A 57330-nucleotide genomic window follows, 5' to 3' on the forward strand; every position below is an offset into this window, starting at 1 on the left:
CGTCGCCGCTGGCCTGGCGGATGTTCTCTTCCCACCACTTTGCCAGTTGCGCGTCAGCCTGCAGCAGGGCTTCCCCACTCGCCTGGACATCGGCGAAATCATGCAGGTGCTCGCGGTCGTAGTCGCGCAGGCCGCGCGGCTCGTCGTAGATCACCACCTTCAGCGCGGGGATTTTCTCGGCGAAGGACTGGATCTTGTCGACCTGTTCCTGATCCTGGACGATCGCAAAACCGACTTCGGCGTGGTCGAGCACATAGGCCATTTCCTCCGCCACCGCGTCGGCATAGACCGGCACCGGAATCGCCCCCAGCGACTGGGCGGCGGCAAATCCCCAATAGAGACGCGGACGGTTGGTGCCGACGATGGCGATCTTGTCGCCGTGCCGAACCCCAAGCGCCTGCAGTCCCAGCGCAAGGGACCGCACCTGCGCCTTCTGCTCCGACCACGTCCAGCTCTGCCAGATGCCGAAATCCTTGTGCCGCATCGCCGGCCGGTCGCCGAAGCGCTCCGCGTTCAGCAGCAGATATTTCGGGAATGTATCAAGCACCATGCCGGCGGTTGAGGCCGTAGCAACCATGGTCATGCTCCTCCCGGTTCCGCATCGTCTGCGGTTGGTCCAAGCATATTGACCCCGTTGCACCACGGCGCAAGCCTGTTAGACGAAAGACTGATCGTCGTCGCGGAGCGGAAAATCGCCGCGTGGCCACCGCGCCCGACTTTGGAACTGATCGCCCGCCCTGCGTCAAGCAGAGCAAAAAGCTGCGCCAAATCAAATGCCTCCCACATTTGCAGCGGAATGTTTCTCCGCCTCGGGAGCTTGCCCGAAACAACGGGCTGCTCCTTGTCGTTGTGCAAAGCTATCCGCTAATCCGGCTTCCGATCAACACCGGCATTGACAGACAGAGGGGCCGATTGTCTTATGTGATAGCGGTTCTGTGCTTCACGGCCGCGGAAGACACAAAAGCCGGGCTAACCCTCGTAATCGCTCAACGCCTTGAGATTGACGACCGTGATGCGGCCATGTTCGGCGCGCAGCACGCCTTCTTCCTCGAGTTCCTGCAGGCTGCGATTGGCGACCTGCCGCGACACACCGGCAAGCAGTCCGAGTTCCTCCTGCGTGATCTCGATCTCCGATCCGGTATCCGGGTAAAGCACCGGATTGAAGAACCAGGAAAGGTTGCGCGCAACACGGGCCTTCGGCTCGAGGATGCGGTCGTACTCGATCGTAGCCAGAAACTGCCCCATGCGTTCATTGAACTGACGCACCAGAAACCGGTTGAAGCCGGTGCTGTTCTCGTAGAGCCAGAAAAACGTCGAGCGGTTGAGCATTGCAAGGCGCGTGTCGCGCAGAGCCACCACGTCGTATTTCCGCTCCTCGTCCTTGAGCACCGAGCCCTCGCCGAACCATGCGCCGCTGCGCACGCCGGCAAAGGTCATCGCCTTGCCGCTGCGCGAGATCGCGCTGATCTTGACCAGCCCGTCCGTCACGCCTGTCCAGTAGTCCAGCCGGTCGCCGCGATGGCAGAGATAGGCGCCTTTCGAGACAAGCCGCTCGCTCACGCCGCGACCGGCGCGTTCGACTTCATCGGCGGTCAGTTCGCGTGCCCAGATGGCCGCCCGCACAAGATCGTTCCTTGCGTTCATGCTCCCTCGAGAAAATCACGGCCGAAACGGTCATGCTCCAAGGGTTATGAACGCCCCGTTCCGGTGTGACAAGGCAACAGATTCCCGGCAAATCCTAATGTATGTCGCCCGAAAGTGCCCTTGGTTTCGGGATAACGACATGCATCAAATCAAGGAATCTAAAGCGCGGCCGCCGAATCCTATTCGGCGCGACGTGCTTTAGGCCGCGTCGCGAATGTACTTTGCTGTCGGCAGGATGGTCAGCGGCGCCAACTCGCCCCGTTTCGGCCGCTGGAACAGCAGGCGCTGCTCGAACACTGTCGATCCAAAAAACGGGAAACGCTCGATCGTGCTGCTCATATTCTCCGAGCATCTCGACTGGTAGAGGAAAACCGGCATCGTCAGGCCAGGATAGACCCGTGGTTCCGCTGCTTGTTCGGAACGAAATATCCGATGGTAGAAGGCGGCATGTTCTTCCTTGATCGCCGTGAGGCAATAAGTGGGCTTGAAATAATCGCAGGCCACCACCGCCAGCCGCAATGTCAGGTATGGCAGCACCCGCAAAGTGCCCGACCATTCGCTATCGGCCGCAAAACGGCTCGGGTCGACGAAACTTTCGCCAGATGCGATCCGGTCCATCAGAACGTCACTGAAAACCTCGGTACTTGGTGACAGTGGGTGATTGGCGCTCACATGATGCAGCCGCAAGGTGCTGATGAGATTTCCCTCGAAGAATACCCCGAAGCGAAACGAGTTGGGCAGATCATCGAAGCTGTCCGCGACCATCCGGGATGCGTCTGGCCGCACCATCCCCGCCTGCAGGTAAGCGTTGTATCGGAGACGATAGATGGCTTCGAGATCCTCGCCGGAATCGCAGAACCGATATTCGATCCGGTCCAATAGCGAGAGAATGGTTTTGGTGAAGGCGCTGCTTGCCTGACCACTCACACTCTCACCCGCTGCCTGACGTGGCGTCACAAGCGCAACCATCGATTTTCCCCGTATTCCCCCGCAAAATCAGGGTATCGCATGCAGGAAGTATGTAAAGGTGAGAATCCTAGGACCTTCGTTTACAGGTTGTTAAGGTTAATATCCCAAGGCGGGCGACATCGGGCTGATTGGCTGCATCCTCAGCGGCGGGCGGCGCGTTTTGCGGTCTTTATGTCCTGGGCGAACGGCCAGACGGTGCTCGACATCGTCTCGATGCCGGAGGCGCTGAGCGCCGAGCCGAAAAGGAACCCCTGCACCAGGTCCGGCTTGACATCCAGCGCCAGGATCTTGAGCTGTTCGAAGGTTTCCACGCCCTCCACGGTAATGGTCAGTCCCAACGGCCGCGACAGGTTCACGATACCCTTCAGCAATTCGAGCGAACGCGGATTCTGGGTGACGTCGTTGAGGAAGCTGCGGTCGATCTTGACTTTGTCGAGGGGCAATTTGTGCAGGTAGCTCAAGCTCGAGTAACCTGTGCCGAAATCGTCGAGTGCGATCCGCACACCCATTGCCTTGAGTTCCTCGATCGACTGGCGCGTCAGCGACTTGTCGTCGAGCAATGCGGTCTCGGTCACCTCGATCTCCAGCCGGTTGGCCGCCAGGCCGGACGCGGCAAGTGCGCCGCTCACCTTGCCGATGATTTCGCGATTGCGGAAATCCTTGGCCGAGAGATTGATCGAAACGCCGGTCTGTTCCGGCCATTTCGCGCATTCGAAGCAGGCGGCCTGCAGCATGAAGCTGCTGATCTCGGAGATGATACCCATTTCCTCTGCGAGTGGAATGAAGATCGCCGGCGAGATCGGTCCGAGATCGGGATGATCCCAGCGGCACAACGCCTCGCAACTGGCGATCCGCATGGTGCTCATCGCAACGATCGGCTGGTAGACGACGCGCAGGCTCTTGGCTTCGACAGCGTTGCGCAGATCGGCCTTCATCACCTGCCGGTTCCGGAACGCCGCATCCATGGCCGCCTCGAACAGCCGCCAGCCGTTCTTGCCGAGCTCTTTCGCCTTGTAGAGAGCCAAATCCGCCTTGACGATCATCGCATCAACGTCGGTGTCGCCGACGCGTGAAAGCACCGCACCGGCGCTCATCTGGATACGCAGCGCATGCCCGGCGACATCCACCTCGCCCTGCAAATTGGCGAAGATGTCGTCGAGCATTCTGGACAGATTGCCTTCGTCCTCGATGCGGTCGAAGAAGATCATGAATTCGTCGCCACCGAAGCGGCTGACCCTGGCATGGTCGTCGGCAAATTCGGAAAGCCGTTCGGCCACGGCGTAAATCAACCCGTCGCCGACGGGATGTCCGAGCGTATCGTTGACGCTCTTGAAATCGTCGAGATCGAAGACGGCCAGTCCGCACAAACGGTTGCGGTCGCCGCTTTCCATGGATTCGGCGACCACCTCATGGAAATAGGCACGATTGGCAAGTCCGGTAAGGCTGTCGTAGCGCGCCATGTTGCGGATCTTTTCCTCCGCCTGAACGCGTTGCGACACGTCTTCGAAGGTTATGACCCCCAGTTCCTGATTGCCTTCCCGGGCCGAGAATTCATAGTGCTGGCCATTGGAAAAGCTGACCAAGACCTTCCTGTCGCGTCCCTCGCGCAAGGCGCGCGTCAGTTGCGCTTCCACGTAGCGGCAATCCTTCAGCGCCAACATGCCACCCGCGACGCCGCGCATCAGCATGCCGTGGATGGAGCGGCCGAGCAGCGCGTCGGGCGAGGCCAGCGACAACAGATGCGCAGCCTCGGCATTTGCCACCACGACACGGCCGTCCGGACCCAGCATGACCAGACCATGGGACATGGTGTTCAGCGCCCGATCGAAACGCTGGGCGATTTGGCGCGCCTGCTTGTGACCGACCACAGCCGAAAAAAGCACCTGGCGGACGTTGTCCGCACTGGCCTTGATGATGAACATGAACGGGAAAATCAACAGGCCGAGAACGACATACGGAATGTCCCCGTGCAGGATCAGCGCCACCGCGATTGGCGCGACAAAAGTGACGGCGAAAACCATCACCATCCGTGGTGATCCGTAGTTTCGACCGACCACAGTGACGATGGAGCCGAGCGTGACCGCGACCGCGCCGATTTCCGCGTAGCCATCGGAATAAATGTAGATCGCTACGAAGCAGAAGAACCCGAGCGCCAGGCCTTGAACGCTCCCCTTGATGATGTATTCGCGTTCCCATCGTCTGGCCGATTCGGCATCGTCTATGACGCCGCTCCGGCGAAACTTGAGCATTCCGGCATAGCGCCAGATTCCGACGCCAAGCAGAATAGCCGCCAGCCACCCGAATACGGGCTCGCCGTTCCTCCAGAATACCATCAACGCGATGACAGCGTGGCACATGGCGCCAATGAGCACCATGTGGACGTTGTCGAACAACGACCGGACAAACTGAATATAGACGTCGACGGGAATGCTGTCGGTTCTTGATTTGCCCATTACCAGGCCCAAAAATGAGCCTAAGCTTTGCCACATTCCAATTAATAAAGGTTTTAGCCGGGGAGTTCGGAGCGGCGACGCGCTACTCCGCTGCCTGCAGCGTCGGCAGGGCCGCGGCAGCCTTGAACCGTTCGAGCAGCCGTTCGCGCTCTCCGGCGGCCTTCTCAGCATTTGCCTGCTTTACGTGACCGTAGCCGCGGATCAGCGCGGGAACGGAAGCCAGCGCCGCGGCGGATTCTGTCTTCCCGGGGGCGAGCGCACCAGCGATCAGGTCGAGGTCGCCTTCGTAATCGGCAAGCAGTTGGCGTTCCAGGCGGCGCTCGGCGGAATAGCCGAATACGTCGAGCGGCGAACCGCGCAGACCTTTCAACCCCGCCAGCACCCGGAAACCCGTCATCATCCATGGTCCGAAACTGGATTTGCGCGGTTTTCCGTCCGAGCCCCGACGGCCGAGTACCGGCGGTGCCAGATGGAATTCGAGCCTGTCGTAATCCTGGAATTGCGCTGCCAACTGCTTCTGGAAGGACCCGTCGGTGTAGAGCCGCGCCACCTCGTACTCGTCCTTGATCGCCATCAGCTTGAACAGGTTGCGGGCGGCCGCCTCGGTCACCACGGTCGATCCCGGCACGGCCTTGTCCTCAGCCGCCCTTATCGCCGCGATCCGGTCGCGATAACGCCCAGCGTACGTTGCGTTCTGGTAGGCTGTGAGAAACTCGACGCGGCGCGCAATCATTTCATCCAGCGTCTGCGCAAGTCCAGCCTCAGTTGGCTCGCTCGACCGGTTCACAAGCCCGCGCACGAATTCCGGTTCGTAAGCAGCCCGCCGGCCCCAGCGGAAGGCTGAGATGTTCATCGCCACGGCCTGCCCATTTAGCTCGATCGCCTTTTCGATCGCTTCGCTGGAAAGCGGCAGGCCGCCGTGCTGGAAACCGAAGCCCAGCATGAACATGTTGGCGCCGAGCGAATTGCCGAACAGCGCGGTCGCGGTGCGGGTGGCATCGAAGAAATGCGCGTTCTGTTCACCTGCAGCCGCCCGGATCGCCTTCTTCAAGCGCTCGGTCGGCAGCGAGAAATCGGTCGAACGAGCAAAATCGCCGGGCATGATCTCGGCGGTATTGGTGACGAAGATCGTCTGGCCCTCGCGCACCGCCGCCAGCACCTTCTTGGCGCCGGATACAACGAGATCGCAGCCCAGGATCAGGTCCGCCTTGCCGGCCGACACGCGGATCGCGTGGATCTCCTCGGGCGTTCTGGCGATGCGCACATGGCTGAACACCGCGCCGCCCTTCTGCGCGAGACCGGCCATGTCTATCATCCCGCAGCCCTTGCCCTCGAGATGCGCCGCCATGCCGAGGATGGCGCCGATGGTGACCACGCCGGTGCCGCCCACGCCGTCGATGATTGAAGCCCAGCCACGATCCAGCGGAAACAGCTTCGGCTCCGGCACGCCGTCGAGCGGATCGGTCTTGCCGGCAATGCCTTCAGCCTTGCGGATCTTGGCGCCGTGCACCGTCACGAAAGACGGACAGAACCCGTTGACGCAGGAAAAATCCTTGTTGCAGCTCGACTGGTCGATCTTGCGCTTGCGGCCGAACTCGGTTTCCACCGGCTGGATCGAAACGCAGTTCGACTGCACGCCGCAATCCCCGCAACCTTCGCAGACCAGTTCGTTGATGATCACCCGCTTGTCCGGGTCGGGGAAGGTGCCGCGCTTGCGGCGGCGGCGCTTTTCCGCCGCGCAGGTCTGGTCGTAGAGCAGCACCGAAACGCCCTTCACCTCGCGCAGTTGCCGCTGCACCAGATCGAGATCGTCGCGGTGATGAAAGCTGGTGCGCGGCGGAAACTCGAATTTTCCGTCATATTTGCCTGGCTCGTCGGTGACCACGGCGATCCTCTCGACGCCTTCCGCGCGCACCTGCCGGGCGATCATGTCGACGGTGAGGTTGCCTTCATGCGGCTGGCCGCCGGTCATCGCCACCGCATCGTTGTAGAGGATCTTGTAGGTCATGTTGGCGTTGGCGGCGAGTGCCGCCCTTAGCGCCAGCGCACCTGAATGATTGTAAGTGCCGTCGCCGAGGTTCTGGAAGAAATGTTCACGCTTCGAGAACGGCGCCTGGCCGAGCCACTGCGCACCCTCACCACCCATGGCGGTGAAGCCGACGGTCGACCGGTCCATCCACAACGCCATGAAATGGCAGCCGATACCGGCCCCCGCGATCGAACCTTCCGGCACCTTGGTCGACGAATTGTGCGGGCAGCCAGAACAGAAATAGGGTGTGCGGTTCGCCACGTCCTTGGTGTCGGCCAGCATCGCCTGATACTGCCGCAATTGCCGGACCCGCGCCCCAATCTCTTCCGAAGGCCCGATGACCTTGAGAATGCGTTCGCCGATCGCTATCGCGATGTCGTTGGGATCGAGAGCACCCTTTGCAGGGAACAGCCAGTCGCCGCGCTCGTCGCGCTTGCCGAGCACCAGCGGTTGCGCCGCCGTGCCGTACAGGTTCTCGCGAACCTGCACTTCGAGCAGCGAACGCTTTTCCTCGACGACCAGGATCATTTCGAGCCCTTGCGCGAACTCGGCGATGTGCTCGAAATCGAGCGGCCATGGACAGGCGACCTTGAAAAGGCGCAGGCCAATTCGATTGGCCTGCGCCTCGTCGATGCCGATATCGTCAAGCGCCTGCCGCACATCGAGGTAGCTCTTGCCGACCGTCATAATGCCGATTTTCGGCTTGCGGCCGCCGGAATAGACGATCTTGTTCAGCCGGTTGGCGCGGATGAATGCGGAGGCAGCCGTGCGCTTGTATTCATGCAGGCGCGCCTCCTGACCGAGCTGGTCGATCTCGTGGCGGATGTTGAGGCCGCCCGGCGGCATGTCGAATTCGGGAAGAACGATGCCCAGCCGCTCAAGCGACACGTCGACCGAAGCGGTCGATTCGATATTGTCCTTGACGCATTTGATCGCCGCCCAGGTGCCTGCGAAGCGCGACAGCGCATAGCCGTAAAGGCCGTAATCGATCAGTTCCTGTACGCCCGCCGGGTTGAGGATGGGGATCATCGTATCGACGAACAGAAATTCGGTCGCGTGCGCAACGGTCGAGGATTCCGCGATGTGGTCGTCGCCCATGAGTGCAAGCGCGCCACCATGTTTGGACGAGCCGGCAAGGTTGGCGTGGCGGAAAACATCGCCCGAGCGGTCGACGCCGGGACCCTTGCCATACCAGAGTGTGAAGACGCCGTCGTACTTGCTTTCGCCCAGAAGCTCGGTCTGCTGAGAGCCCCAGCAGGCGGTCAACGCCAGCTCTTCGTTCAACCCGGGCTGGAAAACGATGTCTGACTGAGCGAGCTTGTCCTTTGCCTTCCATAGCTGAAGATCGAGGCCGCCGAGCGGCGAGCCGCGATATCCTGAAACGAAGCCGGCAGTGTTCAGGCCCATGCGCCGGTCGCGTTCGCGTTGCATCAGCAGCATGCGGATGATGGCCTGCGAACCGGAAAGGAAGATGCGTTCCTTCGCCAGGTCGAACTTGTCGTCAAGCGCAACCTCGTGCAGCGTCATTAGGCACTTCCTCCTGCGAAAGCCGCGCCGATTCGGATACGGCCAACGTGGGTAAATCGGGCGTCAGTCTTTCCGTCCCGGCGCATCCCGTCAAACAAAATCGGCAAGCCAGATCAAAGAGCAACGGCAGGCCGACGAACGAGGAGTGTCGCGAACGATTGTGGCGTCAGACGCGCTGATCGTGAAAAATAATTACGCTGGGTGAACCAGAGGCTTTTCGCCGCTCTTGCGAAGCGAGCCCGCCTATACGCCACCCGGGCAATCGGCCTCGTTGGTGACGTCGAGCTTGCCGTCCGGCCTGCCGGCCAGTTCAGGGTTTGGCGTATAGAGCGGGCCGACGACGAGTGGCCTGTCCGGTAGTAATGACTGGTCCTCCGACGACATCATCGTCGTCTTGATGGTTTGCATCACCGAACCGTCCGGGCCTTCGATGGCGATCGACACGGCATAGGGCCTGTCCTTGACGACGCAACGCAATGGCGGACTTTCGATCGTCGTCTTGTCGGTCTTCGGCCAGATCTTCCTGCGCACCACGATCGGATCGCCCCCGGACGGATCCTCGAAGGTGGCAACCGCGGTCTCGCCCTCACCGACCGGTTTCAGCGGCTTCAGATTGACCAGATAAGTGGCGGTCGCCACCCGGTAGTTGAAAACAAAGAGTTTTCCGGAAATCTCGAAATATTCTCCCTCGCCGCCGCTGTCGCGGCAGCCGCCGGCTGCTAGCAGCCAGGCGACGAAAACTGCGGCGGCTAGACGCGACATTCGCGGCTCAGACATGGGGTTGATCCTCTTCCGCCTTGCGGCGTCTATAGTGACGTTTCGCCTTCTGCCTGTTCCCGCATACCGCCATGTCGCACCAGAGGCGGCTCCCGTTGCGGCTCTTGTCCAGAAACAGCCAGTTGCAATTGGGACAGTTCCTGATCCGCCGGTAACTGTGCTCCGCGAGCAGCGACAGCGCCGATTTGGCAAGCGCGGCTTCGAAACGGATAGCCGGATCGCCACCGGCTTCGCTATTGCCTTCGAGCCCGTCGGCACAGGCGCGCAGGAACCGCGGCAGCAAGGCCTGATGCAGTTCACCGTTTCTCACAGTGGCGCGAAACAGCGCATCCGTCGCCTCGCGAATGGCCAGCACCGTGCCGTGAATGGCGACGGGATCGCACACGGAGAGTTCCCGATGGGCCAGTTCGGCCGCACGAAAACCCCGTGCTGCCGCGGCAAAGCGTGGAATTTCCGCCGGATCGTCGAAACGGTCGAACGAGCGCGATGCATCGCCGCGATGCACGACGGTGTTCGTCGCATCGAGCGCCAACGTGCCACCGGAAAAGCGGTGGCGTGTCCAGGAAACAGCCATTCGGTAAATCTAACTGGTGAATTGCATTTGACAAGTTAGATTCACAGCGGCACGGTCGTTGCCACACCGCGATTTTGCGCATGCGGAGGCTCATGCTCTATTTCTTCCAGCAGGTTCTGAATGGCGTCCATTCGAGCGCGATCTACGCGCTGCTGGCCTTCGGCTATGCCCTGAGCAACAGCGTCATCCGCCGCACCAACCTTGCTTATGGCGCTGTTTTCGCCTTCTCCGGCCAGGTGATGATCCTGGTCGCGGTGTTCGGCTGGTACGTTTTGTGGCTGACGTTGCCCGCGACCGTCGCCCTCGGCATTGCCGCGGGTTTCGCCTACGCGGCCCTTGTCAGCAACATCCTGTCGCGCTCGGTCTTTGCACCGCTTGCCGAGAGTTCGCCCAACACCATCGTGGCCGCGACTTTGGGCGTTTCGCTGGTATTGATGGAACTGGCACGCATCGCCGCCGAAACCCGCGATTTCTGGCTACCACCGATGCTTGCCACGCCGGTGGTTTTCGCTTCCGCCGACGGTTTCCGCGTTACCTTGACGGTTATCCAGCTTCTCAACTGCCTGGTCGCCGTGCTGGCGATTCTCGGCCTCACAAGGCTTCTTTCGCGATCCAGTTTCGGCCGCAACCTGCGCGCGGTTTCCGACGATCCGGCGGCAGCGCGCATGTGCGGCGTCGATGTGCAGCGCGTTTTCCACCTGTCAGTAATTTTCGGCGGACTGGTCGCCGCGCTGGCCGGAATCCTGGCCGGGCTCTATTACGGCAATATCAGCTTCGGCACCGGGCTGATCTTCGGGCTGAAGATCCTCTTTGTGACCGCCGTCGGCGGCTACAACTCGCCGCCGCGTGCCGCGCTTGGAGCGGCGGCGTTTGGCATGACGGAAGCCGTCTGGTCGGGATACTTCCCGTTCGAGTGGCGCGACGCGGCTGTCTTCCTCGCTCTGGTCACCCTGCTCGTCATACAGCCACCCGACAGGGAAGAACGTCCGGTTCCCTGACTTCACCGCAACGCGACACGGGGGGCGCGTCGAAACCGATTGATCCACCGTCGGCAACCGGTATAAGCCACAGCCCTCTGCGCGTGCGCTGTTGACGATCGTTCGCCGTGTCGACATATGGTTGGCGACACCGCATGCGGAACGGGAACGCCGCGCGCATAAAAAGAAAACATCGGGAGGACCGGATGGCAGAGCTGCTCGCTCTATCCAGGGCTATTGATCGCTTCAACGAATTTGTCGGCAAGTGGGTCGGATGGCTGATTCTAGTCTCGATCCTTGTCAGCGCAGGCAATGCCGTCATTCGCAAGGCATTCAACATGTCGTCGAATGCCTGGCTGGAGCTGCAATGGTATCTGTTCGGCGCCGCCTTCCTGCTCGCGGCCGCATATACCCTGAAGCAGAACGAGCACATCCGCATCGACATCGTCTACGGCATGTTCTCGCGCCGTGTGCAGCATTGGATCGATCTTTTGGGGCACGTCTTTTTCCTGATGCCCTTCGTGCTCCTGATGATCTTCTACTTCGTTCCCTATGTGAGCCTCTCCTTCCACTCCGGCGAAGTTTCCACCAATGCCGGCGGCCTCATCATCTGGCCGGCCAAGTCATTGCTCCTGATCGGCTTCCTGCTGCTCGGCGTGCAAGGCGTTTCTGAGATCATCAAGAAGATCGCCATCATGAGCGGCCACATGGACGATCCCAATCCGTTCATATCGGCGCACGAACAGGCCGAACTCGACGCCAAGGCGCTCGTGGAGGAGATCAAGTCATGATCGAATTCATCGCCCAGAACATGGCGCCGATCATGTTCTTTTCGCTCATCATCTTCATGCTGCTCGGTTACCCCGTCGCCTTCTCACTGGCGGCGAACGGCCTCTTGTTCTTCTTCATCGGCGTCGAGCTCGCCCCTTATTCGAACGGCACCATCAATCTTTCGTGGCCGCTGCTCTATGCCCTGCCGGAGCGCTTCTGGGGCGTGATGTCGAACGACACATTGCTCGCCATTCCCTTCTTCACGTTCATGGGCATCGTGCTCGAACGATCGGGCATGGCCGAAGACCTGCTCGACACCATCGGCCAGTTGTTCGGCCCGATCCGCGGCGGTCTGGCTTACGCCGTCATCTTCGTTGGTGCGCTGCTTGCCGCGACCACCGGCGTCGTTGCCGCTTCGGTCATCGCCATGGGACTGATCTCGCTGCCGATCATGCTGCGCTACGGTTACGACCGGCGTGTCGCTTCCGGCGTCATCGCGGCATCGGGAACGCTGGCGCAGATTATCCCGCCGTCTCTGGTGCTGATCGTGCTGGCCGACCAGCTCGGCCGCTCGGTCGGCGACATGTATGCGGGCGCGATCATTCCCGGCCTCGTGCTGACCGGGCTGTACATGTCCTACATCCTTCTCATGTCGTTCTGGAATCGCGATTCGATGCCGGCGCTTCCGCTGGAAGCGCGCACGCTCGGTCACGGCGTCCTGTCGCTCATCGTGGCGCTGCTGGTGACCGTGGTCATCGCCTATGCCGCGCATGTCTATCTGTCGCCGACGCAAGGCGCCAACGCCGACATTCTCGGTGCCACCGTCGGCGTCATCGTCATCTACATCTTCGCGCTCGCCGACCGGGCCCTCAATTTCAATCTGATGTCGCGGCTCGCCCAGCAGGTGATCATCGTGCTGATCCCGCCCCTGGCGCTTATCTTCCTGGTGCTCGGCACAATCTTCCTCGGCATCGCCACGCCGACCGAAGGCGGCGCCATGGGTGCCGTCGGCGCCCTTGTCATGGCGGCCGTCAAGGGCCGCCTTTCGCTGGATGTCGTCAAGCAGGCGCTCGCGTCAACGACCCGGCTGTCATCCTTCGTGCTGTTCATCCTGATCGGTGCGCGTGTCTTCTCGCTTACCTTCTACGGCGTTAACGGGCATCTCTGGGTCGAGCATCTGCTGGTTTCGATGCCAGGCGGCGAGGTCGGCTTCCTGATCGTCGTCAACATCATCGTCTTCCTGCTCGCCTTCTTCCTCGACTTTTTCGAGCTGGCATTCATCATCGTGCCGCTTCTGGCGCCGGCAGCCGACAAGCTCGGCATCGACCTGATCTGGTTCGGCGTGCTTCTAGGCATCAACATGCAGACCAGCTTCATGCATCCGCCGTTCGGCTTCGCGCTGTTCTATCTGCGTTCGGTCGCGGCCCGTGTGCCGTATCTCGACAGGATCACGAAGAAGAAGATCGAGCCGATCACCACCGGCCAGATCTATTGGGGGGCGGTGCCGTTCGTCTGCATCCAGATCATCATGGTCGGCCTCACCATCGCCTTCCCGCAGATGGTCATGCACTACAAGGGCACCGTGGTCGATCCCTCCACCATCGAGATCGTCGTGCCGCCATTTGGCGGCGGCGGACAACCCGGAATGGAGGGGCTCGGCCTGCCGCCATTCGGGTCACCGCCGGCCGATGGCGCGGCCACACCCCCGGCTCAACCGACGCCGCCAGCCAACGACCTGTCGCAGCCGCCGAGTTTCGGCGCCCCGCCGGCGCCTGCCGAACAGCCGCCGGCAACCGACCTTTCGAAACCGCCGAGCTTCAATTGAATTGACGGACATCCGCACTGAAAGAAAACCCCGGAAGCACGCTTCCGGGGTTTTCTTTCAAGCCACCGTCGGACGATCAGAGCTTGCCGCTGCGTTGCTGGATCATCATGAACGTGTCGAAGGTGTATTCGGAAATCTGCGCCCACAGATAGGCGTCCTTCCGGAAAGCTGTCTGGCTGTCATAGATCTTCTTGAACCCGGCGTTCGATGCCGTGATCTCGGCATAGGTGGCGTTCGCCGCGTCGAAGCAGGCCGAGAGGATTTCCTGGCTGAACGGGCGCAGCACGGCGCCGCCCGCGACCAGTTTCTTGAGTGCGCCGGGATTCTTGTAGTCGTAGCTCGCCATCATGTCGCAATTGGCGGCTTCGCAGGCTGACGTCAGAACCGCCTGGTAACTCTTCGGCAGTTCGTTCCACTTCGCGAGATTGACCAGCGTGTGGAGCGTCGGCCCGCCCTCCCAGAAGCCGGGATAATAGTAATATTTGGCGACCTTGTAGAAGCCGAGCTTCTCGTCGTCATAAGGTCCGACCCATTCGGCGGCGTCGATCGTTCCCTTTTCGAGCGCGGGATAGATATCGCCACCGGCAATCTGCTGCGGTACGAGGCCGAGCCGCTCCATGACCTTGCCGGCGAAGCCGCCGATCCGCATCTTCAAGCCCTTGAGGTCGTCGACCGTGTTGATTTCCTTGCGGTACCAGCCACCCATCTGCGCGCCGGTGTTGCCGGCCGCGAGACCGTAGAGTCCCTGCGTGGCATAAAACTCGTTGAGCAGGTCCTGGCCGCCGCCGTAGTACAGCCAGGCGTTCATCTGTCTGTCGTTGAGCATGAAGGGAACTGCGGTCGCCAGCGCGTAGGTTGGATCCTTGCCCCAGAAATAATACGAGGCCGTATGGCAGCACTCCACCGTACCTGCCGCAGCCGCATCCGCCGCCTGCAAGCCGGGAACGAGTTCGCCCGCTGCAAAGGTCTGGATCTCGAAATTGCCGTCGGTCGATTCGCGGACGTATTTCGCCATCGTTTCGGCGGCGCCGTAGATCGTGTCGAGTGCCTTGGGGAACGAGGACGTGCAGCGCCAGGAAATCTTTGGCAACGACTGGGCGATTGCCGGGGCGGCAAGTGTTGTCACCGCGGCAGCGGCGCCTGCGCCGGTCACACCGGCCCGTTTGATAAAGGAACGACGATCCATTCTAAAACCTCCCATGCATGGACCAGAACAATGCCGGGTCGATCTTCGGCGTCGATTGCCGGCAGGCGGCAATCAATACACGGGGAGGAAGGGCTGTCCAGCACACCAAAAAGTAACGCACGGTAACGCCTGGGATTGAGCAGACGACGGTATAACTTCCACGCAGATCGTGAAAACTAAACAAATTTATTATTTATGTTCGATCACAGCCTGGAAGCGAGATATAGAAATAGATCGAAATATTACTTCCAGTCAGGCAAACTCCCTGCTGGAGCAAGGCAGCTTATACGCAAAAGAAAGGGCCCGGAGCATGTCCGCTCCGGACCTTTTGCAACGTCGATGAAGATCAGAGCTTGCCACCGCGCTGCTGGATCATCATGAAGGTGTCGTAATTGTATTCGGCGACCTGCGCGTTGAGAAAATAATCCTTGCGGAACGCGGTGATCGAATCCCAGATTTTCTTGAAACCGGGATTTGATGCGACCATTTCCGCATAGACCTCGTTGCTCTTCTCGAAGCACGCCGCCAGGATTTCCGGGCTGAACGGCCGCAGCTGCGCTCCGTTGGCGACCAGGCTCTTGATCGCTGTCGGGTTCTTGTAGTCGTAGTTCTGCAGCATGTCGGCGTCGGCCGCCTGGGCGGCGGTGCGCAGCAGCGACTTGTAGGCCGGCGTCAGTTCATCGTACTTCGCCTTGTTGAACATGAGGTGGACGGTCGGACCGCCTTCCCACCAGCCGGGATAGTAGTAGTACGGCGCGACCTTCTGGAAGCCGAGCTTCTCGTCGTCATACGGTCCGACCCATTCGGCGGCGTCGATGGTGCCCTTCTCCAGCGCCGGGTAGATGTCGCCACCAGCAAGTTGCTGCGGCACGACGCCGAGCTTCTCCAATACCTTGCCAGCGAAGCCGCCGACCCGCATCTTCAGACCGGAAAGGTCGGCGACCGTGTTGATCTCCTTGCGGAACCAGCCGCCCATCTGCACGCCGGTGTTGCCGCCCGGATAGCCGACCAGGCCCTGCGTGCCCAGGAATTCGTTGAAGAGGTCGATGCCGCCGCCATGATAGTGCCAGGCGTTCATGCCGCGCGCGTTGAGCGCGAAGGGAACCGCCGCGCCCAGCGCCCACGCGGGATCCTTGCCCCAGTAATAATATGCCACCGTGTGGCAGGCTTCGACGGTGCCGGCCGTGGTCGCGTCGGCGGCCTGCAGGCCCGGAACCAGTTCACCCGCCGCGAACACCTGGATGGTGAAATTGCCGTCGGTGGCTTCCGACAACATCTTTGAAAACGTCTCGGCGCCGCCATAGATGGTATCGAGCGATTTCGGGAACGACGAGGCAAGCCGCCAGGTGATTTTCGGATTGGCCTGCGCGATGGCTGGCGCTGCCAGGGTTGTCGCGGCAACCGCCGCTCCGGCGCCCGTTGCACCGGCCTTTCTGATGAATGAACGACGATCCATGAATTCTCCTCCACTGGGACATTTTGGCTGCCGCCCGAGGCTTTTTGCCAAGGTCCGGTCCGCGCCATCGCGGCACAATACATGTTAACAAAAACGTGTCCAGACGCGCGATCGGGCCGAAAACACGCGCCATGAGAATATCCGCTCGACGACAACCAGCGCATGCAACTTTAGTTTAATCCGCGGCTCTGTACCAACCGGCATTCCGCGGAGGCAGTGGAAAAAAACCGCAATCGCTACTAGATTCGGCAGCAGTTCACCTTGTGGCGCCGGACCGGAAGGCGCCCGCCACCGAAAGCAGACCATGCACCAGCCGCTCGTCGCCGTTTCGACCGATGTCCGCCAGTTCGAAAACTACACCTGGCACGCTGCTCCGCAGCAGTATCTCGAGGCAGCACTCGCCACAGCCGGGGTGTTCCCGTTGCTGGTCCCCTCTTTCGGGGATCGTCTCGACCTCGACCAGTTGCTGGCCTCGGTCGACGGCGTCATGGTGACCGGTTCCAAATCCAACGTGCACCCTTCGCTTTATGGCGGCGATGCCAGCGAAGCCAATGGCCCGTACGATCCGGAGCGCGACGCCACCACATTGCCGCTGATCCGTAAGGCGATCGACTACGGCGTGCCGTTGCTGGCCATCTGCCGTGGTATCCAGGAGTTGAACGTGGCGCTGGGCGGTTCGCTCGCCACGGAAATCCAGGAGCGCGAAGGATCGCTCGATCACCGCGCTCCCCCCAGCGACAAGCAGGATGAACGATTTGCCATTCGCCAGACAGTCGCGATCAAGCCAGGCAGTTGCCTCGCCGGTGTGTTCGGGGCTGGCGAGATCAAGGTGAACTCGGTTCACCGGCAGGCCGTCGACCGGCTCGGCGCCCGCCTTCAGGTCGAGGCCGTCGCCGAAGACGGCACCGTGGAGGCTGTTTCCGTCAGGGACAGCCGCGCCTTTGCGGTCGGTGTGCAATGGCACCCGGAGTACTGGGCGAAGTCCGATGATGCATCGGCCAAGGTTTTCCGCGCATTCGGCGATGCGGCGCGTGCGCACGCGATGGCAAGGACGGGCGCCAGAACCGCCGCCGAATAGACTGCAGGCCGGTCAGTCGTCCGTGGCGAGCGAGATCAGGACCGATGCCGGCCGGAAGGACTCGTAGGCTATTCCATCCGCTTCGGCGAAGGTGACCAGTTCATCGGTGCCGTCGCGGCTGAAAACGACAATGCCGTCGTCGCGTTCCTGCCAGAACCGCACCTTGGAGAGCCCCGGCAGCAACCGCTCGCAATCCGGATCGGCTCGGACCGCGTAGGTTCCAGCGCCGGCTTCGGCTCCGCGCGAAAGGCGGCAGGCACGATCGTTCGCCGACCGGAGCCGGTAGCTCTCCGTGTCCACACTGGCTTTCGCCGCCGGCGCGATCATTGAGGCAACACCCGTTTCGGGCGGTTTTCCCTTCGCCACGACGGCCACGCCGAACGCAAGACCAACGGCAACAACTGCCGGAAAAAGATTCATGTTTGCCCCCTCAGGCCGAAGAATGCCGCAGGGGGACGATGCCGCCACAGGCCTTAAGGGCGCATTAACGACAAAAGGCAAATTTTCGCAGCAATCTCAACGATCGGCTAACGCTGTTTCGCCGCGACATGGGCGGTTTCCGGAACCGGCGTCAGCGGGCGCCCTGAGCCGAACCACGACACGAGATTGTCGGCGACAAGGTCGGCCATGGCTTCGCGCGTATGAACCGAGGCCGAACCGACATGCGGCAGAAGGCTGGTGTTGGGAGCATCGAGCAATGCCTGCGGCACGTTCGGCTCATTGGCGAATACGTCGAGCCCGGCCGCCCGGATCGTTCCATCGGCCAGTGCTTTGGCAAGTGCTGCCTCATCCACCGTGCTGCCGCGCCCGATATTAACGAAAACACCGTTCGGGCCCAGCGCTTCGAGCACCTTCGCGTTCACCGCCTTCTCCGTGGCGGCACCGCCAGGCGCGACCGAGATCAGCGTGTCGACCGCTTCCGCCAAGCCAAGCAAAGTCGGGTGATACTCGTAGCCGACACTCTCGACCCGGCTGCGGTTGTGATAGGCCACCGGCAGTCCGAACGCCTCCAGCCGGCGGGCAATGGCAAGACCGATGCGGCCCATGCCGAAAATACCGGCCCGGCGCCCGCGCAACGTCGTCCCGGTCAGCGGATATGCCCCATCGCGGACCCAGCGCCCTTCCCGCAGCCAGCTTTCCGCCCTGGGCAATTCGCGCACTGTGTTCAGAAGCAGCCCGAGAGCGGTGTCGGCCACCTCTTCGGTCAGCACGTCCGGTGTATTGGTGACCATGACGCCCTTCTTGCCGGCATGCTTTGCGTCCACTGCATCATAGCCGACACCGAAGTTGGCGATGATCTCGAGTTTCGGCAGGGCGTCGATGAAGGCAGCGTTTATCGCCGTCATTGCGGCGATGCCGCGCACGCTGCCCGCCATGTCATCGGTGACGAATTTCGGATCGGCACGGTCGACGCGAACCATGCGGAAAGCCCCGTCCACGCGCTTGGCCGCATGTTCATGCAGCTTTCCCGGTACAAGGATGGTCACGGCGCTGTTGTCGCTGGTCATGATGATGAAACTTTCCGGACGTTTCGAGATAGAGGGGCCTGAGACGGCCGGATAGCGGTATCGTGAAGACCACCGCTCGCCTTCCCGTCATTGACGGAAAAATCCGGCCGCCGGATCGGAGAGAGATCGCCAGGATCACCCACCCAATCACTGCGGGGAATTCTAGCAACTGACGGCGCGGTTGCAAATCTCAACTGTCCGACAATCGTGCTTAGCCGCGCTCCACCGGCTTGCCTGTCGACTGGCGTACATGCAGTTCCGGCTTGATGAGTTCCTGGCTGGCGCGCACCGTGGCACCGTTGAGCCGGTCGAGCAGCACGCGCGCCGCGCGGCGCCCGACTTCACGCTGTCCGTTCCAGACGGTGGTCAGCGCCGGCGTGGCAATCGCCGCTTCCTCGAGGTCGTCATAGCCGGTCACCGAGACATCGACGCCTGGAACAAGCCCGGCGCGCGCGATGCCGTTCATCAGCCCGATCGCCACCAGATCGTTCCAGCAGACGGCAGCGGTCGGTTTGTCCTTCAGCGCCAGAAACTGTCCAGAGGATTCGAAACCGGCCTGCTTGGTGCGCGGGCCGGGAATGCGCCAGTGCGGCTTGACCTCCAGTCCGGCGGCTTCCATCGCCACGACATAGCCCTGGTAGCGGTCGCGGCCGGTCGACGTCTGGTCGGTGCCGCCGATCATCGCGATTCGGCGATGGCCGAGCGAGATGAGGTGATTGGTGGCGAGCCCCATCCCGTAGGAATCATCGCCGCGAAATACCGGGACGTCGGCGCCCTCGACCGAGCGCGCGATAAGCACCGCCGGCAACCCGTTCTCTTCCGCCATCTTGATGTCTTCCGGCGGCGTGCCGATCGCCGGCGACATGATCACGCCGTCGGCGCCAAGCTGCAGCAGCGTGTCGATGAAGGTTCGCTGCTTTTCCAGTTGATCGTAGTGGTTGGAAAGGATGAAGGTCTGCCGGCTGCGGTCGAGTTCGGTCTCGATCGACCGCAATATCTCGGCAAAGAACGGGTTCATGATGTCGTGGACCACGACGCCGACGATCCCGGACCGCGATGTCCTCAGGCTGGCGGCACGGCGATTGTAGATATAGCCGATGGTGCGGGCATGATCCTTGATGCGGTCGCGTGTGGCGTCGGCGACCAGCGGGCTGTCGCGCAGGGCCAGCGAAACCGTCGCCGTTGAGACGCCCAGCGCGTCCGCAATGGTGGAAAGCTTGATCTTCTGTGCCAGTGTGCACCCTCCAACGACAGCCGATTTAAACTGTTTAAAATCGGCTTATGCCACCGGCGCACCAGAAATCAAAGCTTTTTTGCCAGCTCCTCGTCCTCGGCATTCGGCGCCGAACGGCTCTTCAGCCGCAGCCGGTGCTCGCGGTGGACGATATAGAGGCCGCTCGCCACGATGATGGCTGCTCCGCCAAGCGTATAGCGGTCTGGAAGCTGGTCGAAGATCACGTAGCCGAAGAAGATCATCCAGACCATCTGGAGGTAAGGGTAAGGCGCCAGCGCGGAGGTCGTCGCCTGCTGGTAGGCCTTGATCAGCAGCCAGTGGCCGAACCCGCCATAGAAGCCCAGCGACAGCAGGATGATCCACTGCCACGGGGATTCGGGCATCGACGCCGTTGCCGGAACCACCGGCAGCATCAGGATCACCGGCGCCAGCGCCGAATAGAAGATCAGGCTTTCCGGTGTCTCCCGCGCGCCCATCGAGCGTGTCATGATCACATAGAAAGAGTAGCTGAGCATCGAGCAAAGCGCATAGACGTGGCCGATTTCGAAGCTGGCCACGCCGGGCCGCGTGATCACCAGCACTCCGACGAACCCGGCGGCGATTGCCAGCCAGCGCCGCCAACCCGCCCATTCACCAAGCAGCGGCCCAGCCAGGGCGGTGATCACCATCGGCGAGAAGAAGAAGATCGACATCGTCTGCGCCAGCTGCAGCGTATCGAGGGCGAAGAAGTTGAAAAGCGTCGATCCGAACAGGAAGCCGGCGCGCAGGATCTGCAGCGGCAGGCTCTCGGCCCGCAGCATCCTCATATCCGTCCACGGACGGAACAGCACGACGAAGAGCGCGACATGCACGGCAAACCGCATCCAGGAGACGAATGGAGCCGCCATGCCGCCAAGCACCAGATATTTGGCGGTTGCGTCGAGAAAAGAGAACAAAAGCCCGGCGCCAAGCACCAGCAGGATTGCCGAAACAGGCGTTGCGGTGTCTGGAGAACTGTTTTGGGCGCTCACGAATACGAGGTCCGTATGCCGGCTGCGGTCTGTCGCTTCTTGGCGGCTCCGGACCGAAGCCGCAAGCCAGAAAGCACTGGGCCAGCCGGCTATTCTTCCGCTTCGACCTCTTCGTCGATCTCAAAAGCCTGGCCGTTGGAGAGATTGGCCTCTACCCGCGAGAGCAATTTGGACAGCGCTTTCTGGTCTTTCTTGTCGAGGCCCTTCAGCGCCTGTTTCTCAGTCTTGCGTACCGATTTCTCGATCGACTTGATGGCTTCAAGACCCTTTTCGGTGAGGAAGATATGCGCCTGCCGTGCGTCGGATTCGGAAGCCCGTTTGTCGAGAAAACCCTGCACCTGCAAGCGGTTGATCGTCTTGGTGATGGTCGGCGGCCTGACCCCGAGACGCCCCGCAAGCTGGCCCGGCGTCTGCCCGTCCTCATGATCGAGCGCCAGCATGATCTGGTCCTGCCCTGCATAGAATCCGTGATTGAGGAGCCGCGCCGCAAGCGCCGTCCTGGAAAGCCGCGCAGCCGACTGCAGCCGGCTCATCGTTGCACCCTTGTCTGCCTTGGCCATCGATACCCTCCTCCGACGAACCGGCGACTGCCGAACCTTAGCCGCCCCAGCCGGTTTGGCAATCGCAATTGCTGTTTGGCCGGCTCGCATAAAGGTTTGCCGGCAATCGACGGTGTTCACCGGCTAGCTAATGCCAGAGATGCATTTCAATTAGATGACAAACAAAACCGAGACGACTTAGAGGCGAGCTGAAGTCCCTTACACGCGCCCCACTGGCCCAAGATTCGTGCGGTTTTCGCGCGTGCAAAAGCCATGCCGGCATCCTATATGAAGCCATCACCAAGACTTCCGACCTTGAAGGTGCATCGATGAGCGAAGCGCAGACCCAGATTCCCGTGACCGTTCTGACCGGCTATCTCGGCTCCGGCAAGACCACGCTGTTGAACCGGATCCTCTCGGAAAACCATGGCAAGCGTTACGCCGTCATCGTCAACGAATTCGGCGAAATCGGCATCGACAACGACCTGATCGTGGAATCCGACGAAGAAATCTACGAAATGAACAATGGCTGCGTTTGCTGCACGGTGCGCGGCGACCTGATTCGTGTCGTCGAAGGCCTGATGCGCCGGCCAGGCCGTTTCGACGCGATCGTCGTCGAGACCACCGGCCTTGCCGACCCGGTGCCGGTCGCACAGACCTTCTTCATGGACGACGATGTGCGCTCCAAGACCAAGCTCGACGCGGTGGTGGCGCTGGTCGATGCCAAACATCTGCCGCTGCGCCTCAAGGACAGCCGCGAGGCCGAGGACCAGATCGCTTTCGCCGACGTCGTGGTGCTGAACAAGACCGACCTCGTCGACGACGAGGAGTTGCGCAGCGTCGAGGCGACGATCCGTGCCATCAACCCGGCGGCAAAGATCCACCGGACCGAGCGGGCCGGCGTGGCGCTCGACCAGGTGCTCGACCGCGGCGCCTTCGACCTCTCCCGCGCCCTGGAGAACGATCCGCATTTCCTCGAGGCTCACGACCACGACCATGACCATGACCATGAATGTGGTCCGGACTGCGACCACGATCATCATCATGATCATCACCATCACGACCACGGCGTTTCGCCGATCCACGACGTGACGGTGCAATCGGTGTCGCTTCGCGGCGGTGAGATGGACTCGAAGAAATTCTTCCCCTGGATCGAAAAGATCACCCAGGCCGAAGGGCCGAACATCCTGCGCCTCAAAGGCATCATCGCCTTCAAGGACGACCCGGACCGCTACGTCATCCAGGGTGTCCACATGATCATCGAGGGCGACCACCAGCGCGCCTGGAAGGACGGCGAAAATCACGACAGCCGTCTCGTCTTCATCGGCCGCGAGCTCGATGCGGAAAAGCTGAAGCGCACCTTCGAAGCCTGCCAGGCGGCCTGACCAAAGCATGCCCACAGTCGCTCCTCTCGATCTCGACGGACATTGCGTCGCAGCAACCTTCGTCGCCGATGTCCCGCATTTCGCGCTGGCCGACGGCCACGTCCACCGGCTCGACCACGGCCACAAATCGGAGAAGGTTCACGACGGACTGCTCGCCGCCACGACTGATCTGGCTTCTTCCCGCCTCGTCACCGGCGGCGAGGACGGCAAGGTCTGCTCGACCAAGGCGGACGGGACCAGCGAGACGCTCGCCGAACTTGGCCGCAAGTGGATCACCTCGGTCGCCTGCGGCCCCCAAGGCGCCATCGCCTACGCCTCCGGGCGCAACGCCTATGTGCGTTTCGCCGACGGCAAGGTGAAGGAATTCGTCCATCCGCGCTCCGTCGAAGGCATCGCTTTCTCGCCCAAGGGCATGCGCATCGGCGTCGCCCGTTACAATGGCGCGACGCTGCATTTTCCCGCCGCCGACGGCAAGCCGACCGAACTCGAATGGGCGGGCGCCCACACCGGCATCACATTCTCGCCGGATGGCAATTTCCTGGTCACCACCATGCAGGAAAACGCCTTGCACGGCTGGAAGCTGGTCGACGGCAAGCACATGCGCATGTCAGGCTATCCGGCCAAGGTGAAATCCATGTCGTGGAGCGCCAAGGGCAAGTGGCTGGCGAGTTCCGGCGCGCCGGCGGCCATCGTCTGGCCGTTCCAGAGCAAGGACGGTCCGATGGGCAAGGCGCCGCTCGAACTCGGCACCCGCGGCAACATGATGGTCAGCGCGGTCGCCTGCCATTCCGCCGACGACATCGCCGCGATCGGTTACGCAGACGGTATGGTTCTGGCTGCCCGCTTCGCCGACCAGAAGGAGGTGCTGTTGCGCCGTCCCGGCAAGGGCGCCATCACCTCGATGGCCTGGGACAAGGAAGGCCGCCGCGTCGTCTTCGGCTCGGAAAGCGGCGATTGCGGCGTCATCGACATCGCTGGCTAGTAACCGCCAGCCGGCGATCCGCCAAATCTCATTCGACGCCGCAGGAAATTTTGCCGGTATGGGTGACCGTGCTGCCCTGCCCGTTGTTGGCGCCGCCGTCGTGCGCTGTGTAGGTGTACGTGCCGTCATAGGCGATGTCGTCGCCGGCCGCCTTTGTCAGGATGGCGATTTCGACTGATCCGAAGATCTCGGTATCGCGCTCCCGATAGAGCACCATGTTGAGGTCGTCGCCGTAAGACCAGTACTGCGGAAGGTTGGCGCCGTCGAACGCGATCTTGCGCAGGTCCTCCCCGATCGTGGCATCCTCGATTTCGGCCGATGCACGGAAATTGAAGACCGGGGAACCCATTCCACGGGTCACCCCGCTCTGGATATTGATCTTCACCGGTCCGCCGACATTGTCGCACCAGAGCCCGCCTGATGCGTGCGCCGGCGCGGCAGAAGCCAAAGCGGCGGCAAGAATGATGATGCGCATTTGACCCCCTTTGCGCGTGGACGCGCCATAAACAGCGCGGCTAGTGTGAGGAGTCAACAGGCTGCGGAGCGGGTCGCGCGAGCGCCGAGTTGCCTTGCGGGCCGCCGATTGGCTAGACAGGTCACAAAGGGGGCAATCGTGAACGAAGCATCGTCGATCCAGGGTGGCGTTCCGCTCGCGCTCATAACCGCGCTGCGGGAACGGGAAGCCGCGACATTCCGCAGGGCGCGGCCGAAGTCAGCGGAGGCGGTCGGCAAGGGCATCGCCGGTTTCCTCGGCGGCGTGCCCATGCACTGGATGCACGATTGGCCGATGCCTTTCCCCATCCTCGTCGACCGGGCGAAGGGCGCGACGATCACCGATATCGACGGCAATCGGCTCGACGATTTCTGTCTCGGCGACACCGGCTCGATGTTTGGTCATTCACCGGCGCCGGTGGCTCGCGCGATCCGCAGGCAGGCGTCGCGCGGGCTGACCTACATGTTGCCCAGCGAGGACGCGCTGGCGGTCGGCCGATTGCTCGCGGAAAGGTTCGGCCTGCCGCACTGGCAGATCGCCACCACCGCGACCGACGCCAACCGGTTTGCCTTGCGGGTTGCCCGCGCCGTCACCGGCCGCGAGAAGGTCCTCGTCTTCAACGGCTGCTATCACGGCTCGGTCGACGAAACGATGGTGCGGCTGATCGACGGCAAGCCGGTCAACCGCCCCGGCCTCGCCGGCGAATTCCGCGATCTTACCCATGGCACCAAAATCGTCGAGTTCAACGATCTCGATGCGCTGGATGCCGCCCTTTCCGACAAGTCCGTCGCCTGCGTCATCAGCGAGCCGGTGCTGACCAATTCCTGCATGGTGCTGCCGGATCCCGGCTTCCACGCCGGCCTGCACGACATCACCCGCCGCCACGGCACGCTGCTTCTCATCGACGAGACGCACACGATCTCGACCGCTCCCGGCGGCTACACAAGCCGCCATCGCCTCGAGCCCGACCTGTTCGTGCTCGGCAAGCCGATCGCCGGCGGCGTTCCGGCCAGCGTCTGGGGCATGACCGACGAACTTGCTGCCCAATGGTCGGAGTACGATCGCACAAGGGAACCCGGTTTTTCCGGCATGGGCACGACGCTGTCGGCCAACCCGCTGCAATTCGCGGCGATGCGCGCGACGCTCGAAGCAGTGATGACCGAAAAGAATTATGCCCGCATGGAGCGGCTCGCGGGTCGCCTGGAGAAAGGCCTAAACGCCGCGATAACCCGACATGCCTTGCCCTGGCATGTCGCCCGCGTCGGCGCGCGGGTCGAATTCATCTGCGCGCCAGGCCCGCTCCGCAACGGCGCCGAGGCGGAAGCCGCCCACGCTCCGTCTCTCGAAGCAGCCTTCCATGTCGCGCTGGTCAACCGCGGCGTCCTCATCGCGCCCTTCCACAACATGATGCTCGTGTCGCCGGCAACGACGAGAACCCAGGTGGACCACCTCATTGTGGCCTTCGGCGATATTGCGGCAAAGCTTGCGGCATGAGAGAAGCGCCGCATCCTATCAAGAGTAGCATCATGACCTCCCCCTCGGGCTCGACCATCGACGAAGCAAAGGCATTTCTGGACTCCCATCCGGACATCGAGGCTTTCGACATCCTGCTCACCGACACCAACGGGGTCGGCCGCGGGAAAATCATTCGCCGCCATGAATTGCTGTCGATCTACGAGGGCGGCCGCCATATGCCGATCTCGATCCTCGGCCTCGATATCACCGGCGAGGACGTCCACGAGACAGGCCTGATCTGGGATTCCGGCGACGGCGACCTGCGCGCATGGCCGATACCCGGCACGCTGAAGCCGCTTTACGGCACCAGCCCGGCGCGCGGCCAGGTGCTGCTATCCATGTACCATCTCGACGGCCAGCCGATGACTTCGGATCCGCGCCATGCCCTGGCGCGCCAGGTCGAAGCGCTGTCGGCCAAGGGCCTGCATCCGGCGGGTGCTTTCGAACTCGAGTTTTTCCTGCTCAAGAACGAGCGCGACAGCGAAGGCCGCGTGCAGCCCGCGAGCGCCGTGCTCGACGGCCGGACAAGCGGCAAGACCGAAGTGTATTCGGTCGACCATCTGCATGGCATGGAGCCGCTGTTTTCCGACATCTATGCCGGCGCCAAGGCACAAGGCATCCCGGTGGAGACGTTGATCTCCGAATACGCACCCGGCCAGTACGAACTCACCCTGAATTACCGCAAGGACGTGCTGCAGGCCGCCGACGATCTCATCCTGTTGAAGCGCCTTGTTCGTATGCAGGCCCGGCGGCACGGCGTGACGGCCTGCTTCATGGCCAAGCCAATCGAAAAATACGCCGGCTCCGGTATGCACTTCCACGTTTCGATGCAGGATGCGTCAGGCAGGAACATCTTTGCCGAAGAAACTGTCGGCACCTGGAACGGAGCGATCCTCAATGCCATCGGGGGGCTGGCCGCGACCATGCCGGAAACGATGCTGGTCTTTGCCCCACATGCCAATTCCTGGCGCCGCTTCGTAGCCCAGTCCTATGCGCCGCTCGCCCCGGCCTGGGGCGTCAACAACCGCTCGGTCGCGTTGCGCATCCCGGCCGGCGACGTCAAGAACCGCCGCATCGAGCATCGCCCGTCCGGTGTCGACGCCAATCCGTATCTGGTTGCCGCGACCGTGCTGGCCGCCATCGCCAAGGGTCTCGACGAAAAGCTCGATCCGGGCGCGGAGACCACCGGCAACGGCTACGAGACCGCACCGAAGCTCGCCGACGCGCCTGCCGACTGGCGCTCAGCCATCGAGGCGGCCAAGGCCTCGTCGTTCCTCAAGCAGGCACTGGGAGAGGACCTGCACCGCACGTTCACCGAGATCAAGCAGGCGGAATATGTGCGTGTCGCGCGCACGGTGAGCGAACTGGATTACCACCTCTATCTGCACGAGGTTTGACGAAAGCCCGCTGAACGGCCGGCTGTGTCAAATTTGATAGCCATCGCCTTATAGAGAACATATCATGAACATATGACACTCTCGACTCGCGAAAAACTGGCGATTCTTTCCGACGCCGCCAAATACGATGCTTCCTGCGCCTCATCCGGCGCCGCCAAACGTGATTCCTTGAAGAGTGGCGGCATCGGCTCGACCGAAGGCTCCGGCATCTGCCATTCGTACGCGCCCGATGGCCGCTGCATTTCGCTCCTGAAGATCCTGCTGACCAATTTCTGCATCTACGACTGCAGCTACTGCATCAACCGCTCTTCCTCGAACGTCCGCCGCGCCCGCTTCACCATCGACGAGGTGGTCCAGCTGACGCTGGACTTCTACCGCCGCAACTACATCGAAGGTCTTTTCCTCTCCTCCGGCGTCGTTCGTTCGCCGGATGAAACCATGACCGAGATGGTCGAGATCGCCCGCCGGCTCAGGATTGATGAAAAGTTCGGCGGCTACATTCATCTGAAAACGATCCCCGAATGCGCGCAGGAACTGATCGAAAAGGCCGGGCTCTATGCCGACCGCCTGTCGATAAATGTCGAACTGCCGACCGATGAAGGCGTGAAGAGGCTGGCGCCGGAAAAGAAGCCCGAAACGATCCGGCTCTCGATGGCGAAACTCCGCTCGAAGATCGAGGAAAAGTCGGAACCCACGCTGAAGACGAAACGGCGCGAGCATTTCGCACCGGGCGGCCAGTCTACACAGATGATCGTCGGCGCCGACGCGACCCCGGACGCCGGCATTCTCGCCACCAGCGCCCGGCTCTATGGGAGCTACCATCTCCGCCGCGTTTATTATTCCGCCTTCAGTCCGATTCCGGATTCATCGTCGGCACTGCCGCTCAGGAAACCGCCGCTGATGCGCGAACATCGGCTCTATCAGGCCGACTGGCTGATGCGCTTCTACGGCTTCGCGCAGCCGGAAATCCTGGCCGGAACGCCGGATGGCATGCTCGATCTTGACATCGACCCTAAGCTCGCCTGGGCACTGCGCAACCGCGGACAATTCCCGCTCGACGTCAACCGCGCGCCGCGGGAGGCGCTGTTGCGCGTGCCGGGCCTGGGCACCCGCGCGGTGACGCGCATCCTCGAAACCAGACGTTTTCGTCGCTTGCGGCTGGAAGATGTCGGGCGCCTCTCTGCCTCGATTTCCAAGGTACGGCCATTCATTGTGGCGGAAGGCTGGTCGCCCGGCCACCTCACCGACCAGCACGGCCTGCGGCAGCGCCTTGCCCGCCTCCGAGGCAGCTTTCGCTGTTCTGATCATGCCGGCACAACAGCTCAACCTCGCCCACCACACCATTCTGCTTTCCGGTGAAACCGACTTCGAAGGCTGGCGCGATGCGGCCCGGCGCCTGGCGTTGTCTGGAATCGAGCCGGTGGACGTGAATTGGACTATTCGACCGGAGGCCGAGCGGCAGCCAGATCCCCCTCCTCCCTGTGGGGAGGAGTCAGGGATGGGAGAACAAACTCGCCAGCCCCCCGGAAGCACGACCCTCCGTGTTCCACGCGATTTCATCGCGGCGGCCGAAACCGCCATCCTTCACTCCAATCCCGAGCGTTTCGCTTTTCTCTACCGGCTGCTGTGGCGGCTTCGTTCGGAACCGCATCTGCTGAAGATCGCCTCCGACCCCGACATCCGACGCCTCGAAGCGATGGGAAAATCGGTACGCCGCGACATCCACAAGATGCGCGCCTTCGTCCGCTTCCGGCAGATCGGCGACAGCCCGGACGAGCGTTACGTCGCCTGGTTCGAGCCGGACCACTACATCGTCGAGCGCAACGCACCGTTTTTCGTGCGCCGGTTCACCGGCATGCGCTGGGCGATCCTGACGCCCCATGCCTGCGCCGACTGGGACGGCGAGCGTCTTGCCATTGGCCCCGGCGCCCGTAAGGACGACGCCCCGCTGGAAGATACTTCCGAGGCTCTGTGGCGCACCTATTACTGGAATATCTTCAACCCGGCGCGGCTGAAGGTGAAGGCGATGCAGGCCGAAATGCCGAAGAAATACTGGCGGAACCTTCCGGAGGCTTCGCTCATTCCTGACCTGATCGCAGGCGCGGACGAGGCCGCCAAGGAGATGATTGCCAGGATGCCCAGCACGCCGGCGCCGCACCACGCCAAGATGCAGGCGAAACATTGGCCGGTGCCCAAGACGCCTCGTCAAGACGAAGACGGCGCAGACGCCAGATCGATCGCACAGGCCCGCAAGGCGGCCGAGCATTGCAGGCGCTGCCCCTTGTGGCGCGAGGCGACGCAGACCGTGTTTGGCGAGGGACCGGAAAGCGCGCGCATCGTCTTCGTCGGCGAGCAGCCGGGCGACCAGGAGGATATCGCCGGCAAGCCTTTCGTCGGCCCGGCGGGCAAGGTGTTCGACGACATTCTCGAGGAAGCCGACCTCGACCGAGCCATCACCTACGTCACCAACGCGGTGAAACACTTCAAGTTCGAGCCGCGCGGCAAGCGCCGCATCCACTCCAAGCCCAACGCCGGCGAAGTTCAGGCTTGCCGCTGGTGGCTCGACAAGGAGCTGTCGCTGATAAAGCCGGACCTTGTCGTCGCACTCGGCGCGACGGCGGCGCAGTCACTGCTCGGCAAGCCGGTTGCCATTACCAGGATGCGCGGCGAGGTCATCGAGCGGGACGATGGCTTACGCATCTTCCTCACCATCCACCCCTCCTTCATCCTGCGCATCCGCGAACCGGAAGAGAAACAGGCCGAACGGGAGCGGTTTCTGAAAGACATCAAGGCGGTGAAAGCGCTGATGGCGTGACGTCGCGATCCTTCCCCGTAGAGAGGGATCAACGGATAAGGATCGCCCTGAGATCGTTGACGTTGGTTCCGGTCGGCCCTGACACAAAAAGATCATCGACCGCATTGAAAGCCGTCCAGGCATTGTTGCCGGCGAGCATTGCCTTGGCATCGATGCCTTTTTCCCGCATGCGCGCCACCGTCTTTCCGCTAGCGAAGGCGCCGGCATTGTCTTCCGAACCGTCGATGCCGTCGGTGTCGGCTGCCAGCGCATCGATACCCTGGATACCGTCGATACCGATTGCGAAGGCCAGCAGGAATTCGCTGTTACGGCCACCCTTGCCTTTGGCGCGCAAGGTCACCGTCGTCTCGCCGCCCGAAAGGATCAATACCGGCTTTCTGAAAGGCCGGTTGCGCGTCGCCACCTCGCGGGCGATCGACGCATGGACCGAACCGACCTCCCGCGCCTCGCCTTCGATGGAATCGGAGAGGATGACGGTCTCGATCCCTTGCCTTCTCGCCTCCCGCGCTGCCGCTTCCAGCGAAACAGCGGCGGAAGCGATCACATGGACTTCGTTGCCGGCAAAGCGCTTGTCATTGGGCCTGGGCGCATCGGCAGCCGGCGAATGAAGATGTTTCATCACCGCATCCGGCAAGGCCATCCGGTAGGTCTCGACGATTTTCAGCACGTCCTGGCGGGTGCTTTCGTCCGGTACGGTCGGTCCTGAAGCCACCAGCGCCGGGTTGTCGCCGGGAATATCCGACACCACCAGCGAGACGACTTTCGCCGGATAGGCCGCCGCGGCAAGCCGCCCGCCCTTGATCGTCGATACATGCTTGCGCACCGCGTTCATCGCCGCGATCGGCGCGCCGGAGGCCAGCAGCGCCTGGTTGACGGCGATTTCGTCGGCCAGCGTCAGATCGCCAGCCGGTGACGGCAGCAGCGCCGAGCCGCCACCGGAGATAAGCGCGATCACCAGGTCGTCCGCGGTCAGGCCGCGCACCGTTTCCAGCAACCGTTTCGCGGCGGCCAACCCAGCTTTGTCAGGCACAGGATGTGCGGCCTCGATCACCGCGATGCGTTCGCATCGGGCGCCATAACCGTATCGCGTCACCACGACGCCCTCGAGCGGCGCGTCCCATGCCTTTTCAAATGCCGCCGCCATCTGCGCCGAGCCCTTGCCGGCTCCGATCACGATCGTGCGGCCCTTCGGTCTTGCCGGCAGATGACTGCGGATCGTCAGTTCAGGATCCGCCGCAGCGACGGCGGCGTTGAAGATGGAAGTCAGGAAAGATTTGGGATCGAGCGTCACGACTGCTGATCTCCCCCCTTGTGGGGGAGATGTCCGGCAGGACAGAGGGGGGCAACGTAGAACGCCATCGTTTCCCTCTAGCCCCGTGCCGCCGGGTCATCCGGCAATGCCAGCTTCTTGCCATCCAGCCCGAGATGCGCCGCAAGCACCGCGACGATGATCTCATGATCCTGCCGCTGCGGCAGTCCGGAAACGGCAATGACGCCGACGGCACCGATGCCCTTCACCTTCACTGGAAAACCGCCGCCGGCCAGCACGAACTCCGATGGCGCCAACCCATGGCCGGGCGGAAAGGTCTTGTCCTCCCGGTTCTGCTCCAGCCCCATGCGATAGGTGCTTTTGTGGAACATCTTCACCACATTGCGCTTGCGGCGCGCCCAGTCGGTGTTGGATCCGCTCGAACCGGGCAGCGCCGCATAAAACAGCGGCCGGTCCCAGAACTGGATATCGACGACGATCGGCAGTTTTTCAGCCAGCGCTCGCTCGCGCAGCGCTGAGCCGATGGCAAAGGCCTGCGCTTCGTCGAAATGGTCGAATACCAGAGCCGTTTCCTGCTCGATGATTTTGGCGATGTCGTCGGCGGTGCTCATCTCTCATTCCCTGCGTGATGGAGGACGCTGCTTCGCACAAAGCCGGCACGATGCCAACGGGCGGCTTCAGGTCCCGGCTGTCGCAGCCATCGCGCTCTTCGCCGGCTTGCCGGCGACATAGACTTCCTTCACCGCGCGGTCGTCGCCCAGCGTCTGCAGCAGGAACAGTTCCTCCGCCAGTGTCTTCGCCGTCTCCATCCGGAGCCGCATGGCGGGCGTCGCGGAGGAATCCAGCACCACGACATCCGCATCCGTAGCCACATCGAGCGTTCCCACCTTGTCAGCGATCGACAATGCCTCGGCATTGCCCCGCGTCAGCTGCCAGAAGGACTGGAAAGGATTCAGCTTCTCGCCGTTGAGCGCGATCACCTTGTACCCTTCGTCCATCGTCCGCAGCATCGAGTAGTTGGTGCCGCCGCCGACATCGGTCGCCGCCGCGATACGCAATGACTTCTGACGTGTCCGGTAACGCTGGTAGTCGAACAGGCCGGAGCCGAGGAACAGGTTAGAGGTCGGGCAGAACACGGCAACCGAGCCGCTGTCCGACAGCGCATCGGCCTCGCGTTCGGAAAGGTGGATGCAGTGGCCAAGCAGCGCCTTTCTGCCGAGCAACCCGTAATGCTCGTAGACATCCGTATAGTCGCGAGCCCACGGATGAAGTTCCTGCGTGAATGCGATCTCCCTGTCGTTTTCCGAAAGGTGCGTCTGCATGTGCAGGTCGGGAAATTCCCGCATCAGCGCGCCGGCCATTTCCATCTGCTCCGGCGACGAGGTGATGGCGAAACGCGGCGTCACCGCATAGAGCTGCCGGCCCTTGCCGTGCCATTCCGCAATCAGCGCCTTGGTGTCGTCATAACCCGATTGCGGCGTGTCCAGCACGCCTTCCGGGGCGTTGCGGTCCATCATCACCTTGCCGGCGATGTTCAGCATGTTGCGGTCATGCGATTCGGCGAAGAAAGCTTCGGCAGATTCCTTGTGCACCGAGCAGTAGGCGGCCACCGTCGTGGTGCCGTGCCGCACCGTCTCGTCGAGGAACAGCCGGGCGATCCGGCGGCCGTGCTGGGTGTTGGCAAATTTCGTTTCTTCCGGAAACGTATAGGTATTCAACCAGTCGAGCAGCTCCGCGCCATAGGACGCGATCACCTGCATCTGCGGAAAATGCACATGCGCGTCGATGAAACCCGGCAGCAGCAGATGCGGCCGGTGATCGATCTTCTTCGCATCGTCGCCAGCTTGCCTTGCAACGTCGGAATAGCCACCAGCAGCGACAATCCTGCCGTCGCGGATCAGCAGCCCGCCATCCTCCTCGTAAGCATAGGCGGCATGGTCGTCGATGCTGTCCGGCCAGCGCAGGAAGGTCAAGGTCCGGCCGCGAAGCAGCGTGTCGGTCATGATGTTCTGCCTATTTCCGCGCTTCTTCGAACCAGGTGGCAAGCAACTGCCGCTCTTCCGGCGTCACCCCGGTCACGTTGCCGGGCGGCATGGCATGGCTGCGGCCGGCCTGCAGGTAGATCTCGCGCGCATGTTCGGCGATCGCCGCGTCGGTCTCCAGCATGACGCCCTTCGGCGCGTGATAGATGCCCTCCCAGCCCGGCTCCTGCGCATGGCACATGGCACAGCGCCCGAGCACCGTATCGCGCACCTTCGGAAAATGCGTCGATGCGATCAAAGCCTGGTTTGCCGAGGATTCCTTGACCTCGCCGGTCAGGATCTTCGGCACCGTCGACAGCCACATGATGATGATGAACAGGATGCCGGCAGCAAGCCAGGTCCAGGTCGGGCTGCCTTTGCGCGCATGCATGGTGTTGAAATAGTGCCGGATCAAAACGCCGATGATGAACACCAGCGACGCGATCACCCAGTTGAACTGCGTGCCGAACGCCAGCGGATAGTGGTTCGACAGCATCAGGAACAGCACCGGCAGCGTCAGGTAGTTGTTGTGCAGCGAGCGCGTCTTGGCGATCTTGCCGTATTTCGGGTCGGGCTTGCGGCCGGCGATCAGGTCGGCGACGACGATCTTCTGATTGGGAATGATGACAAGGAACACATTCGCCGACATGATGGTGGCGGTGAAGGCGCCGAGATGCAGGAAGGCGGCGCGACCGGTGAAAAGCTGCGTATAGCCCCAGGCCATGAACACCACGACCGCATAGAGCACCAACATCAGCAGCGTATCGTTGTTGCCGAGCGGCGATTTGCACAGAAGATCGTAGACCAGCCAGCCAAAACCGAGCGATGCCAGCGAGATCAGGATCGCCACCGGCGCCGACACGTCGAGCACGTTCGGATCGATGAGATAGAGGTCGGCGCCGGCGTAGTAGACGATCGCGAGCAGCGCGAAGCCGCTCAGCCAGGTCGCGTAGGATTCCCATTTGAACCAGGTCAGGTGTTCCGGCATCTCGGCCGGCGCCACCAGATATTTCTGGATGTGGTAGAAGCCGCCGCCATGCACCTGCCATTCCTCGCCATGCGCACCGGCCGGCAGGCCGGGCCGCTGGCGCAGGCCAAGATCAAGCGCGACGAAATAGAAGGACGAGCCGATCCAGGCGATGCCGGTGACGACGTGCAGCCAGCGCACGCCGAAGCTCAGCCAGTCCCAGAATATCGCGAAATCGTTCATATTCCCCTGCCCTGTTCCGGGCCCTCAACTCGGTTTTTGATTGTTGCGGTTTCAAGCCTTCACGGAAAGAGGAGACGTACACGATGACTTTCAAAAAAAAATGGAAAATAATCGGCAATCCGGCAATCGGCGGTTGAGTATCAAACCGTCGCAAGCACCCGCCGAAGGATTATTATGATGCCAAGCGACTGCCGATTGCCGACTGCCGACTGCCGCGCGAGGGACACGCGCTAGCATGGCCTATCTGGACAACATCGCCGTCTTCGTCCGCGTCGTCGAACTTGGCAACCTTTCGGCCGCCGGCCGTGACATGCGCATTTCGCCGGCCGTCGCGTCCAACCGCATCAAGGAACTCGAAAAACACCTCGGCGTCCGCCTCTTCAACCGCACCACCCGCCAGTTGATGCCGACGGAGCAAGGCACCGTCTTCTACACCGGCGCCAAGCAGGTGCTGGAAGCGATCGTCGAGGCCGAAGCCGCCGTCAGCGCACTGTCTGGCCAACCGCGCGGCTCCATCCGCGTCACCGCGCCGCTCGGTCTCGGCCGCCGGCTCATCGCATCGGGTATTCCGGATTTCCACGACAAATATCCCGACATCGAGGTCCGCCTGCGGCTTTCCGACCACAACGTCGACATCATGAAGGAAGGCATCGACGTCGCTTTCCGGCTCGGGCTGCTCGAGGATTCCAGCCTGCGCATGCGCGGCATCATGGAATGTGAGCGCGTGCTCGTGGCTGCGCCGAAATATCTGGACGCGCGCGGCGAGCCGACCGATCCCAGCGAACTGATCTCCAGGAAACACGATTGCCTGATGCTGCGCTTTCCCGGCTCCAAGGAATATTTCTGGACGCTGAACACGCCTGCCGGTCCGATGAAGTTCGAAGTGCACGGCCCGTTCGACAGCGACGATGGCGACGTGATCACCGGCTGGGCGCTGGCAGGCCGCGGCATCATCAACAAGCCACGCTTCGAGGTCGAGCCCTTCATCCGCGACCAGCGGTTGAAAGTCATCCTAACCGGCACGCCGCCGACGCCGGTGCAGTTCGCCGCCGTCTATCCGCACAAGAAATTCCAGGATCCGAAAGTCCGCCTGCTGCTCGATTTCATGGCCGAGCGCTGCCAGCGGCTGATCAAGGATCTGCTGGCGGGACGCTGAACCAAGAAAAGACACCCGCAGCGTTATCGCTTGCAGCGCCGGCGTCATGAAGCCAATGTAATTTCGCCCCCCGGAGCAGCTATCCCCGGTCAGGTGCAGACATGACAGGAGGCCACGATGAGCATCACCACGAAGAACGATCTGAAATCGAACACCAAGACGACATCCATCGCCCTGCTCAATGCGCGGCTGGTCGACGCCATCGACCTCGCGCTGATCACCAAGCAGGCACATTGGAACGTCAAGGGACCGCAGTTCATCGCCATTCACGAGATGCTGGACGGCTTCCGCACCGAACTGGATGGTCATGTCGACACCATCGCCGAGCGCGCGGTGCAGCTCGGCGGCACCGCCTTCGGCACATCGCAGGACGTGTCCAGGGCGAGCACGATCAAGGCCTATCCGACCGACATCCACAAGACCAAGGACCATCTGGCAGGGCTGATCGACCGCTATGCGGCGGCGGCCAAGGCGGCACGCGCTGCCATCGACGAAGCCGACGAGGCGGGCGACGCCGACACAGCCGACATCTTCACCGGCTATTCACGCGCGCTGGACAAGTCGCTGTGGTTCCTGGAAGCGCACACGCAGGAAAAGGAATAGTCAGCTTACCGGCGCGCCGTGACGAGATCCGCCGCGCCCTTTTTGGCATTCGAGGCGTAAAGGGCAAGCGCGGTCATGATCTCCGCCGATGCAAGCGCGGCGATGACGGCCGGCCGCTTGTCCTTCACCTGATCGCCGCCTATCGGCGAGACGAGACGGGAAAATTCCGCTTCGCTGCCGCCGGCGTTCTTGACGAACCAGGTCTTGAACGTCGCCTTCTTTGTCTTTGAGCCGATCATGCCGACATAGGCGGCGTCGTTGCGTTTCAGCGCTTCGGCCACGATCAGGAAGTCGAGGGCGTGGTCGTGCGTCAGCACCACGATTGCTGTTCCGGCGGGCGCCTCGCGTATCATTTCTTCGGGCATCGGCGTCAGCTTCTTCTCAACCGCCTCTGGCATGCCTTCGAGTTCTTCCGACCGCGTTTCTATGACCACGACATGCACCGGCAGCAGCGCCATCGCCATCGCGAGCGCCTTGCCGACATGGCCGCCGCCAAACAGGTAGACATGAGGGAATTGCGCTTCGCTCTCTTCCGCGGCCCGCACAAGCTCCGCCGCCAGCGTGGCGTCCACCATGCGGATCAACACCTCCACGCGCCCACCGCAGCATTGGCCGATCTCCGGCCCGAGCGGCACGTCGAGCGTGGCCTGCGTATCCCTCCCCCTTGAGGGGAGGGTGGCCGCGAAGCGGCCGGGTGGGGTCGCTGCGGCAGCGCGCGGCGTGCTGACGGTTCCTTCTGAAGGTACCCCCTCTGGCTGCTTCGCAGCCATCTCCCCCTCAAGGGGGGAGAAAGTCGCCAGCATCTGCCTGGCCTTGTCGATTGCCATGTATTCGAGCTGGCCGCCTCCGATCGTGCCGAATGTTGCCAACGGCGAGACCAGCATGAGGGCGCCCTTCTCGCGCGGCGTCGAGCCTTTGGTGCCCGCAACCTCGACCAGCGCCGTCGCAGCATTAGCAGCGAGAAAGTCCCTGAGGTTTTGCACGTCCGACATCATCGTATTCCCAAGTGGGAAATATAGGCTTTTTCAGCCTCTGTTGCACCTTTGGCGGTCTCAGGCCTTCGCTTCCGCCTTCAGCCGCTCCACCGCCATCAGCACCCGCTCGGGCGTCGCCGGCGCATCGAGGCGCGGGCAGATCTTGTGGTCGGCCACGCTCGCCACGGCATCCGAAAGCGCGTGCAGCACCGACATTCCAAGCGGGAACGGCGGCTCGCCCACGGCCTTGGACCGGTGCACCGTCGGCTCGTATGCTTCCGGCCAATTTGCCAGCGTGACGTTGAAGATCTTCGGCCGATCCGAGGCGAGCGGGATCTTGTAGGTCGACGGGGCATGCGTGCGCAGCCGGCCCTTGTCGTCCCACCACAGCTCCTCGGTGGTCAGCCAGCCCATGCCCTGGATAAAGCCGCCTTCCACCTGGCCGAGGTCGATGGCGCGGTTCAGCGAACGGCCGGTCTCGTGCAGGATATCGGTGCGCTCGACCATGTATTCGCCGGTCAGCGTATCGATCGAAACCTCCGAGCACGCCGCCCCATAGGCGAAATAATAGAACGGGCGGCCCTCGCCCTTGTCCCGGTTCCAGTGGATTTTCGGCGTCTTGTAAAAACCCGCCGCCGAAAGCTGGATACGCGCCATATACGCTTGCTTGACCAGGTCGGCGAAGGCGATCTCCTGGTTGCCGACGCGTACCCGGTTGGGCAGGAAAACCACCTGATCGTGCGGCACCTGGTATTTTTCGGCGGCGAAATCGGTCAGCCGCTCCTTGATCTGGCGGGCCCCGTTCTGCGCCGCCATGCCGTTGAGGTCGGTGCCGGAGGACGCCGCCGTCGCCGAGGTATTCGGAACTTTTCCGGTCGTGGTCGCGGTGATCTTCACCTGGTCGAGATCGATCTGGAATTCTTCCGCAACGACCTGGGCAACCTTGGTGTTGAGGCCCTGCCCCATCTCGGTGCCGCCATGGTTCAGATGGACCGAACCGTCGGTATAGACATGCACCAGCGCGCCGGCCTGGTTGTAATGCGTGGCCGTGAACGAGATGCCGAATTTCACCGGCGTCAGCGCCATCCCGCGCTTGACGACGGAACTGTTGGCATTGAAGGCGTCGATGGTGCGCCGCCGCCGCGCATAGTCGCTGCTTTCCTCCAGTTCCGCGATGATGCGGTGGATGATGTTGTCTTCCACCGTCTGGTGGTACGGCGTGACGTTGCGGCCCCCCCTCTTGTCATCGCTCGCCCCGTAGAAATTCAGCTTGCGGATTTCCAGCGGGTCCTTGCCGACGGCAAACGCCACTTCGTCGATGACGCGCTCAGCGCCGACCATGCCTTGCGGGCCGCCGAAACCGCGAAAAGCCGTATTCGAAACCGTATTAGTGTAGAGCGGCGCCGATTTCGCCAGCACGGCGGGATAAAAATAGGTGTTGTCGCAGTGGAACAGCGCGCGGTCGGTGACCGGGCCGGAAAGGTCCGCCGAAAAACCGCAGCGGGCCGCGAACATGAAGTCGACACCGAGGATATTGCCTTCACCGTCGAAACCCACCTCGTAGTCGATCAGGAAGTCGTGCCGCTTGCCGGTGGCGATCATGTCGTCGTCGCGGTCGGGCCTGATCTTCACCGCGCGGCGATGTTTTTTAGCCGCGATAGCCGCCAGCGCGGCAAACTGGTTGCCCTGTGTTTCCTTGCCGCCGAAGCCGCCGCCCATGCGGCGTATCTCCACCGTCACCGCATGGCTCGGCACACCGAGCGCGTGGCCGACCATATGCTGCACTTCGCTCGGATGCTGCGTCGAGCAGTAGACGGTGACGTCCTGGTCCTCGCCGGGAATAGCCATGGCGATATGGCCTTCGAGGTAGAAATGTTCCTGCCCGCCTACCCGCATCTGGCCCTTGATACGGCGCGGCGCCCTGGCGATCGCAGCAGCCGCATCGCCGCGCTTCAGCGTCAGCGGCGGCGTGACCAGCTTCGAGCTGACCGGATCGAGTTCGCCGATGTCGATGATCGCTGGCAGTTCGGTATAGGTGACTTTCGCCAGCCGCGTCGCGCGCCGCGCGGCTTCGCGCGTTTCGCCGATGACGCAGAAGATCGGCTGGCCGAAGAACTGCACCTTGCCATCGGCCAGCACCGGCTCGTCATGGCGTCCGGTCGGCGAAATGTCGTTCTCGCCCGGCACATCGCCGGCGAGCAGCACGTCGACCACGCCGGGCGCACTGCGAACCGCCGACACGTCGAGGTCGCGGATGGTTCCATGCGCCACCGTCGACAGGCCGAGGCAGCCATGCAGAGTGCCGGCCGGCTCGGGCATATCGTCGATATACATCGCCTCGCCGGTGACATGCTTGTGCGCTGAATCGTGGCGCTGGTCGGTGGCGACGCCGCCTTTGATCTTCGCGGCCTGGAGGTTGGGGGTGGCGTGCTTGTTCATCCGAACCTCCTCACGCCGCCACCGCCCGCGAAACCTGTATCGGCGCCTTGCCGGCCTGGGTCTCGGCGAAGAACCTGAGCAGCAGGTTGCGCGCGGCCAGCGCCCGGTATTCGGCCGAGGCCCGCATGTCGGTAAGTGGCGTGAAATCGGTGGCATAGGCGCCCAGCGCTGCCTCGACCGTCTCAACCGTCCACGGCTTGCCGGTCAGCGCCTTTTCCACCGCCGCCGCCCGCTTCGGCGTCGCCGCCATGCCGCCATAGGCGATGCGGATCTTTTCCACCGTGCCGTCTTTGGCAAGCGTCAAATGAAATGCGCCGAGCGCCGCGGTAATGTCCTCGTCGCGCCGCTTGGTGATCTTATAGACCGCGAACTTTGTGCCCTTCGCCGGCAGCGGCACATGTACGGCTTCGACGAACTCGCCCGGCTGCCGGTCCTGCTTGCCATACGCGATGAAGAACTTTTCCAGCGGCATCGTCCGCCGCTTCTTGCCCTTGCGCAATGTCAGCGTGGCGCCGAGCGCGATCAGCGGCGGCGGCATGTCGCCGATCGGCGAACCGTTGGCGATGTTGCCGCCGATCGTGCCCATGTTGCGCACCTGCTCGCCACCGATGCGGTCGATCAGCGGTCCAAGCGCCGGGATGCGTTTCGACAACAGCGCGAACGCGTCGGTGTAGGTGGCGCCTGCGCCGATGCTGATCGCGCCGTCCTGTTCCGAAATGTCCTGCAACCCGTCGAGGTTGCCGATGAACACTGCCGGCGAGATGTCCCGCATGTGCTTGGTCACCCAGAGCCCGACATCGGTCGAACCGGCAACGATGGTGGCTTTTGGTTCCGCCTGAAGGATCGCCGCAAGGTCGTCGACGTTTGCGGGAATGGCGAGTCGGACACTGCCGACGCCGATCTCGACGCGCGCGCCGTCGCGCAATTCCTGCAGCTTCGCGGTCACCTTGGACCGTTCCGCCGCCAGCGGATCCTTCGCCGCCTTGCCGTAGCTGGAGATGGCGCGCGCCGCGCGCACGATCGCCTCGTAGCCGGTGCAGCGGCAGAGATTGCCTTGCAGCGCCTTCTCGATTGCCACGTCGGATGGTTCCGGCGACTTCATCCAAAGCGCATAGAGCGACATCACGAAACCCGGCGTGCAGAACCCGCATTGCGAACCGTGGAAGTCGACCATGGCCTGCTGCACCGGGTGTAGCTTCCCGGCTCCGCCGCGCAGATGCTCGACGGTGACCACATGACAGCCGTCGAGCGAGCCCATGAAACGGATGCAGGCGTTGACGCTTTCATAGACGAGCTTGCCGCCGGAGAGCCGGCCGACCAGCACCGTGCAGGCGCCGCAGTCGCCCTCTGCGCAGCCTTCCTTGGATCCGCGCAGCGAACGGCGGAGCCTGAGATAGTCAAGCAGCGTCTCATCTGGCGTGACGTCATTCAGCGCCACCGTTTCCCCGTTGAGCAGGAAACGGATTTCGTCGCGGATCTTGATCGCAGCCATCGCTCAGCTTCCCCGATAGGTCGAGTAGCCGTAGGGCGAGACGAGCAGCGGCACATGATAATGCGTCCGCTCGGCCATGCCGAAACGGATGGGTATGATATCAAGAAAGGCCGGTTTCGGCAGCTTCGTTCCTTGCGCCCGCAGGTAATCGCCGGCCTGGAACACGAGTTCATAATCGCCGATCACGAATTCGTCGCCCTGCAGCAGCGGCTGGTCGCAACGCCCGTCGGCATTGGTCCATACGGTCTTAAGATGCTTGCGGACATCGCCCTCGATGCGGAAAAGCGCGATCGACAGCCCGGCCGCCGGCTTTCCGGAAGCCGTGTCCAGGACATGGGTCGTCAGGCGCCCGCCATCAGTCTTCGACATTCTGCCTCCCTGCATCCGAACGCGAACAGTCAATTGTGCGCCAATTAAATGCCATGCATAAGTCCCGGTGAAGCAGACGGCCACAAAAAGACTTTCAAAAATTTTCGGGGGAATGTTGGGCGACCCCTTCCGATAATCTTTGCAGTGCAGTCCGGTGTTTGCCGGTTTTGAGGGATGGAGCATCGATGCGATACCAACGCGACATGCGCGGCTACGGGGCCAGCCCTCCCGATCCGAAATGGCCGGGCGGCGCCAATGTCTGCGTGCAGTTCGTCGTCAATTACGAGGAAGGTGGGGAAAACTGCGTCCTCCATGGCGATGCCGCTTCCGAAGCCTTCCTGTCCGAGATCGTCGGCGCCGCTCCCTGGCAGGGGCTGCGTCACTGGAACATGGAATCGATCTACGAATATGGCGCCCGCGCCGGCTTCTGGCGGCTCCACCGCATGTTCACGCAAGCGCAGGTGCCGGTCACCGTCTACGGCGTCGCCACCGCGCTTGCCCGATCGCCCGACCAGGTGACGGCCATGCAGGAAGCCGGCTGGGAGATCGCCTCGCACGGCCTCAAATGGATCGACTACCGCGACTACAAGATCGAGGACGAGCGCCGCCATGTCGAGGAGGCGATCCGCCTCCATACCGAGGTTACCGGCGAACGGCCGACCGGCTGGTATACCGGCCGCACCTCGGTCAACACCGTCCGCCTCGTCGCCGAGGAAGGCGGTTTCGCCTATGTGTCCGACACCTACGACGACGACCTGCCCTACTGGCTCGACCATGATGGCCACGGCAACGCGATCCCGCCGCAACTCATCATTCCTTATACGCTCGATGCCAACGACATGCGTTTCGCGACGCCGCAAGGTTTCAATTCCGGCGACCAGTTCTTCGCCTATCTGAAGGATGCCTTCGACACGCTCTATGCGGAGGGCAAGTCCGGGCGGCCGCGGATGATGAGCATCGGCCTGCATTGCCGGCTGATCGGCCGGCCGGGCCGCGCCGCGGCGCTGCAGCGTTTCATCGACTACGTGAAAGGCCACGACAAAGTTTGGCTCGCCCGCCGCATCGACATTGCCGACCACTGGCGTGAGCAGCACCCATACGACGCCCATGCGCTGCGTCCGTCCCGCATGGACGAGAAGGAATTCGTCCAGCAGTTCGGCGGCATTTTCGAACATTCGCCCTGGATTGCCGAGCGTGCCTTCAAACTGGAGCTCGGTCCTGCGCACGACACCGCCGGCGGCGTTCACAACGCGCTTTGCCGCGTTTTCCGTTCCGCCAGCGAGAAGGAGCGCCTTGGCGTGCTCACCGCCCATCCCGATCTCGCCGGCAAGCTGGCGCAGGCCAGGCGGTTGACCGACGAGTCGACGAAGGAACAGGCGTCCGCCGGCCTCGACGCGCTTACCGACAAGGAGCGCGAACTCTTTTCCAAGCTCAACGCGGCCTATGTCACCACCTTCGGCTTCCCGTTCATCATCGCGGTGAAAGGCAAGACCAAGGACGAGATCCTCGCCGCCTTCGAAAGCCGCATTGGCAACGATCGTAGGACCGAATTCGACACCGCATGCCGGCAGGTCGAGCGCATTGCGCTTCTCCGCCTCAAAGACCTTTTGCCCCTCTAAAGCGAGTTACCGGGAATGCCAGGCCGCACCTACTACGCGCCCCAAGGAGGCCTGCCTCCACAGACGCAACTGCTGACCGATCGCGCGGTGTTCACCGAAGCCTATGCTGTCATCCCGAAAGGCGTGATGAGCGACATCGTCACGTCCTATCTCCCCTTCTGGGACAAGACGCGGCTCTGGATGCTGTCGCGGCCGCTCTCCGGCTTCGCCGAGACGTTTTCGCAATACATCATAGAGGTGGCTCCGGGTGGCGGCAGCGACCGCCCGGAGCCTGACAGCGGCGCCGAAGGCGTGCTTTTCATCGTCGAGGGCGAACTCACCGTCACGCTTGCCGGCAAGGCCCACACCATGCGGCCGGGCGGCTTCGCCTTCGTTCCGCCGGCAAGCCAATGGAGCGTGCGCAACAACGGCGGCGCTCCGGTGCGCTTCCATTGGGTCCGCAAGGCCTACGAATTCGTCGACGGCATCGAGCCGCCGGAAGCTTTCTTCACCAACGAGAACGAGATCGAACCGTCGCCCATGCCGGATACGGGTGGCGTCTGGGCGACGACGCGCTTCGTCGATCCCATCGACATCCGCCACGATATGCATGTCACGATCGTCACGCTCGAACCGGGCGGGGTCATTCCATTCGCCGAGACGCATGTGATGGAGCACGGGCTCTACGTACTGGAGGGCAAGGCCGTCTATCGGCTGAACCAGGACTGGGTCGAGGTCGAGGCCGGCGACTACATGTGGCTGCGCGCCTTCTGCCCGCAGGCCTGCTATGCCGGCGGTCCCGGAAAATTCCGCTACCTGCTCTACAAGGACGTCAACCGGCACGCGAAGCTGGGCGGCTTCGGACGGTGATGCGATGAGCCGCGTCATCACCGCCCAACCGCTGACGCGTGAAAGCTTCGCCGCGTTCGGCGACGTGATCGATTTCGAGACCGACGGCCACTACCCCATCAACAATGGCCGCTGCGAACGCTATCACGCGCTTGCAAAACCGGAAGCGGGCGGACCGAACGGCCATGTCATCATCAACCTGTTCCGCGGTACGCCCTATGCCTTTCCGTTGCAGCTCTCGATGGTCGAGCGCCATCCGTTCGGCAGCCAGGCCTTCATCCCGCTGTCGCCGCGCCCATTCCTGGTCGTTGTCGCGCACGACACGCCGGACGGCCCAGGCACGCCGCACGCCTTTCTCACCAATCCCGGCCAGGGCGTGAACTATCCGCGCAATCTCTGGCATGGCGTGCTGACGCCGATCGGTGAACCGCAGGACTTTCTGGTTGTCGACCGCGGCGGCGACGGCTCGAACCTGGAAGAGTTTTATTTCTCGCACCCGTACGAAATCCAGCTGCCGGAAGCTCCTTGAATATGCCCGATACCTCGCTGATCGACCGTTTGTTCGACGTCATCGAGCACGACATCGTTCCCAAGACGGAGGAAGGTGTTGCCCACGGCAACAAGCTGTTTGGTGCCGCCATCCTCAGGAAGGACGATCGTTCGCTGGTTCTGGCCGAGACCAACAACGAGACGGAGAATCCGCTCTGGCACGGCGAGGTCCACTGCCTGAAGCGCTTCTACGAAATGCCGAAGGCCGACCGGCCGGATACGAAGGACTGCATCTTCGTCGCCACCCACGAGCCCTGCTCGCTCTGCCTGTCGGCGATCACCTGGACCGGCTTCGACAATTTTTACTACCTGTTCAGCCACGAGGATTCGCGTGATTCCTTCGCCATCCCGCATGACCTGAAAATTCTGAAGGAGGTCTTCACCCTCGATCCCGGTGGCTACAATTCGGAAAACGCCTACTGGAAAAGCTATTCGCTCAGAAAGCTGGTCCGCGCGCTGCCCGCCGCCGATCGCGAACGCCTGGAAGCACGCGCAGCGGCGATCGCCGCGCGCTATGACCAACTGTCGTCGGAATATCAGGACAGCAAGGCCGACAACGACATCCCGCTGAATTGAACCGGGGGGGTCATCGCGATTTCGCCCTTTCGTATATTTCGGAACGGTCGCGCTTCCCGACCGCAATCACCAGGACAACCAGTTCGCCGTCGATCACTTCGTAGACAAGCCGATAGCCGATGCTGCGCAACTTTATCTTGTAACGGTTCTTCGAATCCCGGAGCTTTGCAGAAGGAACATGCGGGTTTTCGCACCGCTCCTTCAGTTTCTTGCGGAACTGCTCGCGCGTATTGGCGTCGAGTTTTTTCCATTCTCTGAGTGCTGAGGTGAGAAATTCCACCTCATATTTCATCCAGATCGACCCTTATCCGCTGCTCGCCTTGGCGGGCGTCGGCGATCGCATTGAGTTCGATATCTTCGAGGCGATCCATCATGGCTTCGAAGGCCTTGGCGGGCACACAGTAGAAAGCCGGTTCGTTGCGGTTCAGGATTGCAACAGGAAATCCCTCACCAGCGGCAACCGTCCCCATCGGGTTTTTTTTCAGTTCGGATACGCTGGCTGTAGTTTCCGCAAGAATCGTGTGAGGCATCGCCGCTCTCCTTTTACAGTACTCTAAATAGCACCTTTAAGAGGTCATTTCAATCTTCCCTGAAAAGCCAAGTCCCGTCAGCGACATCGGCCGTCGACCTTCCAACTTGAAACCGGCGCCATCGTGTGGCTCATTGCGATGAGAGAAGCCCGCATGAAAATCATCACCGAATTCCCGCGCAAAGTGGTCGAGTTTCCAGATATGGGCATCGTCATGCCCGATGGGTGCCGGCTGTCGGCGCGGGTATGGATGCCGGAGGATGCCGGGGAGAATCCAGTCCCGGCCATTCTCGAACATCTGCCCTACCGCAAGCGCGACGGCACCACCGCGCGGGACAGCCTGACCCATCCGTACTTTGCTGGCCACGGCTATGCCTGCATCCGCGTCGACATGCGCGGCAACGGCGATTCCGAAGGCATCATGGAGGATGAATACACCGAACAGGAGCTTCAGGACGCCTGCAGCGTCATTGCCTGGGCGGCGATCCAGCCCTGGTGCTCCGGTACGGTCGGCATGATGGGCATCTCCTGGGGCGGTTTCAACGCGCTGCAGGTTGCAGCCAAGCAGCCGGAAGCGCTGAAGGCGATCATTACGCTCTGCTCCACCGATGACCGCTATGCCGACGACATCCACTACAAGGGCGGCCTCCTGCTCAACGAGAACGTGGGCTGGGGTGCCACCATGCTGTCCTACTCGTCGCGCCCTCCAGACCCTGCGATAGCCGGCGCCAACAAGTGGCGCGACATGTGGTTCGAACGGCTCGAGCAAGAGCCCTTCCTGCCTGCTGTCTGGCTGAAGCACCAGCGTCGCGGGCCTTATTGGAAGCACGGTTCGGTTTGCGAGGACTTTTCGGCGATCAAGGCGGCGACGCTCGCGGTCGGCGGGTGGGGCGACGCCTACAAGAACGCGGTTGCCCGCCTCGTCGACAACATCCAGGCGCCCGCAAAAGGCATCATCGGCCCGTGGATCCACAAATATCCGCATTTTGCCGTACCGAACCCGGCCATCGGTTTCCTGCAGGAAGCCCTGCGCTGGTGGGATCGCTGGCTGAAGAACATCGATACCGGCGTCGACGGCGAACCGGCCATGCGTGTCTATGTCATGGATTCGGTGCCGCCGCGGGACTGGTACGAGCAACGTCCCGGTCGCTGGATCGCGACGGAAGGGTGGGCATCGCCGGACATTTCTTCAACGCGAATGCACTTCGGTGCCGGCGGTCTGCTATCGGACAAACCCGCATCGCTGCCGCCACTGAAAATCTCCTCGCCGCAGGATTGCGGCATGGCGGGCGGCGAATATTGCGCCATCTGGCTCGGTCCGGAACTGCCCGGCGACCAGCGCGACGACGATGCCAGATCGCAATGTTTCGAGACCGAACCGCTGGCGGATGCGCTTGAGATCGTCGGGTCGCCGATTATTCGGCTGACACTTGCCGCCGACCGCCCGCGCGCCATGGTCGCAGTCAGGCTTTGCGACGTCCAGCCGGACGGCGCCTCGACCCGCATCACTTACGGCGTGCTCAATCTCTGTCACCGCAATGGCCATGAATTTCCGGAAGACGTGGTGCCGGGCGGGGCCATGGGCATCGCCCTGAAGCTCGACGACATCGCCTATCGCCTTGCGCCGGGCAACCGTTTGCGGGTGGCGATCTCGTCGACCTACTGGCCGCTGGTCTGGCCGTCGCCCGAAGCGGTCGCGCTCACCTTGTCCGACGGCAGCCTCGACCTCCCCGTCCGTACGCCCGGCATCGCGGACACCGTATCGTTTGCCGATCCGGAAGGCGCTGCGCCCTGGCGCGTGGAAACGCTTCGCAAAAGCTCCAACAGCCGCAAGATCGACCGCAACCCGGCTACCGGTTCGGTGACTTTGAGCATCGTCGACGACTTCGGCGAGGTGCGCGACAGCGACCATGGCCTGGTCAATGGCGGCATCGCGCGTGAGATCTGGACCATCGACCCCGCCGATCCCCTTTCGGCGGAGGGCGAGACGCACTGGACGCAGACCTTGTCGCGAAATGAATGGTCTGTCCGCACGGAAACCTTCACAAAGATGCGATCCGACGCCCTGAATTTCCATTTGACCGGCCGGATTGTCGCATATGAGGGCGAAACGCTCGTCCTTGAGCGCAATTTTGAGGAAATCGTCCCGCGCGATCACATTTGACCGCGTTGCGATTGGTCCAATTGCGGCATGCAAATTACGCCACGCAATGTCGCATTCGGCCTTGCGACATGGTTTACGTTGCGTTCAATATTCTCCCAACAACAAGCCATAAAATGACCACGGTCGGCACCAACGGAGTGAGGAACATCGCATGTCGCAAGAACTGGAATTCCTGAGCCATCACGTCGCCGCCGGCAAGCTCAGCCGGCGTGATTTTCTGGGCCGCGCTGCCGCTCTCGGCATCACCGCGACCTTCGCCAATTCGCTCCTGTCAGGCGCGGCGCGCGCCGCCGGACCAGTCAAGGGCGGCATCATGAAGGCCGGCCTGGTGGGCGGCGAATCCACCAACAGCCTCGACCCGGCGCTGTTCATGACGCAGGTGCCATTCGCCTTCGGCAAGATGTGGGGCGAGATGATCGTCGAGCTGTCGCCTGAAGGCGCGCTGGAATACCGCATCGCCGAGGAGATCGGCTCGTCCGACGACGCCAAGGTGTGGACGCTGAAGATCCGCGACGGCATCGAGTTTCACAACGGCAAGACGGTCAGCGCCGCAGACGTCGCGGCAACGCTGGAACGCCATTCGGACGAAGGCTCCAAGTCCGGCGCGCTCGGCTACATGAAAGGCATCGAGACGATCAAGGTCGACGGCAAGAATGTCGTCCTGACCCTCAAGGAGCCGAATGCTGACCTGCCTTACCTGCTTTCCGACTATCACCTGATCGTCCAGCCGAATGGCGGCAAGGACGGCGCCGATGCCGGCATCTCGGCCGGCCCCTACAAGGTTTCCGTCAACGAGCCGGGCGTCCGCCACGGCGGCGAACGCTTCGCCAACTACTGGCAGGCCGACAAGATGGGCCATGCCGATCAGGTCGAGATCATCGTCATCAACGACGCGACCGCCCGCACATCGGCGCTGCAGGGCGGCCAGGTCCAGATGATCAACCGCGTCGAGCCGAAGATCGTCGACCTCATCAAGCGCGTTCCGGGCGTCACCATCCGCAACCATGCCGGCCCGGGCCACTACGTCTTCATCATGCATTGCAACACAGCACCCTTCGACAACAACGATTTGCGCATGGCGTTGAAACTAGCGATGGATCGCGAGGAGATGCTCGACAAGGTGCTGCGCGGCTACGGCTCGATCGGCAACGACTTCCCGATCAATGCGTCCTATCCGCTGTTTTCGGACGACATCGAGCAACGCAAGTTCGATCCTGATCAGGCCAAGTCGCTGTACAAGAAATCCGGACATGATGGCCCCGTCCTGCTACGCACTTCCGACGTTGCCTTCCCGGGTGCCGTCGACGCCGCCCAGCTCTACCAGCAGAGCTGCGCCAAGGCCGGCATCCAGATCGAGATCAAGCGCGAACCGGGCGACGGCTACTGGTCGGAAGTCTGGAACAAGCAGCCCTTCTCGACCTCCTATTGGGGCGGCCGCTCGACCCAGGACCAGATGTACTCCACCGCCTATCTGTCGACGGCGGACTGGAACGACACCCGCTTCATGCGTCCGGACTTCGACAAGATGCTGCTGGCGGCGCGTGCCGAACTCGACAACGACAAGCGCAAGGCGATGTACCGCGACATGGCCGTGATCGTCCGCGACGAAGGCGGCCTCATCCTGCCGATGTTCAACCAGTTCATCGACGCGACCGGCGCCAAGGTTGGCGGCTGGGTTGACGATCCGCACCAGGAACTGATGAACGGCTACGCCCTGGCGAAATGCTGGCTCGAAGCCTGATCCCGGCGCGCCCATGTCGCCTGTCCTGAAGCTCATTGCCCAGCGCATCGCGCTGGGCATCCTCCTGCTTTTCGCGGTCTCGGTGCTGATCTTTGCCGGCACCCAGATTCTTCCGGGCGATGTCGCCCAGGCGATCCTTGGACAATCGGCAACGCCGGAGTCGCTCGCCAACCTGCGCGAGGAACTCGGCCTGAACGACCCCGCCTGGCTGCGCTACATGCACTGGCTCGGCGGCATTCTCCAAGGCGACCTCGGCACGGCGATGTCGAGCGGCCAGGATATTGCCACATCGATCGGCTCGCGGCTGTGGAACACGCTGTTCCTCGCCTTTTGGGCGGCGATCGTTTCCATCCCGCTGGCGATCATACTCGGCCTGCTCGCCGTTCGTTACCGCAACGGCTGGGTCGACAAGCTGATTTCCGGCCTCGCGCTTGCCTCCACCTCCTTCCCGGAGTTTTTCATCGGCTACGTGCTTGTCTATTTCTTTGCCGTGAAATGGCAGATCTTCCCGGGTATCTCGACGGTCTATGACGGCATGCCGTTCGGCGAGCGCATGATGGCGATTGCCCTGCCGGCCACCGCGCTCACGCTTGTCGTGCTTGCCCACATGATGCGCATGACGCGCGCGGCGATCCTCAACGTCATGCAATCGGCCTATGTCGAGACGGCGGAGCTGAAGGGCCTCTCGGCCTTCAACGTCATCCGTAGGCATGCGTTCCCGAACGCCATTGCGCCGATCATCAACGTCGTCATGCTCAACCTCGCCTATCTGATCGTCGGCGTCGTCGTGGTGGAGGTGATCTTCGTCTATCCCGGCATGGGCCAGTATCTTGTCGACCACGTCACCAAGCGCGACGTCCCGGTGGTGCAGGCGGTCGGCCTCATCTTCGCCGCGGTCTACATCTCGCTTAACATTGTTGCGGATATCGGTGCGATCGTCGCCAATCCGCGTCTCAGACATCCGAAATAGGGCGGCGTCATGCTCGATATCAGACGCATCCCCATCCCCGCGCTGATCGGCCTTCTGCTGACGGTCCTCTTCGTCCTCGCGGCGGTCTTCGCCCCCTGGATCGCACCATACGGCAATGGCGAGATTGTCGGCGACGTCTGGGCGCCGATGTCGGCGGCCCATCTTCTGGGCACCGACAATCTCGGCCGCGATCTGCTGTCGCGCATGATCTACGGCGCGCGCATCACGCTCTTCATCGCGGTTCTTGCCACCGCGCTTTCCTTCTCGCTCGGTTCCATACTCGGCTTTTCGGCCGCGGTCTTCGGCGGCTGGTTCGACACGCTCCTGTCGCGCCTCGTCGACCTTCTGATGTCCATCCCGACACTGATCATGGCTCTGGTCGTGCTCTCCGTGCTGCCGACCAATCTGGTGACGCTGATCCTCGTCATGGGCATACTGGATTCGACCCGCGTCTACCGCCTGTCGCGCGCCGTCGCCGTCGACATCAACGTCATGGACTATGTCGAGGCAGCCAAGTTGCGCGGCGAAGGCAGCGCGTGGATCATCTTTCGCGAGATTCTTCCCAACGCGCTCTCGCCGCTGATTTCCGAACTCGGCCTGCGCTTCATCTATGCCGTTCTTTTCCTGTCGACGCTGTCCTTCCTGGGATTGGGCGTGCAGCCGCCGGACGCCGACTGGGGCGGCATGGTCAAGGAAAACAAGGACGGCATCGTGTTCGGCATTCCGGCGGCACTGATCCCGGCCGCCGCGATCGCCGCATTGGCCATTTCGGTCAACCTGGTCGCCGACTGGATTCTCAATCGGACCACCGATCTCAAGGGAGGCCGCGGCAATGGCTAAGGCTCCATCCAGGCGCCGCTCCACCGGCGAAGGCGGCACGCTGCTCGACATCAGGAACCTCAAGATCGAGGCGACCGTCTATCCACCCGGCGAGGCGCCGCGCAAGGTCACCATCGTCGACAATGTTTCCCTGACCTTGCAGCGCGGCAAGGTGCTCGGCCTGATCGGCGAATCCGGCGCAGGCAAGTCGACGATCGGCCTCTCGTCCATGGGTTTTGGCCGCGGCGGCGTCAGGATCACCGGCGGCGAGGTCATTCTCAACGGCCGCGACATCATGAAGGGCAGCATCGCCGATTTCCGCAAATTGCGCGGCAACGAGGTCTGCTACGTCGCGCAGTCGGCCGCAGCGGCCTTCAATCCTGCGCAGCGGCTGATGGACCAGGTCGTCGAGGCGGCCCTCGAACATGGCAATGCCAAACGCGCCGACGCCGAAAAGCGCGCGGTGGCGCTGTTCAAGAAACTTGGTCTCCCCGATCCCGAAAACATCGGCAAGCGGTTTCCGCACCAGGTTTCCGGAGGCCAGTTGCAGCGCGTCATGACCGCAATGGCGCTCTGCTCGGAGCCTGACCTGATTGTCTTCGACGAGCCGACCACCGCGCTCGATGTCACCACGCAGATCGACGTGCTTGCCGCCATCAAGGATGCCATCCGCGACACCGGCGTCGCCGCGCTCTACATCACTCACGACCTCGCCGTGGTGGCGCAGGTCGCTGACGAGATCATGGTGCTGCGCCACGGCAAGCTGGTCGAATGGGGCGACACCCGCCAGATCATCCAGGAGCCCCGCCAGGAATACACCAACGCCCTGGTGTCGGTTCACCATATCGCGCATCAGGAAAAGAAACCCGGCAAGGATCCGGTCCTGTCGGTGAAGAACGTGACCGCAGCCTACGGCGGCGGCGTCATCAAGGTTCTGAAGAACGTTTCGGTCGACATCCATGCCGGCCAGACGCTCGCCGTCGTCGGCGAGTCCGGGTCGGGGAAATCGACCCTGGCGCGCGCCATCACCGGCCTCCTGCCGCCCGAGCAAGGCACCATCAGCTTTGCCGGCAAGCCGCTTCCCGGCCGCCTCGCCGACCGCAACAAGGACGAGTTGCGGCAGTTGCAGATGATCTACCAGATGGCCGACGTGGCGATGAATCCGCGCCAGACCGTCGGCACCATCATCGGCAGGCCGCTGGAGTTCTATTTCGGCCTGCGTGGAAAACAGCGCGACGTGCGCGTCGCCGAACTGCTCGACAAGATCGAGATGGGCAAGGGTTTCATCGACCGCTATCCGGCCGAGCTTTCCGGCGGCCAGAAGCAGCGCGTCTGCATCGCCCGCGCGCTGGCCGCCAAGCCGAAGCTGATCATCTGCGACGAGGTAACCTCGGCACTCGATCCGCTGGTCGCCAACGGCATCCTGAAGTTGCTGCTCGAACTGCAGGCCGAGGAAAGCGTTGCCTACCTTTTCATCACCCACGACCTCGCAACCGTGAAATCGATCGCCGACTCCATAGCCGTGATGTATCGCGGTGAAGTGGTGCGTTACGGGCCGAAGAGCGACGTGCTCAAGCCGCCCTTCGACGCCTACACCGAACTCTTGCTGTCATCGGTGCCGGAGATGGAGATCGGCTGGCTGGAAAAGGCGATCAAGACCCGACGCATGGAGAGCGCCGGGAATTAGCTTTCTTCTCCCTGGATCGGCTTGCGGCCTGCGTTACTGCATCGGCCCGAAAATCGGCTCCGATTTTCGGAAAGCACGATGCATGGATTCAAAGTGTTAGAGCGTCCTTTGCGCGTCCAAACGGACGCGCGGCGCTCTAAAGCCACCAATCGTCAGTACCGGCCGATGGCGCCGGGATCTCCGTCTGACCCGCGTCTGCCAACGTGCCCGCATCGTTCAATTCATAGGCACGGATATAGTCGATCTGCATTTCCGCCGGCGTAGCCAGCCCGTCGGAGGGCGTTCCGGCAGCACCCCCGACGGCCAGATTGACCAGCATGTACATCGGATCGTGCATGTCGTCCGGCGTGTCGGCGCGAAACACCTCGACACCGTCGAAATACCAGACGAGTTCGTCTTCCGTCCAAAGCAGGCCGTAGGTGTGGAAACCCTCGGTATCGGGCACATTCACCGCCGACCCGACCGTCGTCTGGCTGCCGGTCTCGTTCGAATGTGCCGCGACATGCACGGTGTTCGGATCCTGCCCGCGCATCTCCACGACATCGAGTTCAGGCGGCCAGGAGCCATCCTCCGGCAGCAGCCAGAAAGCCGGCCAGACGCCGTGATTGTCAGGCATGTCGGCGCGGATCTCGAAATAGCCGTAGGTCTGGGAAAAGGTTTCGTCGGTGGTCAGCAGGCCTGATGTGTATTCGTAGCCGTTGATATGGGGCTGGATCGCATTCGAAGCCCGCGCGGCGGTGACGGTCAGCACGCCATCGTCGATGCTGAACGGATTGACGGAACTTGTCGGCGCGTATCCATGGTCGATGTACCACTGCTTTTCGCCATTCCGGGTAAGCGAACTGCCATTCTCTCCCCCCCACCAGAAATTGGTATCCCAGGTGCCGCTGCTGCCTTCCCGAAGGCTGAGCGTGTCGAACTCATCCGAAAAGGACAGCGTGAGGTTCGACCTGTCGAGGCTGAGTTTGAACTGGCTGGCCGCGAACTGGTCGACATTCGTGTTTGCAAACACCAGCACCTCGTCATTTCCGAGGTCGAGCCGCACGTCGGCGCCGGACTGCACCATGCTGGCCTGGACCTCCTCGAACGAACTGAACCCGTAGCCGTTCAGCCGAACAGTGTCGTGGCTCTCGAAATCCAGGATCAGGTCGCTCCCGGTGCCGGCCGCGAAGATGAAGACATCGGCACCGGCGCCCCCCTTCAGCACGTCGTCGCCAAGGCTGCCGTCGATCGTCTGCTTGCCCGAACCGCCGCTGATGATGTTGTTGCCGGCGTTGCCGATGGCATAGCGCCCGTTGCCGGTCACCGTAAGGTTCTCGATGTTGTCCGCCAGCGTGGTGCTCATCCAGGTCTCGACGGTATCGACACCCTCGCCCGCCTTTTCCGACGCCCGGTTGATGCTGGAATAAAGGTGGTAGATATCGTCGCCGAGCCCACCCTGCATGGTGACGTTCACGCCGCTGTCGCCCCACATGGAGTCGTTCTTGGCGCTGCCGTAGAGCTGCGGGCCGGAGCCTGTTGCCGAGAAGTGATTGACCGAAGAAGCGCTGTAGGGGAGAGGAACGCCTTTGGCGTTGATCACGGTAGCCATCATGGCCTCCTGTTACGTCTCGCCCACCTGGGGTTAGGCGTAACATCCGATCCCGCTTCTGGCGACCGGCAGTCGTTAACGTTGTGCTACACGAGGTTAACAAAGAGTGCATTGCAACAGGAGATTGCTGCGGCGCGAAGAGACCGCAGCTGACTTCGGGTGGACGAATCTCCGAGCGATGGCGAGTGTGTCTTTCGACGTGGACAAAAATATTCAGATTCACGCGATTTTCGCCTCAGCCAAAGATTCTTCGCAGCAATTTCAATGACTTGTACGATTTCTGCAAAATTCGTCTGTCCACACCCTTCGCCGCCTCCCGCATAATGACCGTGTTGTTCTCTGTGGGGGTCTGGGTGGCCACCGGGTTGACCAGGGAGAACAGCGGCGTCGGGACTGGCCTCGCTCCGGGTGCGAGGCTGGGGCACAGTGCTCCAAGGTTCCGGCCCTCGACGTACGGTGAGCCTACGGCCTTCGGGCACAGGGCGAGCCGGGCGGGGCAGCAACGCCGGCGGTGCGCGCCTTTCGGGCATCGTTAGACTAAAAACAGCGCTGTCGGTCCGTCCGGCAGGCGCGCACCGCCTCCCCCACACCTTTTACACGGGAGGCACGACAGCCTCCCAATGGCCAGGGCGGATTTCCGCAGCGTGGCAACGGAGAAGTGCGGCTATCCCTCCCTTCGTGAGGGATAGCCTTTACTGACAATCAATACGGCCAGGCACCCTTGCCCAGCGCGCTCACCGCGTCGACGATGCGCGAAAAGCTCTCACGAGCGCGGCCAATCATGTGCCGGCCCCGCAGATAGCTGTGCACCAGCCCCGGCTCCTCGATCCACCATGCCTTGCCGCCGGCGGCAACGACGCGCGACATGTACGCCTCGCCGTCGGACGACAGCGGATCGCACTCGGCGGTGACGATGACGGTCGGCGGCAGCCTGGAAAAGTCGGTGTCCGCCAGAGGCGCCAGTGCGACGTCACCGGGAACCTCGTGTCCGCCGGTCCGGATCTTCTTGTAGTAATCGAGATCGCGCACAGTCAGCATCGGCGCTTCGGCATGCGTCAGATACGAGCCTTGCGACTGGTCGCCGCCAAGTCCGGGATAGATCAGCACCTGGCCGATCGGCCGCCGTCGGTGCGTGCGCGTCGCATGGCTGACTGCGGCGGCGAGATTGCCGCCGGCCGAATCGCCGCACAGCAGGATCGGCCTTGTATAGGCGCCTGCGGCCCATTCGAAGGCGCTCATCGCATCGTCGAACGCGGCGGGATGCCTGTGCTCCGGCGCCAGTCGATAGTCGACCGACACCACTTCATAGCCGCTGGGTTGGCAGAGCTCGGCGCAGACATCGTCATGGCTGTCCAGTCCGCCGAGGATGAAACCGCCGCCATGGATATAAAGCACCATGGCCGACGCTTCCGGCGCCGGAGTGCGGTAGATGCGGATGGGGATCGCATGCGTCGGCGTGCTTATCGCCGAATCTTCGGCACTGACGCCGTCCGGATAGCCGGCATGGAACTCGCGGCACATGCGGTCGTAGATGCGGCGCTGCTCTGCGATCGTGTAGTCGATCGTGTCGGGCGGATAGTAGCTGTTGGTCTTTTCGATGAAAGCCCAGGTCTCGGCGTCGATCAGTTTTTTGTAATCGGTCATTTGCCCTTCCAGACGGGATCGCGTTTTTCTGCAAACGCGCGAAAGCCCTCCTGGTTGTCGTCGGAAGCATACAATTCGTCGACGGTGCGGAACTTGCGCTTGGTGATCCAGTTCATTGCATCCTGGAATTCCATCGCCTCGGCGTGCCGCGCCACCTCCTTGATGGCGGCGAAGACCAGCGGCGGCCCACCGGCCAGCAGCCTTGCGATTTCCCAAACCCGGTCTTCCAGCTTTTCCTTGGGCAGCACCTCGTTGACCAGGCCCCAGCGATGCGCCTCGGCCACGTCCATCCAGCGTCCGGTCAGCAGAAGGTCCATGGCGACATGATAGGGGATGCGTTTCGGCAATTTCACCGTCGCCGCGTCGGCCAGCGTGCCAGCCTTGATCTCCGGCAGCGCGAAGCTCGAATGGTCGGAAGCGTAGATCAGGTCGCAGGAAAGCGCCAGCTCGAAGCCGCCGCCGACCGCCATGCCGTTGACGCAAGCGATCACCGGCTTGTTCATGTCGCGCAGTTCCTGCAGGCCGGCAAAGCCGCCGACCCCGTAGTCGCCGTCGACGGCGTCGCCGCCTGCCGCGGCCTTCAGGTCCCAACCGGCGCAGAAGAATTTGTCTCCCGCCGTCTTCACGATGGCGACCCGCAGTTCCGGATCGTCGCGGAACGCCTGGAACGTTTCGCCCATCAGCCGCGACGTCTTCAGGTCGATCGCGTTTGCCTTCGGCCGGTCGAGCGTGACCTCGAGGATCGCGCCGTCGCGGCGGGTGGTGATGATGTCAGACATGGTTCCTCCTTGGCGAGACGTCGAAGCCAGCGCCCTTCTCCCCGTTCACGGGGAGAAGGGAAGACTCCACCAGCAGCGCGTCCGCAATCCACGCGCCCTTGCCCTCACCGCAGACGATGAGCGGGTTGATGTCGAGTTCCTCGATCCGCTCAGCAT

Annotated in this window: 49 protein-coding genes and 1 pseudogene (2 of these 50 running past the window's edge); 21 read left to right on the forward strand and 29 right to left on the reverse strand. The window is 62.4% G+C overall.

Annotation, left to right across the window (positions count from 1 at the left end; all coding sequences use genetic code 11):
- From OHD58_RS00270 to OHD58_RS00300, 7 genes are all read right to left on the reverse strand, one after another.
- Positions 1 to 577, reverse strand: the beginning of a protein-coding gene (locus OHD58_RS00270) for an AMP-dependent synthetase/ligase (protein WP_263801569.1). It extends 1412 nt beyond the left edge of the window; only the first 577 of its 1989 coding nucleotides appear in the window; it begins with the start codon at positions 575 to 577; the stop codon falls past the left edge of the window.
- 392 nt (positions 578 to 969) lie between these two features.
- On the reverse strand, positions 970 to 1644 hold the full coding sequence (locus tag OHD58_RS00275) for a Crp/Fnr family transcriptional regulator (RefSeq protein ID WP_263801020.1): 675 nt from the start codon (positions 1642 to 1644) through the stop codon (positions 970 to 972).
- A 198-nt stretch (positions 1645 to 1842) separates the two neighbouring features.
- A complete protein-coding gene (locus OHD58_RS00280) occupies positions 1843 to 2613 on the reverse strand; it encodes an N-acyl amino acid synthase FeeM domain-containing protein (protein ID WP_263801021.1) in 771 nt (256 codons plus the stop codon).
- Between the two features lie 140 nt (positions 2614 to 2753).
- Positions 2754 to 5066 (reverse strand): putative bifunctional diguanylate cyclase/phosphodiesterase, encoded by a 2313-nt coding sequence (locus OHD58_RS00285; RefSeq protein WP_263801023.1) that lies wholly within the window; start codon positions 5064 to 5066, stop codon positions 2754 to 2756.
- A gap of 82 nt (positions 5067 to 5148) precedes the next feature.
- A complete protein-coding gene (locus tag OHD58_RS00290) occupies positions 5149 to 8622 on the reverse strand; it encodes an indolepyruvate ferredoxin oxidoreductase family protein (protein WP_263801024.1) in 3474 nt (1157 codons plus the stop codon).
- Positions 8623 to 8865: 243 nt separating this feature from the next.
- Entirely contained in the window at positions 8866 to 9399 is a 534-nt protein-coding gene (locus OHD58_RS00295; RefSeq protein ID WP_263801025.1) for a hypothetical protein, read from the reverse strand.
- Positions 9392 to 9973 (reverse strand): CGNR zinc finger domain-containing protein, encoded by a 582-nt coding sequence (locus tag OHD58_RS00300; protein WP_263801026.1) that lies wholly within the window; start codon positions 9971 to 9973, stop codon positions 9392 to 9394. The genes OHD58_RS00295 and OHD58_RS00300 overlap by 8 nt, the downstream gene beginning before the upstream one ends.
- Before the next feature lie 92 nt (positions 9974 to 10065).
- Here OHD58_RS00300 and OHD58_RS00305 point away from each other — a divergent pair, with 92 nt between their 5' ends.
- The 3 genes from OHD58_RS00305 (at position 10066) to OHD58_RS00315 (ending at position 13546) form a co-directional block, all read left to right on the forward strand.
- Complete coding sequence (locus OHD58_RS00305; protein WP_263801570.1) at positions 10066 to 10971, forward strand: branched-chain amino acid ABC transporter permease; 906 nt, start codon at positions 10066 to 10068, stop codon at positions 10969 to 10971.
- 185 nt (positions 10972 to 11156) lie between these two features.
- Positions 11157 to 11741, forward strand: coding sequence for a TRAP transporter small permease subunit (locus OHD58_RS00310; protein ID WP_263801028.1), 585 nt, complete (start codon positions 11157 to 11159; stop codon positions 11739 to 11741).
- The gene (locus tag OHD58_RS00315) at positions 11738 to 13546 is read left to right on the forward strand and encodes a TRAP transporter large permease (protein ID WP_263801029.1); all 1809 of its coding nucleotides are present in this window, start codon (positions 11738 to 11740) and stop codon (positions 13544 to 13546) included. Before OHD58_RS00310 ends, OHD58_RS00315 begins: the two co-directional genes overlap by 4 nt.
- A 76-nt stretch (positions 13547 to 13622) precedes the next feature.
- On the opposite strand, the gene OHD58_RS00320 is transcribed toward OHD58_RS00315, so the two are convergent.
- Together OHD58_RS00320 and OHD58_RS00325 are read right to left on the reverse strand one after the other, a co-directional pair.
- Positions 13623 to 14732 (reverse strand): TRAP transporter substrate-binding protein, encoded by a 1110-nt coding sequence (locus OHD58_RS00320; protein ID WP_263801031.1) that lies wholly within the window; start codon positions 14730 to 14732, stop codon positions 13623 to 13625.
- Positions 14733 to 15078: 346 nt separating this feature from the next.
- The gene (locus tag OHD58_RS00325) at positions 15079 to 16188 is read right to left on the reverse strand and encodes a TRAP transporter substrate-binding protein (RefSeq protein ID WP_263801033.1); all 1110 of its coding nucleotides are present in this window, start codon (positions 16186 to 16188) and stop codon (positions 15079 to 15081) included.
- Between the two features lie 304 nt (positions 16189 to 16492).
- On the opposite strand from OHD58_RS00325, the gene OHD58_RS00330 reads away from it, so the two are divergent.
- The gene (locus OHD58_RS00330; protein ID WP_263801034.1) at positions 16493 to 17266 is read left to right on the forward strand and encodes a gamma-glutamyl-gamma-aminobutyrate hydrolase family protein; all 774 of its coding nucleotides are present in this window, start codon (positions 16493 to 16495) and stop codon (positions 17264 to 17266) included.
- 12 nt (positions 17267 to 17278) lie between these two features.
- Here the strand turns inward: OHD58_RS00330 and OHD58_RS00335 are convergent, their stop codons facing one another.
- From OHD58_RS00335 to OHD58_RS00355, 5 genes are all read right to left on the reverse strand, one after another.
- Positions 17279 to 17686 (reverse strand): hypothetical protein, encoded by a 408-nt coding sequence (locus OHD58_RS00335; RefSeq protein WP_263801035.1) that lies wholly within the window; start codon positions 17684 to 17686, stop codon positions 17279 to 17281.
- A gap of 107 nt (positions 17687 to 17793) precedes the next feature.
- Positions 17794 to 18774, reverse strand: a complete 981-nt coding sequence (locus OHD58_RS00340; RefSeq protein ID WP_263801036.1) for a 2-hydroxyacid dehydrogenase — start codon at positions 18772 to 18774, stop codon at positions 17794 to 17796.
- 211 nt (positions 18775 to 18985) lie between these two features.
- Entirely contained in the window at positions 18986 to 20008 is a 1023-nt protein-coding gene (locus tag OHD58_RS00345; protein WP_263801571.1) for a LacI family DNA-binding transcriptional regulator, read from the reverse strand.
- 68 nt (positions 20009 to 20076) lie between these two features.
- Positions 20077 to 21018, reverse strand: coding sequence for a DMT family transporter (locus OHD58_RS00350; protein ID WP_263801037.1), 942 nt, complete (start codon positions 21016 to 21018; stop codon positions 20077 to 20079).
- An 89-nt stretch (positions 21019 to 21107) separates the two neighbouring features.
- Positions 21108 to 21578, reverse strand: a complete 471-nt coding sequence (locus OHD58_RS00355; protein WP_263801039.1) for a MarR family winged helix-turn-helix transcriptional regulator — start codon at positions 21576 to 21578, stop codon at positions 21108 to 21110.
- A 308-nt stretch (positions 21579 to 21886) separates the two neighbouring features.
- On the opposite strand from OHD58_RS00355, the gene OHD58_RS00360 reads away from it, so the two are divergent.
- Both OHD58_RS00360 and OHD58_RS00365 read left to right on the forward strand, forming a co-directional pair.
- A complete protein-coding gene (locus tag OHD58_RS00360; protein WP_263801040.1) occupies positions 21887 to 22942 on the forward strand; it encodes a CobW family GTP-binding protein in 1056 nt (351 codons plus the stop codon).
- Between the two features lie 7 nt (positions 22943 to 22949).
- Positions 22950 to 23924 carry a WD40 repeat domain-containing protein gene (locus tag OHD58_RS00365; RefSeq protein ID WP_263801041.1) on the forward strand — a complete coding sequence of 325 codons (975 nt, stop codon included), beginning with the start codon at positions 22950 to 22952 and terminating at the stop codon, positions 23922 to 23924.
- Between the two features lie 28 nt (positions 23925 to 23952).
- Here the strand turns inward: OHD58_RS00365 and OHD58_RS00370 are convergent, their stop codons facing one another.
- Positions 23953 to 24399: a hypothetical protein gene (locus OHD58_RS00370; RefSeq protein ID WP_263801042.1), complete on the reverse strand. Its 447-nt coding sequence runs from the start codon at positions 24397 to 24399 to the stop codon at positions 23953 to 23955.
- Between the two features lie 138 nt (positions 24400 to 24537).
- Here OHD58_RS00370 and OHD58_RS00375 point away from each other — a divergent pair, with 138 nt between their 5' ends.
- The 4 genes and pseudogenes from OHD58_RS00375 (at position 24538) to OHD58_RS00390 (ending at position 30144) form a co-directional block, all read left to right on the forward strand.
- Positions 24538 to 25911, forward strand: coding sequence for an aspartate aminotransferase family protein (locus OHD58_RS00375; RefSeq protein ID WP_412177143.1), 1374 nt, complete (start codon positions 24538 to 24540; stop codon positions 25909 to 25911).
- Positions 25912 to 25943: 32 nt separating this feature from the next.
- Positions 25944 to 27329 (forward strand): glutamine synthetase family protein, encoded by a 1386-nt coding sequence (locus OHD58_RS00380; protein WP_263801043.1) that lies wholly within the window; start codon positions 25944 to 25946, stop codon positions 27327 to 27329.
- 72 nt (positions 27330 to 27401) lie between these two features.
- A pseudogene (locus tag OHD58_RS00385) lies at positions 27402 to 28633 on the forward strand (putative DNA modification/repair radical SAM protein).
- A gap of 2 nt (positions 28634 to 28635) precedes the next feature.
- Entirely contained in the window at positions 28636 to 30144 is a 1509-nt protein-coding gene (locus OHD58_RS00390) for a UdgX family uracil-DNA binding protein (protein ID WP_263801044.1), read from the forward strand.
- Positions 30145 to 30172: 28 nt separating this feature from the next.
- On the opposite strand, the gene OHD58_RS00395 is transcribed toward OHD58_RS00390, so the two are convergent.
- The 4 genes from OHD58_RS00395 to OHD58_RS00410 all read right to left on the reverse strand — a co-directional run bounded on the left by OHD58_RS00395 (position 30173) and on the right by OHD58_RS00410 (position 34645).
- On the reverse strand, positions 30173 to 31435 hold the full coding sequence (locus tag OHD58_RS00395) for a glycerate kinase (protein ID WP_263801045.1): 1263 nt from the start codon (positions 31433 to 31435) through the stop codon (positions 30173 to 30175).
- A 77-nt stretch (positions 31436 to 31512) separates the two neighbouring features.
- Positions 31513 to 32025, reverse strand: coding sequence for a heme-degrading domain-containing protein (locus tag OHD58_RS00400; RefSeq protein WP_263801046.1), 513 nt, complete (start codon positions 32023 to 32025; stop codon positions 31513 to 31515).
- 66 nt (positions 32026 to 32091) lie between these two features.
- Positions 32092 to 33417 carry a guanine deaminase gene (gene guaD, locus OHD58_RS00405; protein ID WP_263801048.1) on the reverse strand — a complete coding sequence of 442 codons (1326 nt, stop codon included), beginning with the start codon at positions 33415 to 33417 and terminating at the stop codon, positions 32092 to 32094.
- Between the two features lie 10 nt (positions 33418 to 33427).
- Positions 33428 to 34645: a urate hydroxylase PuuD gene (locus tag OHD58_RS00410; RefSeq protein WP_263801050.1), complete on the reverse strand. Its 1218-nt coding sequence runs from the start codon at positions 34643 to 34645 to the stop codon at positions 33428 to 33430.
- Between the two features lie 235 nt (positions 34646 to 34880).
- Here OHD58_RS00410 and OHD58_RS00415 point away from each other — a divergent pair, with 235 nt between their 5' ends.
- Positions 34881 to 35801 carry a LysR family transcriptional regulator gene (locus OHD58_RS00415; RefSeq protein ID WP_263801052.1) on the forward strand — a complete coding sequence of 307 codons (921 nt, stop codon included), beginning with the start codon at positions 34881 to 34883 and terminating at the stop codon, positions 35799 to 35801.
- A gap of 117 nt (positions 35802 to 35918) precedes the next feature.
- Positions 35919 to 36404 (forward strand): DNA starvation/stationary phase protection protein Dps, encoded by a 486-nt coding sequence (gene dps, locus OHD58_RS00420; protein ID WP_263801053.1) that lies wholly within the window; start codon positions 35919 to 35921, stop codon positions 36402 to 36404.
- Positions 36405 to 36409: 5 nt separating this feature from the next.
- On the opposite strand, the gene xdhC is transcribed toward dps, so the two are convergent.
- The 4 genes from xdhC to uraH are packed head-to-tail and all read right to left on the reverse strand — an operon-like array spanning position 36410 to position 41678.
- Complete coding sequence (xdhC, locus tag OHD58_RS00425) at positions 36410 to 37399, reverse strand: xanthine dehydrogenase accessory protein XdhC (RefSeq protein ID WP_263801054.1); 990 nt, start codon at positions 37397 to 37399, stop codon at positions 36410 to 36412.
- Positions 37400 to 37456: 57 nt separating this feature from the next.
- Positions 37457 to 39817 (reverse strand): xanthine dehydrogenase molybdopterin binding subunit, encoded by a 2361-nt coding sequence (gene xdhB / locus OHD58_RS00430; protein ID WP_263801055.1) that lies wholly within the window; start codon positions 39815 to 39817, stop codon positions 37457 to 37459.
- Between the two features lie 10 nt (positions 39818 to 39827).
- Complete coding sequence (xdhA, locus tag OHD58_RS00435; protein WP_263801056.1) at positions 39828 to 41309, reverse strand: xanthine dehydrogenase small subunit; 1482 nt, start codon at positions 41307 to 41309, stop codon at positions 39828 to 39830.
- A gap of 3 nt (positions 41310 to 41312) precedes the next feature.
- The gene (gene uraH / locus OHD58_RS00440; RefSeq protein ID WP_263801057.1) at positions 41313 to 41678 is read right to left on the reverse strand and encodes a hydroxyisourate hydrolase; all 366 of its coding nucleotides are present in this window, start codon (positions 41676 to 41678) and stop codon (positions 41313 to 41315) included.
- Positions 41679 to 41863: 185 nt separating this feature from the next.
- Here uraH and puuE point away from each other — a divergent pair, with 185 nt between their 5' ends.
- The 4 genes from puuE to OHD58_RS00460 are packed head-to-tail and all read left to right on the forward strand — an operon-like array spanning position 41864 to position 45250.
- Positions 41864 to 43297, forward strand: a complete 1434-nt coding sequence (gene puuE, locus OHD58_RS00445; RefSeq protein ID WP_263801058.1) for an allantoinase PuuE — start codon at positions 41864 to 41866, stop codon at positions 43295 to 43297.
- 15 nt (positions 43298 to 43312) lie between these two features.
- On the forward strand, positions 43313 to 44146 hold the full coding sequence (locus tag OHD58_RS00450; RefSeq protein WP_263801059.1) for a bifunctional allantoicase/(S)-ureidoglycine aminohydrolase: 834 nt from the start codon (positions 43313 to 43315) through the stop codon (positions 44144 to 44146).
- A gap of 4 nt (positions 44147 to 44150) precedes the next feature.
- Entirely contained in the window at positions 44151 to 44654 is a 504-nt protein-coding gene (locus tag OHD58_RS00455) for an ureidoglycolate lyase (RefSeq protein WP_263801060.1), read from the forward strand.
- Positions 44655 to 44656: 2 nt separating this feature from the next.
- Positions 44657 to 45250 carry a nucleoside deaminase gene (locus tag OHD58_RS00460; RefSeq protein WP_263801573.1) on the forward strand — a complete coding sequence of 198 codons (594 nt, stop codon included), beginning with the start codon at positions 44657 to 44659 and terminating at the stop codon, positions 45248 to 45250.
- Between the two features lie 10 nt (positions 45251 to 45260).
- Here OHD58_RS00460 and OHD58_RS00465 read toward each other — a convergent pair whose 3' ends face one another.
- On the reverse strand, positions 45261 to 45542 hold the full coding sequence (locus tag OHD58_RS00465) for a type II toxin-antitoxin system RelE family toxin (protein ID WP_263801061.1): 282 nt from the start codon (positions 45540 to 45542) through the stop codon (positions 45261 to 45263).
- On the reverse strand, positions 45532 to 45780 hold the full coding sequence (locus tag OHD58_RS00470) for a type II toxin-antitoxin system Phd/YefM family antitoxin (RefSeq protein ID WP_263801062.1): 249 nt from the start codon (positions 45778 to 45780) through the stop codon (positions 45532 to 45534). The genes OHD58_RS00465 and OHD58_RS00470 overlap by 11 nt, the downstream gene beginning before the upstream one ends.
- Before the next feature lie 153 nt (positions 45781 to 45933).
- Here OHD58_RS00470 and OHD58_RS00475 point away from each other — a divergent pair, with 153 nt between their 5' ends.
- From OHD58_RS00475 to OHD58_RS00495, 5 genes are all read left to right on the forward strand, one after another.
- The gene (locus OHD58_RS00475; protein ID WP_263801063.1) at positions 45934 to 47943 is read left to right on the forward strand and encodes a CocE/NonD family hydrolase; all 2010 of its coding nucleotides are present in this window, start codon (positions 45934 to 45936) and stop codon (positions 47941 to 47943) included.
- Between the two features lie 151 nt (positions 47944 to 48094).
- Positions 48095 to 49684 carry an ABC transporter substrate-binding protein gene (locus tag OHD58_RS00480; protein WP_263801064.1) on the forward strand — a complete coding sequence of 530 codons (1590 nt, stop codon included), beginning with the start codon at positions 48095 to 48097 and terminating at the stop codon, positions 49682 to 49684.
- A 13-nt stretch (positions 49685 to 49697) separates the two neighbouring features.
- Entirely contained in the window at positions 49698 to 50654 is a 957-nt protein-coding gene (locus OHD58_RS00485; protein WP_263801065.1) for an ABC transporter permease, read from the forward strand.
- Positions 50655 to 50663: 9 nt separating this feature from the next.
- Positions 50664 to 51494: an ABC transporter permease gene (locus OHD58_RS00490; RefSeq protein WP_263801066.1), complete on the forward strand. Its 831-nt coding sequence runs from the start codon at positions 50664 to 50666 to the stop codon at positions 51492 to 51494.
- Positions 51487 to 53160, forward strand: coding sequence for an ABC transporter ATP-binding protein (locus OHD58_RS00495; protein ID WP_263801067.1), 1674 nt, complete (start codon positions 51487 to 51489; stop codon positions 53158 to 53160). The genes OHD58_RS00490 and OHD58_RS00495 overlap by 8 nt, the downstream gene beginning before the upstream one ends.
- Before the next feature lie 136 nt (positions 53161 to 53296).
- On the opposite strand, the gene OHD58_RS00500 is transcribed toward OHD58_RS00495, so the two are convergent.
- The 4 genes from OHD58_RS00500 to OHD58_RS00515 form a co-directional block, all read right to left on the reverse strand.
- On the reverse strand, positions 53297 to 54754 hold the full coding sequence (locus OHD58_RS00500) for a family 16 glycosylhydrolase (RefSeq protein ID WP_263801068.1): 1458 nt from the start codon (positions 54752 to 54754) through the stop codon (positions 53297 to 53299).
- Between the two features lie 699 nt (positions 54755 to 55453).
- On the reverse strand, positions 55454 to 56395 hold the full coding sequence (locus tag OHD58_RS00505) for an alpha/beta hydrolase (protein WP_263801070.1): 942 nt from the start codon (positions 56393 to 56395) through the stop codon (positions 55454 to 55456).
- On the reverse strand, positions 56392 to 57174 hold the full coding sequence (locus OHD58_RS00510; protein WP_263801071.1) for a carnitinyl-CoA dehydratase: 783 nt from the start codon (positions 57172 to 57174) through the stop codon (positions 56392 to 56394). Before OHD58_RS00510 ends, OHD58_RS00505 begins: the two co-directional genes overlap by 4 nt.
- A protein-coding gene (locus tag OHD58_RS00515; RefSeq protein ID WP_263801073.1) for an acetate--CoA ligase family protein crosses the window boundary here: on the reverse strand, positions 57167 to 57330 show its final stretch. It continues 2059 nt past the right edge of the window; only the last 164 of its 2223 coding nucleotides appear in the window; its start codon lies off the right edge, out of view; it ends in the stop codon at positions 57167 to 57169. The genes OHD58_RS00510 and OHD58_RS00515 overlap by 8 nt, the downstream gene beginning before the upstream one ends.

It is taken from the genome of Mesorhizobium sp. ZC-5 (assembly GCF_025753855.1).
Lineage (GTDB): Bacteria > Pseudomonadota > Alphaproteobacteria > Rhizobiales > Rhizobiaceae > Neomesorhizobium.

Excerpts from the sequence above, each read along its gene's own strand:
- OHD58_RS00410 (WP_263801050.1), bottom strand. The coding sequence starts at position 34,645 with ATGAACGATTTCGCGATATTCTGGGACTGGCTGAGCTTCGGCGTGCGC.
- OHD58_RS00280 (WP_263801021.1), bottom strand. The coding sequence starts at position 2,613 with ATGGTTGCGCTTGTGACGCCACGTCAGGCAGCGGGTGAGAGTGTGAGT.
- OHD58_RS00310 (WP_263801028.1), top strand. The coding sequence starts at position 11,157 with ATGGCAGAGCTGCTCGCTCTATCCAGGGCTATTGATCGCTTCAACGAA.
- xdhB (WP_263801055.1), bottom strand. The coding sequence starts at position 39,817 with ATGAACAAGCACGCCACCCCCAACCTCCAGGCCGCGAAGATCAAAGGC.
- guaD (WP_263801048.1), bottom strand. The coding sequence starts at position 33,417 with ATGACCGACACGCTGCTTCGCGGCCGGACCTTGACCTTCCTGCGCTGG.
- OHD58_RS00415 (WP_263801052.1), top strand. The coding sequence starts at position 34,881 with ATGGCCTATCTGGACAACATCGCCGTCTTCGTCCGCGTCGTCGAACTT.
- OHD58_RS00455 (WP_263801060.1), top strand. The coding sequence starts at position 44,151 with ATGAGCCGCGTCATCACCGCCCAACCGCTGACGCGTGAAAGCTTCGCC.
- puuE (WP_263801058.1), top strand. The coding sequence starts at position 41,864 with ATGCGATACCAACGCGACATGCGCGGCTACGGGGCCAGCCCTCCCGAT.
- OHD58_RS00460 (WP_263801573.1), top strand. The coding sequence starts at position 44,657 with ATGCCCGATACCTCGCTGATCGACCGTTTGTTCGACGTCATCGAGCAC.
- OHD58_RS00360 (WP_263801040.1), top strand. The coding sequence starts at position 21,887 with ATGAGCGAAGCGCAGACCCAGATTCCCGTGACCGTTCTGACCGGCTAT.
- OHD58_RS00285 (WP_263801023.1), bottom strand. The coding sequence starts at position 5,066 with ATGGGCAAATCAAGAACCGACAGCATTCCCGTCGACGTCTATATTCAG.
- OHD58_RS00495 (WP_263801067.1), top strand. The coding sequence starts at position 51,487 with ATGGCTAAGGCTCCATCCAGGCGCCGCTCCACCGGCGAAGGCGGCACG.
- OHD58_RS00325 (WP_263801033.1), bottom strand. The coding sequence starts at position 16,188 with ATGGATCGTCGTTCATTCATCAGAAAGGCCGGTGCAACGGGCGCCGGA.
- xdhC (WP_263801054.1), bottom strand. The coding sequence starts at position 37,399 with ATGATGTCGGACGTGCAAAACCTCAGGGACTTTCTCGCTGCTAATGCT.
- OHD58_RS00400 (WP_263801046.1), bottom strand. The coding sequence starts at position 32,025 with ATGAGCACCGCCGACGACATCGCCAAAATCATCGAGCAGGAAACGGCT.
- OHD58_RS00320 (WP_263801031.1), bottom strand. The coding sequence starts at position 14,732 with ATGGATCGTCGTTCCTTTATCAAACGGGCCGGTGTGACCGGCGCAGGC.
- OHD58_RS00370 (WP_263801042.1), bottom strand. The coding sequence starts at position 24,399 with ATGCGCATCATCATTCTTGCCGCCGCTTTGGCTTCTGCCGCGCCGGCG.
- OHD58_RS00355 (WP_263801039.1), bottom strand. The coding sequence starts at position 21,578 with ATGGCCAAGGCAGACAAGGGTGCAACGATGAGCCGGCTGCAGTCGGCT.
- OHD58_RS00390 (WP_263801044.1), top strand. The coding sequence starts at position 28,636 with ATGCCGGCACAACAGCTCAACCTCGCCCACCACACCATTCTGCTTTCC.
- OHD58_RS00500 (WP_263801068.1), bottom strand. The coding sequence starts at position 54,754 with ATGATGGCTACCGTGATCAACGCCAAAGGCGTTCCTCTCCCCTACAGC.
- OHD58_RS00470 (WP_263801062.1), bottom strand. The coding sequence starts at position 45,780 with ATGCCTCACACGATTCTTGCGGAAACTACAGCCAGCGTATCCGAACTG.
- OHD58_RS00505 (WP_263801070.1), bottom strand. The coding sequence starts at position 56,395 with ATGACCGATTACAAAAAACTGATCGACGCCGAGACCTGGGCTTTCATC.
- OHD58_RS00295 (WP_263801025.1), bottom strand. The coding sequence starts at position 9,399 with ATGTCTGAGCCGCGAATGTCGCGTCTAGCCGCCGCAGTTTTCGTCGCC.
- OHD58_RS00365 (WP_263801041.1), top strand. The coding sequence starts at position 22,950 with ATGCCCACAGTCGCTCCTCTCGATCTCGACGGACATTGCGTCGCAGCA.
- uraH (WP_263801057.1), bottom strand. The coding sequence starts at position 41,678 with ATGTCGAAGACTGATGGCGGGCGCCTGACGACCCATGTCCTGGACACG.
- OHD58_RS00300 (WP_263801026.1), bottom strand. The coding sequence starts at position 9,973 with ATGGCTGTTTCCTGGACACGCCACCGCTTTTCCGGTGGCACGTTGGCG.
- OHD58_RS00380 (WP_263801043.1), top strand. The coding sequence starts at position 25,944 with ATGACCTCCCCCTCGGGCTCGACCATCGACGAAGCAAAGGCATTTCTG.
- OHD58_RS00290 (WP_263801024.1), bottom strand. The coding sequence starts at position 8,622 with ATGACGCTGCACGAGGTTGCGCTTGACGACAAGTTCGACCTGGCGAAG.
- OHD58_RS00485 (WP_263801065.1), top strand. The coding sequence starts at position 49,698 with ATGTCGCCTGTCCTGAAGCTCATTGCCCAGCGCATCGCGCTGGGCATC.
- OHD58_RS00275 (WP_263801020.1), bottom strand. The coding sequence starts at position 1,644 with ATGAACGCAAGGAACGATCTTGTGCGGGCGGCCATCTGGGCACGCGAA.
- OHD58_RS00335 (WP_263801035.1), bottom strand. The coding sequence starts at position 17,686 with ATGAATCTTTTTCCGGCAGTTGTTGCCGTTGGTCTTGCGTTCGGCGTG.
- OHD58_RS00305 (WP_263801570.1), top strand. The coding sequence starts at position 10,066 with ATGCTCTATTTCTTCCAGCAGGTTCTGAATGGCGTCCATTCGAGCGCG.
- OHD58_RS00510 (WP_263801071.1), bottom strand. The coding sequence starts at position 57,174 with ATGTCTGACATCATCACCACCCGCCGCGACGGCGCGATCCTCGAGGTC.
- OHD58_RS00330 (WP_263801034.1), top strand. The coding sequence starts at position 16,493 with ATGCACCAGCCGCTCGTCGCCGTTTCGACCGATGTCCGCCAGTTCGAA.
- OHD58_RS00480 (WP_263801064.1), top strand. The coding sequence starts at position 48,095 with ATGTCGCAAGAACTGGAATTCCTGAGCCATCACGTCGCCGCCGGCAAG.
- OHD58_RS00475 (WP_263801063.1), top strand. The coding sequence starts at position 45,934 with ATGAAAATCATCACCGAATTCCCGCGCAAAGTGGTCGAGTTTCCAGAT.
- xdhA (WP_263801056.1), bottom strand. The coding sequence starts at position 41,309 with ATGGCTGCGATCAAGATCCGCGACGAAATCCGTTTCCTGCTCAACGGG.
- dps (WP_263801053.1), top strand. The coding sequence starts at position 35,919 with ATGAGCATCACCACGAAGAACGATCTGAAATCGAACACCAAGACGACA.
- OHD58_RS00450 (WP_263801059.1), top strand. The coding sequence starts at position 43,313 with ATGCCAGGCCGCACCTACTACGCGCCCCAAGGAGGCCTGCCTCCACAG.
- OHD58_RS00465 (WP_263801061.1), bottom strand. The coding sequence starts at position 45,542 with ATGAAATATGAGGTGGAATTTCTCACCTCAGCACTCAGAGAATGGAAA.
- OHD58_RS00315 (WP_263801029.1), top strand. The coding sequence starts at position 11,738 with ATGATCGAATTCATCGCCCAGAACATGGCGCCGATCATGTTCTTTTCG.
- OHD58_RS00340 (WP_263801036.1), bottom strand. The coding sequence starts at position 18,774 with ATGACCAGCGACAACAGCGCCGTGACCATCCTTGTACCGGGAAAGCTG.
- OHD58_RS00490 (WP_263801066.1), top strand. The coding sequence starts at position 50,664 with ATGCTCGATATCAGACGCATCCCCATCCCCGCGCTGATCGGCCTTCTG.